Source organism: Achromobacter ruhlandii (genome assembly GCF_902859695.1).
GTDB classification, from domain to species: Bacteria; Pseudomonadota; Gammaproteobacteria; order Burkholderiales; family Burkholderiaceae_B; genus Achromobacter; species Achromobacter ruhlandii.
In genome coordinates this window covers 1-56,934 of sequence record NZ_CADIJL010000008.1, presented here as the reverse complement: position 1 = coordinate 56,934, position 56,934 = coordinate 1, and the positions used below count along the sequence as shown (strand labels likewise).

Sequence of the window (56,934 nt, the reverse complement as noted above, 5' to 3'; positions counted from 1 at the left end):
CCCTGGTGAAGGGCAGCAAGGGGGTGTCCGCCGCCGCTCCTGCGGGGAACTACCTCTTCTACGGGGTGCGCGAGTTCGCCATGACGGCGATCGCCAACGGGCTCGCCCTGCACGGCGGCTTCATCCCCTACACCGCCACCTTCCTGGTCTTCTCCGACTACGCCCGCAACGCGATCCGCATGGCGGCCCTCATGGGCCAGCGCCAGGTGATGGTCTACACCCACGATTCCATCGGCCTGGGGGAGGACGGGCCGACCCACCAGCCGGTGGAACACCTGGCTTCGCTCCGCCTGATCCCCAACCTGGACGTCTGGCGTCCCGCCGATGCCTGCGAGACGGCGGTGGCGTGGACTTCCGCCATCGGCCGCCGGGAGGGACCGAGCGTCCTCGCCCTGTCGCGGCAGAACCTGCCCGCGGTAAGCCACGAGGTGGCCCCGGCGACCATCGCCCGCGGCGGCTACGTGCTGCGCGAAGGCGGGGTGACCAACCAGGCGGCGATCATCGCCAGCGGCTCGGAGGTCGCCCTCGCCCTCGCCGCCCGGGACCTCCTGGCCCTCGACGGCCTGCGGGTGCGGGTGGTGTCGATGCCCTGTACCGCGGCCTTCGACCGCCAGGACGCGGCCTACCGGAAGAGCGTGCTGCCCCCGGGGCTGCCGGCGGTGGCGGTGGAGGCGGCCCATAGCGGGCTGTGGTGGAAGTACGTGGGGCCGGGGGGCGACGTCCTGGGGATCGACTCCTTCGGCGCCTCGGCGCCGGCGGAGGCCCTCTTCCGCCGCTTCGGGCTTACCGCCGAGGCGCTGGCCGGGAAGGTGCGGGAGGTTCTGCGCCGGGCCGGGAGCTCTGAGGTGGGGGGCGCCGATCACCGTCCTTCCTGGGACACTCCGGAGCACCGCGAAGGCCTTCAGCACCGGGGACGTCGCCGGGAGCGTCCAGCGGAGGCCGAGGAGGACCAGGCGGATGCCGCCCTCTTCGCCGACATCCGCCTCCTCGGACAGGTCCTCGGCGAGACGGTGCGCGCCCAGGAGGGCGAGGCCGTCTTCGCCGCCGTGGAGCGGATCCGCCGCACGGCGGTGGGCGGCCCCCAGGGCCCTCTGGCGGATGCCACCCATGGGGCCATCGTTAACGGCGACCCGGGGGCCATCGTTGGCGGCGCCCAGGGGGCGCCAGCGGCAACGGACGCGCTGGCCGGCGTCCTCGCCGAACTGGACCCGCAGACCATCCTCGCCGTGGTGCGCGCCTTCGGCACCTTCCTGCAGCTCGCCAACATCGCCGAGGACCAGCACCACCTCCGCCTTCGTCGGGCCCGCACCATGGCCGGGGCGGCCCTTTCCCCGGGCTCCCTGGGCCACGCCCTGCAAGGTCCTACGGCCGGGCCGGAGGCCCTGCGCCGCTTTTTCGCCGGCGCCCTGGTCTCCCCGGTGATCACCGCCCACCCGACGGAGGTCCGCCGGCAGGCGGTGCAGCGCAGCCTAGCGCGCGTCGCCGCCCTCCTCGACCGCCGCGATCGCCTGCGCCTCACCCCCGAGGAACAGGCGGAAGACGCCCGGGAACTGGCCCGGCAAGTGCTTGCCCTGTGGCGCACCCGCCTCCTGCGCCCGGCCCGCCTGACGGTGCTCGACGAGGTGAAGAACGGCATCAGCTACCAGCGGCGCACCTTCCTCCCTGAGCTGCCGCGCCTCTACGGCCAGCTCGAGGATCTCCTCGCCGCGCGCTTCGGGGGCTCCTGGCCGCTCCCGCCGTTTTACCGGGTGGGCAGCTGGATTGGCGGCGACCGGGATGGCAATCCCTACGTCACCGCCGCCGTCCTCGACCAGGCAGTGGGCCTGCAGGTGGCGGCGGTCCTCGCCCACTACCGGGAGGAGGTGCAGGCCCTGGCCGGGGACCTCTGCCTCTCGGAGCTCCTAGTGGCGGGCTCCGCGGCGCTTAAGGCGCTGGCCGACCGTTCCGGCGATGCCTCGCCGCAGCGAGCCGACGAGCCCTATCGGCGCGCCCTGCGGGGCATCGACCGGCGCCTCGCGGCAACTGCGGCGCGGATCGGGGAAGCGCGTACTGGCGAGACGATTCCCGACCTGGCAAACACAGCCGCCAGCCCCCCGCCCGGCACACCCCTCCCCTACGCCAGCGCCACCGAGTTCACCGCCGACCTCACCGTCCTCGCCGACTCCCTCACCGGCTGCGGCGCGGGCCTCCTCGCCGAGGCCCGCCTGCGCCACCTGATCCGCGCCGCCGAGGTCTTCGGCTTCCATCTCGCACCCCTGGACTTGCGGCAGAACGCCGAGGTGCACGGGCGCAGCATCGCCGAGCTCTTGCACCGCGCCGGGGTCTGCGCCGACTATCCGGCGCTTCCCGAGGAGGCGCGCATCGCGCTGCTCAGCGCGGAGCTCGCCGATCCGCGGCGCCTTTACTCCCCCTACATCGAGTACTCCGCGGAGACCACCGGGGAGTTGGCGATCTTCTTCGCCGCCCGCAACGCCCAGCGACGCTGCGGGAGCGCGGTGGTGCAGAACTGCATCGTCTCGAAGAGCGAAGGAGTCTCGGACCTCCTGGAAGTGGCGCTCCTCTGCAAGGAGGCGGGGCTCCTCGATCCCGCGGCCGGGGGCCTGGCGGTGAATCTGGTGCCCCTCTTCGAGACCATCGCCGACCTGCGCCGCGCCGGGGAGGTCATGGACCGCCTCTTCGCCCTGCCCACCTGGAAGGCCCTCCTCGCCGCCCGAAGGAACGAGCAGGAGGTGATGCTGGGCTACTCCGACAGCAACAAGGACGGCGGCTTCCTCACCGCCCACTGGGAGCTCTACCGGGCCGAGATCGCCCTGGGGGAGGTCTGCCGCCGGCACGGGGTCCGCCTGCGCCTCTTCCACGGTCGTGGCGGTTCCGTGGGGCGCGGCGGCGGGCCGGCGTACCAGGCGATCCTCGCCCAGCCGGCGGGAGCGGTGGACGGCCAGATCCGCATCACCGAGCAGGGCGAGGTGATCGCCGCCAAGTACGGCCACCCGGAGGTGGGCCGCAGCCACCTGGAGATTCTGCTGGCCGCCACCCTGGAGGCAAGCCTCGGCTCTCCCGCCGGGGAGGATGCCCAGGCGGTCGACTTCCACCCGGTGCTCGACGCCCTCTCTGCCCACGCCTATCGGGCATATCGCGAGCTGGTCTACGAGACGCCGGGTTTCGTCCGCTACTTCCGGGAGGCCACTCCGGTGGAAGAGATCGCAGCGCTGAACATCGGCTCGCGGCCGGCGTCCCGCAGCGCGTCGGAGCGCATCGAGGACCTGCGCGCGATTCCCTGGGTCTTCTCCTGGGCCCAGTGCCGGGTGATGCTCCCCGGCTGGTACGGCTTCGGCAGCGCGGTGGCCGACTGGCTCGCGGCCAATCCCGAGGGGCTCCCCGTGTTGCAACGGATGGCCGCCGCCTGGCCCTTTTTCCGCAGCCTCGTCTCCAACATCGACATGGTGCTCGCCAAGACCGACCTCGCCATCGCCGCCCGTTACGCCGAGTTGGTGGGCGATGCGGCCCTGCGCGAGCGGGTCTTCGGGGCCCTTGGCGCCGAGTGGCGGCGCACCCGGCAGGCGCTACTGGCCATCACCGGCCAGACCGAATTCCTCGCCGACACCCCCCTTCTGCAGCGTTCGGTGCGCAAGCGCTTCCCCTACATTGATCCGCTGAACCACCTCCAGGTGGAGCTTCTCCAGCGCCTGCGCGCCGCGGGCCCCGAGGCCGACGAGCGCCTGCGGCGGGGCATCCACCTGACCATCAACGGCATCGCCGCCGGCCTGCGCAATAGTGGGTAACGGGCTTAATTCTGGCTGCGTGATCTGGGGCCGAAGCGCCTCCAGAAACTCGATGATCTGTTCCGAGCGAATCGCTCCCGGAAAGAAACGGAAGTAGAACTGCCAGAACGACAGTCCGGCGATGGCCGAAAGTTGCTTCCAGGTGAAGCTGTGTTGCAGAACCGGCGTTTGTCCGCGCAGGCTCCAGGTCCGCGCAACACTCGGCCGCTCGCTCAGTCCGGATTCGTCGATGAAGACGATGGTTCGGCCTTCTCACTAGTGTAGTGTTGCATCCTTGAGTGGTCGTATTTTGCGGATGCCTGAAATGCGTGTTGCCCCCGAAATCATGTTGACTAACGAAGAGCGAGTCGAACTGTCAAAACTGGCGCGCTCGCAGTATTGATCACCGCCATCGACGAGTACATCGCTGTGCATAATCAAAACCCGAAACCCTTCGTCTGGACTGCCAAGGCCAATGACATTCTCCAAGCGGGGTATCCGGATGAGTGCGGTTAGTTACAAATTTCCTACAATTCTGGCGTTTTCGGTTCGCAGACGTGGCCACATGAGCCGTTCGGCAGCCAAACCTACAGCCGTGGCCTATTTACGTAAGAGGATGAATCTCTGCACTCTTTCTCATCGCCGCACTCATCCGGATACCCCGCTTCTCCAAAAAGTCATTCGCGCCAACCGCAAGCCGCCACCCCGACCATGCATCCCCGCTTCACGCTCGCCGGACTGGAGGAGCACCCGCTCCGCCAGCGCCTGAACAACGAATTCCACGCCCGGCCGCCGATTCCGCTGGTCGGGGCGATGCTCGTCTCGCACCTGGTCTTCAAGCACAGCGCGACGACGGCGCAGGCTGAGCGCGACAACCTGGCGCTGCTCTGCCAAGGGCATGTCTGCAGCTCCATCGAGAGCTCGGATTCCCACATGACGCTGGAAACCGACGCCTTCCGCATGCGCTGGGAGCTGCACACCGAATTCTCAAGCTACACCTTCTTCCGCCCGCTCGCCCCGGGCGAAGAATTGCACCCGGACGCCACCGTCTTCGACGCCGTGCGTCCCGACTGGCTTGGGGCCATCCCCGGCAAGCTGATGGTGGCGACCCACGTCGAGTTACGGTCGACCGAGGAAATCAGCCCGGAATCGGTGCTCTCCAGCCTGTCGCCGAGCGGGCGCACGATGGTCGCCGCAGCCGCCCGGGTGGCGGACGAAACGGCCTGGATCTTCACCGACTTCAAGATCGAAAACGGCTTCTCGCGCTTCCTCGTCCTCAACGCCGGCATGACCCAGCGCCAGACCGGCCGCACCGTGCAGCGCCTGGTCGAAATCGAGACCTACCGCATGATGGCCCTGCTCGGTCTGCCCGTGGCCAGGGAGGTCGGCCGCTGGCTCTACCGCGGCGAGAAGCAACTCGCCGGGCTGATGGACCGCATCGGCCAGGCGCGGTCGGCGGAGGACGAACGCGAGGTGCTCTCCTCACTTTCCACGTTGGCCGCCGAGGTCGAGCATTCGGTCGCCCGCACGACCTTCCGCTTCGGCGCCGCGCGCGCCTACCACGGGCTGGTCATGCAGCGCATAGAGGAACTGCGCGAGACGCGCATTTCCGGCCTGCCGACCTTCTACGAATTCATGCAGCGCCGCCTGCAGCCGGCGATGAACACCTGCGAGGCGATCAGCCGCCGTCAGGAGGAACTCTCCGCCCGCGTCGCCCGTAATAGCCAGTTGCTGCGCACCCGCGTCGACATCGAACTGGAACGCCAGAAACAGGAACTGCTCGGCCACATGAACCAGCGAACCCGCCTGCAGCTGCGCCTGCAGAAAACCGTCGAGTGCCTGTCGGTCGTCGTCCTAACCTATTACGGCTCGCAACTGGTGCAATACCTCGCCAAGAGCACCAAGGATCTGCACCACCTCAATACCGACGTGATCACCGCGCTCTCGATCCCGCTCATCGCAGGCGTCGTCGCCTGGGGCACGCGGCAAATGCGCAAGAAGCTCGCCGCCGAAGAGGGCGAGGCCTGGCAGCCTGTCGGGCTCTCACAGAGATAGGCGATATTCATAGCCAGAGGAACAGAGGGAATCTGCTGCGATGGCGTTCCACCCGATAGATCGAGACACGGACTTTCTGTTGCCGCCCTCGGTGCAGGAGTGGCTGCCGGAAGCGCATCTGGCGCGGTACGTGGTGGACGTCGTCGAGCAGTTGGATCTGTCTGCCATGGAGCGGGCGTATGCGGGCAAGGGCAGCGACGCCTATCATCCGGCAATGCTGCTGGCGTTGCTGATTTACGGCTACGCCACTGGGACCTTCTCCAGCCGCAAGTGTAGCGGCGCGCGATAATTGGCACTGAATTGCGCGATAAATGGCGCTGAGCCTGTTTCGAAAGAAAATTGCAGATACCGCAAACCGACGAATGCGGTCGATTAGTCAGCCGCGGCGGCTAACTCCCTTCCACTCTGCGACTTGCCTGCGGTACGCCATCCGTCTTGCGATGATGAGCGCAGCGAGGGCGCTGAGAGCTCCGCAGAAGATCAGTCCTGCCAGCGAAAAATCTGACGCTAGGTCGCGCTGGGGGGTCATGATCGGGTCGGTGGCGAGCGCATCGACGATCGACGGGGCGACGATCGCGGCGTCGCTACCTGAGTGTGGTCCCCCGATTTGATGTTCCGATGGTCACATAGTGTGATGGTCTGCAGAGGCGATCGGCTGAATCGGAAACGCCGCCGGATGTTCAGCACCGGCGGCGTTTCCATGGTGAGGTTTCGGAGTCAGAACGGCGGTTCGTCGGGGTCGGCCGATCGGAACAGGTCCGGCTGTACGAAGTTGGGTTGCATGAGGTTTTCGCGTGCTCGTTCGTGCGTGGTAGAAGCGCTCGATCTGGCCGAAGTAATGCGACTCGAACAGCATCAGGAAGTCGTTGAGGCAGGCGTGCAGCGTCACGGCGGCCTCGTCGGGGAGTTGCGGCCAGGACAGGGGCGCGGGAAGGTGCTGGGTTTGCATCAGCGGCGGGCAGCGGCGCGCAGCGGGGTGGCGGTTTCAGGCGGGGCAAAGACCTCGAGATAGAGCTTCTCGTCCAGTTGCGGCAGCTCGCGCTGGGCGGCGACGGCGAGCAGCTCGGCGGCCAGGGTGGTGAGGATGCGGTAGTTGCCGAAGCGTGATCGCACAGCGTGTGCATGAGCGCGGGACTCATCAGGCTGGCGTTGCCGGCCGCGGCCATCAGGTGCTGCAGGCAGGCTGCTCATCGCGGCTGGCCGGCTCGGTGGCGAGCCGGGTGCAGATGCGTGAGCCCAGCGGGATCAGCTCTTCGCGGCGCAGCTTGTCGGGCAGGCGTGCATCGCCGGCGATCACCACGCACTGCAGCGACTGCGAGTCGAAGCGGGCGCTGGCCATCAGGCGCAACTCCGAGAGCACCGCCGGGCTCATCTCCTGGGCTTCGTCGATGAGCAGCACGGCGCGCCGGTGTGTCGTCTCGAGATGGGCCAACCAGGCCTCGCGCAGGGCCTTGAAGCCGCCCCAGCGGTTGTGCGGCCGCAACGGCACGCCGAAGATATCGCCAATTTCACGGTAGAAGTCGGCCAGATTGCTCTGTGGGGGGTTGATCGCCCCGACGGTGACGTCGGGCAGCCGCGCCAGGCGCTCGGCCAGCAGGCGCATCGCCACGCTTTTGCCGGTGCCCGGATCGCCGTGGATCATGGCGAAACCGCCTTCGCGGATCAGCCCCTGCTCGATGCGCCAGCAGAAGTGCTCCACCCGCGGCGGTACAAAGATCGCCTCGAGCGGCACCTCGGTCGAGAACGGATGCCACTTCAGCCCGTAGAGGGCGAGCAGGTTCGGGTTCATGCGGCCTCCTCGTTGGCGAGCGGTTCAGGGGTGGGCAGATAGGCCGGCGGTACGCCGGTGGCGGCGAGTCGGCGAGCAACTGGGAGAGCAGCGGCGCCATCCCCGTGGGGGGCAAGGGCGACAGGTCGATCGCCGCCGGCGCGCGGGGCCGCCGTTGGGCGTTGGCATTGGCGGATTTGTCGAGCGGCCGGATGGGGCACAGGATGACGCCCGTGCGGGGATCGACCAGATCGACCCGGGCGAGATCCCAGCGGGCGTAGCGCAGATGCACCACGGCCAGATGGTGGTAGCGGGACGGGATCTCGAAGCGCCGGCCTTTGAGGCCCACGGTGCCGTCCGAGCGGCGCAGCCGGCGAGGCGCTTCGATGCGGAAGGCGTCGGCGAGCAGCGTCGTGTCGGGGCAGTCGCGCCGCACGTTGGGGCCGGCGAGATAGCGTTCGAGCGGCGTGGCGTCGAGTTCGCTGTGCCGCGTGCGGTGATACTCCTGTTCGACCCAGGCCTGGGTCGCCTGGTTGAGCTGCTTGAGCGTAAGGGCAGACTCGCCCTCGATCATCGGCATCAAGCGCCCCTCGATGCCGATATCCCCCTCATAAGGCACTCATTCCCAGGAGACGCCGAGGCCCCCGACACCTATCCTTTCGGCCATACACTCACAGAGGCACTTCGCAGCCACCAAATCGAGGTCAGCGCCATGTTCACCGCCACACCGACGACTCACCAGCACAACATCGCATCGCCCGCCGCGGAGGAGAGCGATGCTCACGATGTCATCGAGACGCGCCTGTGGCTCGAGGAGCACGACTGGCTCTACCGTCTGCTGCGCAGCGAAGACAATGTGTCGCCGACCTTCCGCTTTCCCGATCTCATCAGCGCCAGCGTCTCGCTGGTCTTTACGCATCCGGATGCCGCCGCTAGCATCTTCCGGTTTCTCGGGACCGAACTCGTTCTCCGCCCACCCGAGACACCGCGCCGCCGCGAATCGATGTGGCGACACCAGTACCAGTTGCTGCTGGACCTGCAGCGTTCGCCCGCCAACCGGCACCCCAACCCCAAATTCCAACTCGACCAGTTGACCACGGCCTGCGTCGCCCTGTGCCGGGCAGCGGATGGCTCTGGCGCCGGCATCCTGCGACAGGCACGCCGCAATATGGCCGAACGTTCCCATCGCGGGCGGGATGTACCACCCGGCTGAGGCTTGCATCGCCTCAACTGTTGCCCCTGACTGGCATCCACCCGCTTCTGACCCGCTCGCTCACCGTCACCTTGCCCGGCTAGACGCCGGACCAACCCGAACCCGACCCTGACCGTCTGCACCCTCGCCGACGGCCCTGACCTCGTTACCCGCCCACCGGCGGGTCGTTCCGGTTTCGTTGGAGAGGTGACTCATGCGTCTGCCGCTGCACTTTGCTGGCTTGGCTGCCTTGGCCGTCCTGGCGACCGCGCCCACCTGGGCACGGGCCTGCTGGGAGGAGGCGGCCCAGCGCTACGGCATTTCGGCCGACCTGCTCTATGCCATTGCCCGGGTCGAGTCGAACCTGAACCCCCAGGCGGTCAACCGCTCGCACCTCCAGCGCACCGGGTCCTACGACATCGGGCTCATGCAGATCAACAGCGGCCATCTGCGGACCCTGTCGCGCCACGGCATCAAGGAAGCCGATCTCTTTGATCCGTGCACCAACATCCGGGTCGGCGCCTGGCTGCTGGCCGACAGCTTTTCTCGGCGGGGGGCAACGTGGGATGCCGTCGGCGCCTACAACGCGGCCTGTTCGCAACTCAAGGGCAAGGACTGCATCGAGGCCCGCGCCCGATACGCCTGGCGGGTGTACCGCCAGTTACCCGCACAACGCAGCGCGCAGTTGGGCAAACACTTGGTAGTGACGGCGACCACGATTCCCGCCCTGATGTCAGTGAGGGTCTCGCCATGACAGCTCACCTCCTGCGCCGTGTCGCTGCGCTCGGTCTCGTCGCCAGTTGTACAGCCCTCGCATCGTCGTGCAGCCTGTTCCGCACGCCGGTACCGGCCGATCCCACATCGGGAATGCACGCGGCGACGCCTGCGCAGTTGGCCCAACTCGACTTCGGCCGCCGGGCCCACTTCGCGCAGTGCGTGCCCCCGGCATGCCCCACCCGCACACCCAAGACACTCGCGCCGGAGGCGCCCAGCCAGCCGATCACGCGCGAAGCCGCAGTCACCCCGGCCGAATCCATCGCCCCTGCACCTTTGGCGCAAGACCCTGTGACGGAGGCGGAAAGCTCGCGCACGGTCATCGTGCAGTTCGGCCTGGGCAGCGCCAAGCTGAGCTCCGCCGCGCGCTCCCAACTGAATGCGGCCATGGGCAACCTGCTCCACGTGCGCCGCATCACGATCATCGGCCGCACCGACAGTACCGGACCGTTGGCCTTCAATGAATCGCTGGCCCTCGCCCGCGCCCTCGCGGTTCGCGACCATCTCCGCAAGACCCATCCGACGCTGGCCGCCACGCTGACGCTGCAGGCGCGAGGGGCGTGCTGCTTCATCGCTTCGAACGACACCGTGGCCGGGCGCACGCAGAACCGGCGGGCCGAGGTGGTCTTTCAGATGAGCGAGGAGGATCTGCCATGACGCCGCGCCGGTCGCCCGCTCACCTCCCAGTCCTTCACCCGTCGAGCACTCGCGCTCCCACCCGCAGGCGCATCCGTCCGCCCACCGGCCTTCCTACCTCTATCCCCCTTTCAACGCTCCACCCATGCCCGGAGGTTTTCATGAACACTGCAGTGCTTGTTTCTTCCCCCCGCGTCGCCACGCGCAAGCCGATGACCGTCGCGGTGCTGTTGGCGACGATCGTCGTCGGCCTCGGCACCGCTTTTCCCGGCTACGCCCTGGACCTCGTCGCCTTCACCGGCATCACCGGGCCGCTCACCTCGGCCCTGACCCAGATCGCCGCGCTTGGACCGGGCATCAAGGCCCTGGTCGGATTCGTCGGTTTCGTGGTCGCGCTCATCTCGCTCTCCGCGCTACGCAACTTCGGCCCGGTCCTCTTCTACGTGGGCCTCGCCATCTTCGCCGCCGTGGGTCTCGTGATCGCCGGCGCGATCATGGGCGCGGTCGTCTGACGCCAGCATCGACACCCAGGAGACCGCCATGCAAGCGGACACCTATATCCCGCGGCGTCTCGATGACCAGTGGAAGATCGGCTTCTGGGATGTCGATGTCGCCGCGCCGATCCTGTTCATGTTCTTCGTCGGCTATCTGTCCGGCAGCAGGCTGTCCTTCGCCGTCTGCATGGCGATGGGCATCTTCGTCTCGCGCTGGATTTCGCGCCTCAAGGCGGACAAGCACCCGGCCTTCGCCATCCACTGGCTGTACTGGCACCTGCCCGCCAGTCCGATGACCGCCATGCGCGCCACGCCGCCGTCGCACATCCGCCGCATGGTCGGCTGAGCCGGGAGATAAATATGAACCCCCACGCTCACTTCGTTCGCTGCCCCCCAAGGGGGCGTTCAGTGCCCTTCGGGCGGCCGGGCGGGCACTGACCATGGACTTCGAACGGCTCAACGGCGACATCAAGGAGATGCGACGCCGCAATCGCGGGCTGGGCCTGGCGGTCGGCGTGCTCGCTGCCGGGCAGATCCTCGCCCTGGTAGTGATCCTCAACCTGCTCGGGACGGTGCGCACCGTGGTCGTGCCGCCCTCGCTCAACAAAACCTTCTGGGTCACCCGCGACCAGGCCAGCAACGAATACCTCGAGCAGATGGGCAGTTTCATCGCCTGGCTGGTGCTCGACGTGACGCCGGCCTCGATCGACTGGAAAAAGGACATCCTGCTCGGCTACGTCGAACCCGACCAGTACGGCCCGCTCAAGACGCGGCAGGAAGTGGAGGCCGAACGCTTGAAGCGCATCAACGCCGCCACCGTGTTCGCCCCCCAGCAGCTCGTACCCAGCGAAGAAGGCCAGAGCATCGTCATCCGCGGGCGCCTGCGCACCCTGGTCAACGGCTTCGAGACCGCCAACGACCTCAAGGCCTACCGGGTCGAGTTCAGCTACGCCGGTGCGCGCATGCATTTGAAGAGTTTCAAGGAGGTGCCCAATGCCGGCAACTGAACCAACCCAAGCCCGATCCCCGCATCGGTTCGTCCTTGTGCTTCGGCACGGATGGGCGATGAGTGCCGCAATCGCCGCAACGGCCGCCGTCTTCGCCTTGACGCCTGTGCCCGCCCACGCGCTGCAGATCGTCGAGGCCAGCGACGGCGTGTCGGTCGAAGCCATCGTGTCGATCAAGGAGCCGACCCGCATCCGCATCGAGGGGGCGCCGATCACCGACGTGTTCGGCAACATCCATTCGAGTCATTGCGGCGCGGCGACCGCCCTGCCCGCCACACCGGGCATGAGCAGCACAGCGCCCGGCGGCGGCGTCAGTTCGGCGATCAATCCGGCCGGTGAGGTCGTGCTGGAGTGCGACCGCGACAAGGGCGAAATCTACGTTCGCCCGGTCGGCGATGCCGTGAAACCGATCAACCTGTTCGTCTCCTCGGCGAGCACCACCTACACGCTGCTGCTGCGCCGCGCGGACACGCCCGCCGACACCATCGTCATCCGCGACAAGACGCCCAGAGCGTTGAAGCCAGCCACAGCGGCCCAGGCCGGAGCCGGACCGTCACCCAACCCGGTCCGCGCGATGAAGGCGCTGCTGTTGGCGATGGCTTCGGACCGGGTGCCGCCCGACGTGCGGGTCGAAGAGACCCATCGCTCGGTCCCCCTGTGGATCGAGACGCGGTTCTCGCTGGTGCGCCAGTACGAAGGGCGCGGCCTGATCGGCGAGAAGTACCTGCTGCAGAACGTCAGCAATGCCCCCATGGTGCTGGCCGAACCGGAGTTCGATCGCCTCGATAGTCAACTGAGTGGCGGCGTCGCCGGCGTCAGTATCGAGCAGCACAACCTGCGCCCCGGCGAGAGCACCAGCGTCTACGTGATCCGCCGAGGAGAGGCGCCATGAGCACGCCGCAGCAGTCGTTCCAGGCCCTGCGCGGCTTGCCGCAGCGCCTGTCGCAGCATCTTTCTCCCCGGCAACGCCAATACGCCATGCTCGGCACGCTCCTGGCCGGCGGCGTCGGGCTGCTCTGGCTGATCTTCGCCTTCACCGGCACCCCCCCGAAGACCGGCGCCGCCCAAGCGTCCGCCGGGCAACCGAGTGCGGTCACCAACATCGGCGTGATGCCCCCCGGCGGCCAGGTCAATCCGGTGGATCAGTGGGTCGGCACGGCCGGACGCAAGCTCGCCCAGTACGAGAACGAACGTGAAGAGCAAGGACGCCTCAACAAGAACGCCCAGGCCTTCGAAGCGAAGACCATGCAGCGCTTCGCGGACCTGGAACAGCGGCTCACCTCGGCACAGCAAGCGGCCGCCACCCCGGCGGCGCCCACCCCCGTCGCGACCACGCCGAACACCCTGCCGCCGGCGGCGAGCCTGCCCCCCGCCCCGCCGCCGCCCAAAGGGTCGCCCGCCGGCGCGATGCCAAGTGGCACCCCGGGCGACACCGTGCTATCGCCGCCGCAGCCCGCGATCACGCGCATCACCGTCGCGGACCGGTCCCGCACCGGCACCGGCGCGCCGGTCGCGAACACCGGTGTCAATGCGGACCCGGCCTCGGGCAGCACTTCGCAAGCTGTCGCCCGGACCATCTCCACCTTCCTGCCGGTGAGTTTTACCCGCGGCACGCTGCTGGGCGGGCTGGATGCGCCGACCGGCGGCCAGTCCCAGTCCAATCCCCACCCGATCCTGATCCGCCTTTCGGACAACTCGGTCCTGCCCAACCGCTTCCGCGCCGAATACCGCGAGTGCTTCGTGATCGCGGCCGGCTACGGCGACATCAGCTCCGAGCGCGCCTACCTGCGCACCGAGAGCCTGTCCTGCGTACGCGCCGACGGCGCCACGCTGGAAGTGAAGATCCAGGGCAGCGTCTATGGCGAGGACGGCAAGGTCGGCATGCGCGGGCGCCTGGTCACCAAGCAGGGCCAGATGCTCGCCAATGCGCTGCTGGCCGGCGTGGTCAGCGGCATCGGCCAGGGCCTGGCCACCTCGTCGACGGAGTACAGCACCTCGGCGCTGGGCACGGTCGCCAGCGCCACCGGCGCCGAAGCCTACCGCGCGGGCCTGGGGTCGGGTGTCGGCAAAGCCCTGGACCGGCTGGCCCAGTACTACATCAAGCTCGCCGAGAACACCTTCCCGGTCATCGAGGTGGATGCCGGCCGCGAAGTCGACGTCGTGATCACCAAGGGCGTGCGCATCGACGTCCCCATGACGGCGGGCGACCCGTCGTCCGCGCGCCTCGCCCACTCCGCGAACGCCCCCGAAACCCGCTATCTGGAGACCTCCGACGATGGCAACTACTGAACCCCTGTGCCGGCCCCGGCGCGTGCTCGTCGCGGCCTTGAGCGCGACACTGCTCGGACCCTTCGCCTGCGCTGACGCCGCCGCACCCACTGAAAAGCGCCTGCTGGCGGCCTTGCAAAAAGCGCATCCGGGCACGCACTTCTCCGAAGTCACCCGCTCGCCCATCGGCGGCCTCTATGAAGTCTGGATGAACGGCAACGTGGCCTACGTCTCGGCCAGCAACCCGCGCTACTTCCTCTTCGGCCGCCTGTTCGATACCGAGACCCTGCGCGACCTCACCGGCGCGAAACTGGCGCAGGCCGACAGCGTAAATGGTGCCCAAAGATCGGCCTCAGAAACCGCTCGCACGGCGGCGGCCCCCGTCCACTTCGATCGACTGCCGCTCAGTGATGCGATCAAGACGGTCCGCGGCAATGGCCAGCGCAAAGTGGCCGTCTTCAGCGATCCCAACTGCCCCTACTGCAAGCAACTCGAGTCCGAACTGGCCGGCCTCGACAACGTCACCCTCTACACCTTCCTCGTCCCCTTCCAGGGCGAGGCCAAGCCCATCGCCATCTGGTGCGCGGGGGATCGCGCCGCAGCCTGGCAGCGCCTGATGCTGCACGGCGACGACAGTGCGCTCAAGACCGATGCCGCCTGCGACCACCCGATCGCCCGCAACCTGGCACTGGCCCACCAACTCGGCGTCCAGGGCACGCCCACCCTGATCTGGGCGGACGGCAGCCGCACCGAGGGCTTCGTGGGACGCGCGGTGCTGGAAGCACGGCTCGCGCAGATCTTTTCACCAACGACGCCGCAAACCACCGCGGAGCAGCAGCCATGAAGACACTCGTGCTGCGCATCAGCGCCCTCTGCCTGCTGCTCCCCTTGGGCGCCTGCATGAACATGTCCGGATTGGGCGGCGACTCGAAGTACGCCTGCAAGGCCCCGGAAGGTGTCGCCTGCGACTCGGTGTCGGGTACCTACGCCAACGCCGTCCACAACAACCTGCCCAGCCAACGGGCCAAACGGTCGGCCGCCCCGCGAAAAGAGGCATCCGAAGCGAATCCGCCCGAATCGGCCGTGCCCGCCCCATCGTCCGTCGCCAGCCGCAATGCCGACACGGCGGTCACGCCCAGCCCCTTGCGCTCCCAGGCCCGTCTTCTGCGCTTGTGGATTAAGCCCTGGGAAGACGCCGATGGCGATCTCTACGACCAGGGCTACATCTATGTGCACGTGGACAACGGCCAGTGGCTGATCGACCACGTGCAGCGCCAGATCCGCGACGCCTATGCGCCACTCAAGGCGCCTCCGAAGTCGGCAACGGAAACCACCGCCGAGCCGAACGCCGGCGCCAACGCGCCGGCCGCGCCGATGTCGCCGCAACGGCCCCCGTTCGCCGGGCCCAATGCCAACCGTGCGCAGTGAGGTCGCCATGAACGCCCCCCACAGCAATCCCCCGATCGGCGCCCATCGCGACCGTCGGCAGGCGCAGCGCTTCCCCTTCGCCCAGCCCGTGGAGTCGCCGGCCGAGCAGTTCGCCAACTGGCTGCCCTACTCCGCCTATCTCGCCCCCGAAAAAATCTTCGTCAACCGCGACAGCATGGGCGTCATGCTCGAGCTCATGCCCCAGTCGGGCGCCGACGAGCGCATGGCGGAAGTCCTGGTCTCGCTCTATGCCAACTGCCCGCCCGGCACTGGCATCCAGTTCCACCTGTTCGGCTCGCCCCAGGTGCGCACCCAGTTGCGCCACTACGCCAACCTGCGCGTCGAGGACGAGGATCAGGCGGAGCAGGCCAAGCAGTGGGGCCGGCCGGCCCGCAACGGGAACCTGTTCAGGAAACTCGCCCGCCAGCGCGTCGGCCACCTGCTGCAGGGCGCGCAGAAGTCGCTCACCGCCGGTTTCCACTACACGATCCGGGATTTCCGGCTGATGTTGAGCGTCGCTTTTCCCGGCGACCCCGAGGATCTCAACAAGCGCGACGAGTTGATGGCGCTGCGCGATTCCATGTCGTCCACCCTGCGCTCGGCCTCGCTCCCCAACCGCGTCTGCGATGCCGCCGACCTGATCAACTGGTGCGCCCTCTTCACCAACCCCGACCGCATCTCCCAGACCGATGCCCCGGACCTGCACTACGACGATGGCCGCGAGCTGCGCGACCAGATCGTGGACTTCGACACCATCCAGGACCCGCACCCCAGCGGCCTCACGCTATGGAAGGAAGCCAGCCCCGATGTACTGGAGGCGCGCTTCTTCTCGATCAAGAGTTTTCCGGAACGCTTCGCGCTGTGGCAGATGGGCTCCCTCATCGGCGACCTGATGCAGCCGGCCTTGCAGTACAGCGCGCCCTTTCTGCTCACGCTGGGCGTGCAGGTGCTCGACCCCAACGTCACCAAGTCGGTGGTCACCGCCAACCATGTGCGGGCCACCCAGAACGCCAAGTCGAAGATGGCCGACGTGATGCCGGACGTGAATAAGAAGCTCCAGGACTGGACGGCGGCGGCGGATGCCATCGACACCGGCGGCAGCCTGGTGAGCCTGTACCACCAGTTGGCGCTGTTCACCGCCCCGAACAAGGCGGTCGCCGCCCACGAAGCGGCCAACGCCATCTGGCGCGGACGCGGTTTTCAGTTGAACGCCGATGCCTACATGCACCGCCAGGCGCTGCTGGCGAGCCTCCCCATGACGCTGACCGAGAAGTTCCACCGGGACTTGGTCAAGATGCGCCGCGTCACGCGCAAGACCATGGCCAATGCCATCCACATGGCGCCGCTGATCGCCGAGTGGCGCGGTACGCGCACCCCCGCCCTGGTCTTCGGCGGCCGCCGCGGCCAGTTGATGACCCTCGACATCTTCGACAACGACCTAGGCAACTACAACTTCGCCATCATCGGCGCGCCGGGCTCGGGCAAGTCGGTGCTGATGAACGAGATGGCCTGGTCCTATCGCGCGATCGGCGCCAAGGTCTGGATGCTCGACCTCGGCCGCAGTTTCGAGAAGCTGTGCCGCAAGGCCCAGGGGACCTACATCGAGTTCCGCCCCGACGTGGACATCTGCCTCGACCCCTTCACCCACATCGTCGACATCAATGAAGACATCGACATGCTGGTGCCCGGCATCGCCAAGATGTGCTCGATGCAGCACACCCTGGAGGAAGTCCAGTACAAGGCCATCTCGGCCATGGTCCTCAAGCTCTGGCGCCAATACGGCAACGAGCTGCGCATCACGGGGCTGCGCGACGCCTTCAAGGGCGGAACCATCGAAGAACTGGGCGTGGTGGGCGACCAGCGCATCAAGGATCTGGCCATCATGCTCAACCCCTACGCCAAGGGCGGGCAGTACGAGCGCTTCTTCGAGGGCAAGAACAACGTCGATTTTTCCAACGACTTCATCGTCATCGAGAACGAAGAGTTGAAGCGCCGCCCCGACCTGCACGCGGTGGTCAACATCCTGCTGCTGCACCGGATCACCGGCGAGATGTACCTGACCCGCAACCGGCGCAAGGTGCTCTTCGTCGACGAGCTGAAGCAGCAACTCGGCGACATCGGCGCCGACGATCCGGTCAAGGCCGCCGTGATCGAGGAAGCCGCCCGGCGTGCCCGCAAGTACGGCGGCGCACTCGGCACCGCGACCCAGAGCGCCGACGACTACTACGGCTCGGCGCAGATGGAAGCGGCCTTCAACTGCTCGGACTGGGTCTTCCTGCTGCGCCAGAAACCGGAATCCATCGAGATGCTCGACCGCAAGGGCCGGCTCACCATGGACGAACCGAAGAAGCGGCTGTTGAACTCGCTACGCACTGAGGCCGGCGTGTTCTCCGAGGTGTACATCTCCTCCCCCGTGGGCGAAGGCGTCGCCCGCAACATCCTCGATCCGGCCACCCACCTGCTGTTCTCCAACAAGTTGGAAGACAACGCGCCGATCGATGAACTGCGCGCCCAGGGCCTGTCCATCGACGAGGCGATCGGCGAACTGTTGTGCCGCCGGGGACATACGGTATGAAGACCACTGTTCCCCAATGGCTCACCCAGGGCCTGGTCACCCTGTTCGTGGTGGCCGCCTCGCTCACGGCCTACGACCACCTGGTGCTACGGCCGGCTCTGGTCATCGGCGTGGTCGATGTGGCCGAGGTGTACCGCGCCAAGGAAGCGGAGTTCACCCAACTCCTCACCAGAACCAGCTCGGAGGAGGACCGCCAGAAGGCGCTCGTCATGGCCCGGGCCTTCGCCCAGCGCCTGCCGCTCGCCCTCGATGAGCTGCCGCGGGAATGCAACTGCCTGGTGATCCTCAGGACCGCCATAGCCGGACCGACGCCGAACACCGTCGACCTGACGGCACAGCTGCGCAGAAAGGTGGCCGCGCCATGAACCCCGAACCGATCCAACAGGCGCAACCGCGTCCCGCGTCGAACCCCGGCAGCGGTCGGCGAGTCGTCAAACATTTTGCGGACTTCCTGCGCCATGTGCGCCGGCGCTGGTATGTCTACCTGCCGATCTTGGCGATCTGGGGCTTGGCCTATGCCCGGCTCTTCATCGATGCGACGCCGCGGCTGCCCGTCCTCTTCAACTGGACGCCGAGCCTGTCGTATCGCATCGCCTGGCTGGTGCATGGGCCCCACCCCCTGCGGCGCGGCGACTTCATCGTCTTCTCGTTCGACGGTGAGGCGCAGGCGCGTTACCCAGGGCTGCGCGGCCAGCCCTTCTTCAAGATCGTGCGGGGCTTGCCGGGCGATGCCGTGACCGTCGCCGGTCGGCACGTGGCGATCAACGGCGAGGAGGTCGGCGTGGCCAAGCTGCAGGCCTACGACCATAGTCCGCTGGACCCGATCACGCCCACCGTCATCCCGCCCGGGCACTACTACGTGCAGGGCACCAGCCCCGACTCCTTCGACTCGCGCTACCAGGACAGCGGCCTGGTACGGGCCGAGCAGGTGGTCGGTGTCGTGGTTCCGCTGTATTGAAGGGCGCGCCATGACCAAGGCCCTTCTGTTCCTCGCGCTCCTCGGCCTCTTGACCCAGCCGGCCGCCCGGGGCCAGTCCAGTCCGGCCCGCGGACCGATTCACGGGACGCCGACGGCTCCCCAGAGCAATGACATGCCGCTGGCCGACTATCTCGGCCTCCTGCGGCAAATTGCCCCCGCCGCTGAAGCCGGCGCCAAGGACTATCTCGCCGCTTTCGAGCGGCGTTGTGGCCGGGCACTCACCACGACCCAGTTGCGCCAAGCGATGTCGGCCGGTGACGGCGATCCGGTGCTGATGGGACTGATCCGCGCCAGCCACCTGCGCGATACCGTCGCCCGCGAACGACTCGCCGGACAGATCCGTTGCCCGGCCAGGGGGGCGCGATGAAACGCTGCATGGTGTCCGCTCCCCTGGTGCTCGGCCTGATGCTGGGCGCGGCAGGCGTGCGGGCCATGGACTTGGGCGTCATCGGGCCGACCTACGAGATCAGCGAACCCCATCTGCTGCAGATGATCGAGCAGCGCCTGCGCGAGAAGGAACGCAGCGGCGAACTCGGGCGCCTGGAAGCAGAGGCCCGGGAACGGGGCATCGCGACCGTGAAGAATCCGCCGCCGGTCACCGGCCTGCGGCCGACCGAAACGGTGCGGACCTTCTACTTCGACCCGAGCTTCATCCTGGATCGCAACATCCTCGGCTCCCAGGGCGAATTGCTGTTTGCCGCCGGCACGCGCAAGAACCCGCTGGAGGTGGTGTCGCTGTCCCGGCACCTGCTGTTTTTCGATGCCCGCGACCCGCGTCAGGTCGGCCGCGCCCGGCAGTTGATCACCCTCTACCAGGGCCGGGTGAAGCCGATCCTGGTCGGCGGCTCCTACCTGGACCTCATGCAGTCCTGGCGCCTCCCGGTCTACTACGACCAGCAGGGCCTGCTCACCCGCCGCCTGGGCATCACCCAGGTGCCGGCCCTGGTGTCGCAGGACGGGCTGCGGTTGCGTATCGACGAATTGGCGGTGTCCCCATGAATGCCCATCGCGGCCTCGTTCGTTTCCTGCTCGCCGCCGTGCTCGCCTGCGCGGCCGGCCCCAGCCTCGCCGCCGGTGCGGCCACCTGCACCGGCAAGTTTCCCAATCCGATCACCGATATCTGCTGGTCCTGCATCCTGCCGATCAGCATCGGAGCCGCGCACATCGCCAACTTCGGCGACCAGGAGGACACCGACAACCCTGCGAGCCCGGTCTGCAGTTGTGGCGTCAATCCGGTCATCGGGCTCTCCATCGGCTTCTGGGAGCCCGCACGGCATGTCGAGGCGGTGCGCAAGCCCTTCTGCCTGGTATCGCTCGGCGGCATCGATCTCGATCCCGGCATTCCGGCGCCGGAAGCGGCGCGCTTCACCCGCCCGGAAGGCGATGGCGACGGCGGCAGCTTCTACCAGGCGCACTTCTACGTGAACCCGGTGATGTATTGGCTGGAGGTGGTGACCGACTTCCCCTGCCTGGAAAAGGGCTCCTTCGATCTCGCCTACCTCACCGAGGTCGATCCCCTGTGGGCCGACGACGAACTCACCCTGATCCTCAATCCGGACGCCGTGCTCTTCGCCAATCCGGTCGCTATCGCCGCCTGCGCGGCCGACTGCGTCGCCGCCTCGGTCGGCTTCGGCATCCGCGAGCTGTTCTGGTGCGCCGGCTGCCAGGGGGGCATCTACCCCCTCGACGGCCACGTGCCTTACCACCTGGGCGGCGTGCGCACGGCCGCGCTGATGGCCCAGCGCCTGACCGCCAAGATGCACCGCGAACTGATCGCCTGGGGCTGGCACGGCACGCCCGGCCTGTGCGGTCCGTACTTCGAGCCGGTCATGGACAAGACCGCCTACAAGACTCAACTCACCTATCCGATCCCCAACACCGACAAGGAGGCCGGCCGCTGCTGCCAGCCCTTCGGCCGCACCACGGTGCTCTGGGGCGCCGGCAAGGAATACCCGGTGCGCGGAGAGGACTTCGCCTTCATGTTATTTCGCAAGAGGAACTGCTGTGTCGGCTTCTGATCTCCGTCTATCTGCCCGTGCCCTCGGCCTCACCGCCGCGATCCTGGCTAGCGCACAAGCCTTGGCGCAAAACCCGCCGGTCATCACCGATGCGGACATCGAACGGGTCCGCCGCGAAATGCCGACCGTCACCGACCAGGACATCGACGCGGCGCGGCGGAAGTACGGCATGCCCAGCGATGCCGAACTCCGATATGCACCGGTGCCGACCCCCAACGTCGAGGCGCTGCCCCAGCCCCTCAGCCCCACCCCGATCGACCTCGAAGCGCTGGCGCGGGGCTATGCATCGCAATCCGAGGCGATGACTCAGGCGCAGGGGCTGGCGATGGGGCCCGGGCTGTTGGTGTTCGTCAGCCTCTCCATGCCCCGGCCCACGCTGCAACGCCTGATCGACCAGGCCGCGCGGGTGAAGGCCTCGATCGTCCTCCGGGGCTTCGCCAACGGCTCGCTGCGCGACACCGTCGCCCAGGTACAGGGCCTGATTGGCACCCGCCAGGTGGCCGTGCAGATCGATCCCCAGGCCTTCGACCGCTACGCCGTCACCCGGGTACCGACCTTCGTGCTGATACGTGCCGGCACCCGCCCGGTTGCCTGCGCCAGCGGCAGTTGCGCGCCGGCTGACAGCTTCCTGCGGACCTCCGGCGACGTGAGCCTGGACTACGTGCTGGAACACATGCGGCGCTCGGCACCCGGGTTCGGCCCGCCCGCCGACACCTTCCTGAAACGGATTAAGAGTTAGGAGGCCACGATGCGCCGCTGGGTCACCTGGATCACGCTCGTCTGCTTCGTCATGACGCAGACCGCCGCCGTCGCCGGTCCGTTCGAGGAAGGCACTGCGGCCGGACAACTGGCCAATCCCGTCATCCGGGGGACGGTCAATACGCCGAGTGCATCGAGTGCCGTGCCGGGCTACACCACGACGCCACCGGAAACCACCTACTACGGCCAGCCCAGCCTGTCGGGGGCGGCCAATGCCCGCCTGGCCGCCTGCGCCACCAGCACCGACGATCCCGTCTGCCAGGCCCAGCGCGGCGCCGTGACCTCGGCCAACACCCCGCGCACCCCGGTCTCGGCCTACGATCCCGCCGTCGCTGCCGCCCGCGATATCGCCGGCAATCCGTCGAGCGTGCTGGGCAGTCTCGCCGACTATTACTCGGGTTGCACCACCGCCGAGGTCACCACGCCCGCCGGCACGACCACCAAGGTCTGCAACCGTTACAGCGGTGTCGGCAACTACACCACCCGGCGCGACCTCACGGTCCAGGTCGAACTGCTGCCCAGTTGCACCGAAGGCACCTGGTTCGCCCATGGACAGGTCAACCGCAACGGCGCCGACTACATGGTGGCCGAGGCGCAATGCCGCATCCGCGCCGACGGGTTGCAGCGCTTCCGCTTCTACGCTGCCGGCGGCATGGGCGCCTGCATCGGCTGGCAGGCCCTCGACCTGCCGACGGCACCGGCCACCCAGGCCGCCTTTGTCACCGACCTGTCGCCGCATTGGCAGGGCTACTGCTGGCGCCCCTTCAAAGTGGTCATGATGCCGGGCTCGGGCTGCACCGCCGGGAGTTGCAACTACACCTTCCAGTTCGGCACGCCGGTCTATGCCTGCCCCGCCGGGACGGTGCGCGGCGATACGCTGAGCGGCTATTGGGCCGGCGAATTCCTCTCCGCTGGTGCGGCCGACCAGTGCTTCACCCTCACCGTCCCCGATGCCGAGGCCGGCTGCCCGGGCGGCAGCACGGCGATCTACGACGACAGCGGGATGCATTGCGCCGTACCCGCCGGGGCCGCTACGCTGACCGGCGCCTCCGGGTGGAGCCTGCCCTTGTCCTTCGTCCAGCCGACCATGGAGCAGCACGAGACCGACGTCTGGGTCGACCGCAGCGCCGCGCTGACGGAGGGCGGCCGCTGCACCGTGACCACCGCCGACCGTTGCGTGGACGGCCCCGCGACCAAGACCATCGACGGCCGCGCGGTCACGCGCGCCTGCTGGTCCTATCAGCGCACCCTGACCTGCACCGCGGGCGCGCCGGTGGACGAATGCGCCGCGTTGGCGAGTAGCGGTTGCACCCCGGCGACCAGCATCTGCAAGCAGACGAACGCCGCGACGGGCTTATGCGAAATCCACCAGGACACCTACACCTGCCCGGTCTCCGCCCAAACCGCCACCACCGCCTCGAATTGCCCCGCCAACGTCTATTGCCTGGGCTCGAACTGCTTCAACACCAGCTACACCAACGACCCCGACTTCGCCCGTTCGATGTCGCTGATGGAAGCCGCACGCGAAGCCGGCGTGTACCTCGACACCGACAACATGCAGGTCTTCAAGGGCGAATCAAACAAATGCCGCGACCGGCTCTTCAAGAACTGCTGCTATTCCGACTCGGCCGGGGCCGGCATGACCAACCAGAGCCTGTTCGGCACGGGTTCGCGCCTCGTCTATGACGTGCTGATGAACGCCGACAACCGCGAGTTCCTCTATCAGGGCATGCAGGCGCTGCTGATGAGCGGCGGCTTTTCCGGCAGCTTCACGACCTATGGCGTCACCGTCGCCATCAACGGCACCGCGCTGCCGGCCAGTTCAGTCGTGCTCTACGCGGGCGACGGCCTGGTGGTCGCCTTCGATCCCTGGTCGCTCGCCATTGCGGTGGTGATCTACATCGTCATGTCGATGTCGTCCTGCAACGAGGAGGAAGGCAAGGTCGCCATGAAGGAAGGGGCCGGCCTGTGCCATAGCGTCGGGACCTATTGTTCGTCGTGCATCCGCATCCTCGGCGCCTGTGTCGCCTGCATCGAGCACACCACCGGCAAGTGCTGCTTCAACAGCAAGCTCGCCCGCATCGTCAACGAGCAGGGCCGCGTGCAGGTCGGCAAGGCCTGGGGTTCCGGCCAGAATCCCGACTGTTCGGGCTTCACCATTGCCCAACTGCAGAGCCTGGACTTCGCCGCCATGGACCTTTCGGAGTTCTACGCCTCCATCGTCCCGACGCTGCCCAACGTCGGAACGATTCAGGGCAGCAACGCCTCGCGCCTGACGACCTGCTACTACGGACAGGGGAGATGTCAATGAAGCTCATCGATGCTGCAGCGTTGCTGGCCGTACTCGCGTGGCCCGTCCTTGCCGACGACGTGCTCCGCACGCCGGTGCCCGATGCGCGCCCGGTGATGCTGGCCGCCCTGCAGGCGACCGACGGGCAGTCCCATGGCGTCCTCACCGGCGAGATGGCCGACGCGATCACGAGGCGCTTCGGTGCCACCTCGCCGATCTTCATCGACGTGACGACCGAGAAGCGCTACGCCCAACCCGGCTGCAGCCGGCTGAAGGTCACGTTCTGGCAAGACGGCGTTCTCCTGCCCGGTGCCACGACTGCGCGCCGGCAGACGATGGACTTCGGCATCAACTACTGCCTCGACGGCCGGCCGCCGCAATCCCTGAGGTAGAGGCTCCGCATGAAGCGCTTCGCGTTCCTCCCGCCCATTCGCTCGCTGCTAGCGCTGGCCTCGATGCTGGGCGCCTGCGCCGCATCGGCCCAGGATGCTGCTGAGCGCTACTGGTCCGACAGTTGGCGCGGCTGGCATTTCTACGAGGATCCCATGCACGAGGAACGGGAACGTCCGCCGCTGCCGGACAAGGTGGTGCCCGCGGCGCCATCGGCTCCGCCCTCGAAAGCTCCGGAACTGGTCGAGTTCGAACGCCTGCAGAAGACGCTGGAGGACACGCGCAACATCGCCATCATGCGGCCGACCGAGGCGAATGTCCGCCGCTACATGACACTGGAGTCCCAGGTCGTCGCCCGCGCCTCCTATTTTGCCGACGTGGCGCAGCAGATCGCCTGGGCCACGCCGGCACTCGATCCGACGCAGCAAGGCCGGCCGGTCAACGCCAAGGCGCTGGAGGTGTTCGAGCAGACCGAGTGGGTGGATCGCTCCCGCTCGATCGCCGAACTGGGTAAGGACCACGTGCTGTTCTTCTTCTACCGCTCGGACTGCCCCTATTGCCACGCCTTCGCACCGACCCTGGCGGCCTTCCAGGTGCGCCATGGCATCCAGGTGGTGGCCATCAGCGTGGATGGCGGCCCGCTGCCGGGTTTCCCCAACGCGCGGCCGGACAACGGCATCGCCACCACTCTGAAGGTCGCGCAGGTACCCGCCGTCTTCCTGGCGCAGCCCTTCACCGGAAAGATCACGCCGATCGGCTTCGGCGTGCTCTCGGAATCCCAGTTGCTGGAACGCATCGCCGTCGTGTCCGGCCCGCAGGCCGAGGCGATGCTGCCCGGAACGATGCAACGTTTTGCCCTGCCGCAGGAGGCCCCATGAACCACCCCGACCATCCCCCGTTGTGGCGACCCTCCGCCGCGCTGCTGGCGTTGCTGCTGGTGATCTCGCCGCTGCCGCTGCGCGCCGGCGACCTGAACACGGAAGTGAACGACATGTTCAACAACCTGGGCGCCATCGGCAACTACACGGCCCCCGGGGCCTTCCGCGGCCAGACCTTCAACACCTATTCCGGCGGCAATCTGATGATGCGCTCGCCCAACAAGGTCTATCAGCTCACGGCCATCCAGTTCCCCAGCGCCAAGGCGGGCTGCGGTGGCATCGACGTCTTCGGCGGCAGCTTCAGCCACCTCTCGGCGACCGAGTTCAAGAACATGCTGAAGAACATCACGGCCGCCCTACCCGGTATCGCCTTCCAGTTGGCGCTCGAAGCGGTGTCACCCCTCTTGGGAGGACTCACCAAGTGGGCCAAGGGGCTGGAGACCTGGATCAACAACGCGCGCATCAACTCGTGCGAGACCGCCAAAGCCATCGTTAGCACGGCCGCCGAATCCATCGGCTACAGCTCGCAGGAAACCTGCGCCGACCTCGCCGTCGAGATGGGCCTGGAGAGCGACCGGGATGCGGCGCGCCGGCGGTGTGGTTCCGACCGGCCCAGCATCCTGGCATCGGCACGTTCCTCCACCGATCCGAATGTGAAGAACAAGGCCCCCTTCGTCGGCAACCTCACCTGGAAAGCGCTGCAGTACACCGGAGCCTACCTCGACGATCAGGAGCGCGAGCTGATCATGAGCCTGGTCGGCACCATCATCTACTACCCGGAAGAATCGGCGCGCGACCCCGAGCCGATCGCGCCCACCCTCACGTCGATCAGCCAGTTGCTGTATGGCCAGAGTGCGGCGAGCGGCACGGATGTCATCCAGCACGTGCTGAAGTGCAACGACTACACCAACTGCGACGTGGTCACCCTGAACACCGGGTACACCCACACCCCCTTCACGGCCAAGGTCGAGGCGATGATGCGCTCCATCGCCGAGAAGATCACGACACGCACCGCCATCCCCAACAATTCGACCGAGGTCGGCTTCGTGAACCAGACCACCGAGCCGGTCTACAAGATGCTGTCCATCGGCACCAGCATCCCGGGCTCCGGCCTCGCCGACAGCCTGATCGGCCAGTACCGCGACGTGATCGCCGCCGACTACGCCTACGTCTTCCTCGAACGCAACCTGCGTCTTGGGATGGCCGCCCTGGACAAGAACTACACGCTGCAGCAGACCCAACGTGACCAAGCCAACCAGATCCGCCAGCGCGCGCAGGCGATGCTCATGCAATTGTCGCAGGAGAAGAACCTGCTCTACCAGAAGGTGGGTTCCTTCCGGGCGGTGGCTAGCCACCTGGAACAACTCGAACGCCAACTGCGCTCCAGCATGCCGCAGCACGTGATGGACATGCTCGGCCAGCAGGCCGCTTATCTGGCGCAGTAACGCCGACGCCATTGCGAACCAGGAGGGAGTGCCGTGTGGGAAATCTACGCTTACCAGAATGCCGACAGCCTGTTCGGCGTCTTCAATGCAGCGGCGGCCATCCATGCGTCGGGCGACTATGCGGCGGCGGTGGCCGCCGTCGCCTTCTGCGGCTTCGTCGCCGCCCTGATCGCCTACGCCTTCGCCCCCGAGAAATTGCAGGGCTGGAAGTGGTTGGGCACGGTGGTGCTGGTTTTTTCGGTGCTGATCGTACCCAAGGTGACCGTGGGCATCATCGACAAGACCGGCGGCTCCGCGGTCAAGGTGGTCGACAACGTGCCCTTCGGGGTGGCCGTGCTGGGCAGCCTCACGAGCACCATCGGCCACACGCTGACCGGGCTTTTCGAGACGGCGTTCCAGGTCATTCCGGGCGTCGGCGCGCTGCCCGCCGAGCTCTCCTACCAGCAAAACGGCCTGATGTTCGGCAACCGCCTGATCCGCGAGACCGGCAACGTGGTGTTCCAGGACCCGGCCTTCCGCACCGACCTCATCAACTTCATCCATAACTGCACCACCTACGACCTGATCGACGGCACCCTCGATCCGGCCACCTTTTCCGCCTCGGACGATGTCTGGCCGCTGATGGCCTCGCCCAATCCGGCGCGCTTCAGCACGCTGACCGCCGCGGGCGGCAGCGTCGGCATCGACACCTGCCCGAACGTGTACCAGAGTCTCAATGGGCGACTGCCGGCGCAGATCACCCGCATCCAGGGGCGCTTGGCCTTCCAGCTCAACCCGACGCTGCCCGGTGCCGCTGCCGCAGCCGTCATCGCCGGGCAGATCCAGCAGGCCTATCTCAAGAACAGTATCGCCACCGCCGCGGCCACCGCTGCCGACCTCATCCGGCAAAACGCGGTGCTCAACGCGATCGAGGACACCAGCAAGATCGTCGGCCAGAAGGTCAACGATCCGGCAGCCATGGTGCTGGCGGTCGGCCGGGCCCAGGCGGTGGCCCAGCAGAACGCGACCTGGCTCAACTACGGCAAGGTGGCCGAGCAGGCCCTGCCGGTTTTCCGCAATGTGGTCGAGGCGGTGACCTACGCGATGTTCCCGCTCTTCGTACTGCTGCTCCTGCTCACCAGCGGACGCGAGACGATGCTGGCCTTCAAGGGCTATGCGGCCGTGCTCATCTGGATCCAGCTTTGGCCGCCGCTCTACGCGATCCTCAATTACATGGCTTCGATCTACGCGGCTTACGATCTGGCAGCCGCGGCGGACCTGGGCACCGGCACCAAGGCGCTGGCCCTGCAGACTGCCTCGACGATCTACTCGCGGGCGATCTCGGGCGAAGCCGTCGTCGGCTACCTCGCCATCAGCATCCCCTTCATCGCCTGGGCGGCCTTGAAGCGCATGGAGAATTTCGGGACGGCCCTGGTCGGTGGACTGTCGGGCCTGCAGGCGATGATCTCGGGTGGAACGTCGGCCGCGACCGTCGGCAACGTTTCCATGGGGAACGTGGGGATGGATCAGATGCAACTGGCGCCCAACCGCACCTCAGCTTTCATGAGCAGTTGGCAAAACGACCTGAGTGGGAACACGTTCTCGTCGAATGCGCTGACCGGACGGACTGCAGTCAGTCTGCTGCGCAACCAGGGGTTTGCGTCGAGGGTGGTTTCGATGCGGGTGTCCGAGCAGGATGTGGTGCAGGCAAGTCGGCAAGCCGACGCCGCACGAAACGAAGCTGTCGCAGCCAGCACTGAGCGCTCGGCCGTACTATCGGAAGCGTTCTCCCGGGGGCTGACAAAGCTGCGCTCATCGCGCAGCAGCAGTGGCTCCACGTCCAGCAGTTTCGAGCAGATGGGCGAAACACTGAACAGGCTGGATCAGATAGCCAAAGGTGTCGCCGATAGTACAGGTCTATCGCAATCTCAGGTTGCCAGCATCGCCTTTGGCGTATCAGGGCGATTAGGTCTGAATACCGGAGTTGCGAGTGCATCGGTCCATGCCAACGGAGGTAAGGCTTACCAATCGTCGCTGACGGCCGACGAGCGGAAAGTCTTGAGTTCCTTGAGTAGCGAACAGTTGGCGGAGTTTAAACAATTCGGCGACAGGGTGTCTCGCGACTCCAGTTTTATGAGCGCAATAGCCAATGATTCCCGCGAAGCACATGAAATGGCTGCCCGGCTGGCCTCCACGCATGCACGATCGGAACGCGCAGAGGCGAGTCTCGTCGAGCGTACGGCTTTCGCCGAACGCATATCTGCTGCCCACGAGAAGGGAGAAGCCATTTCCATCGACATTGCCCAGGACCCGCACAACCTGGAGATGTTCATGCGTTATGCTGAGCAGTATGGCGGCGACAGCGCTGCCGCCCACACCCTGATGGAATCCGAATTGGCGCGGCGATCTCTTCGCCCGAACCGGGTGTTCTCCGACGGGACCGCACTGCCGGCCTCGTTTGGCGATATCCGCGACCAGCATGTGTATCAGCGAGGTGATGCCGCCCTGGCACCCGATATCGGCGGCCTGCACCTATCCAACCGAGAACAGACATCACGGTTTGGGAACGCCAAGCCATCGCAGGGAACCGCCCCCACGGCATCGCCCATTCGAGACGAGATTCGTACCCACGGGGATCAAATCCGCACCGGAGCAGAATCAAGCCGTGCGAACTTCGACGCCAAGGCTGAGATCATCAAGACCGATGACGGAACACTTGCATCGAAGAAATCGCTACTGGTGCAGTCAGGCAAGCAGGTCGGTAAGGACGCCGGAGCGACACTCGACAACGCAAAGGATGTAGTGAAGGACTTGCTGCGAAAGTAGTCAGCCGAGTCTGTCAGGGTCGAACATATGCTTATCAGGGACAGCCTCAGGCGGCTTCATGAATGGCGCGTGCCCCCGATCGCGCCAGTAATTCCGAACCAACTCATCCTCCGGCGTCCCGTGTCCGTGCGGCTGGTCCAACCACGAAGACTCTCTCGGCAGAGGCCTGGAGCGCATTCGCGTCAATCCGCCACCAATGGCCGTACCGACCAGCGCACCGACGGCCATCATGACCAAGCGGGTTTCCCAGTCGCTTTTTACAACAGTGACCAACCCAATCAAGGCGCCGAGCGCGATGAATCCGATGAAGATGAGTTTTCTCATGTCTGCCTCCTGGATTCAGCCTAACGCTGATGGCGTAGGTTGCAAGCGTATGGCCTGCTACCCAGCCAACATTTCCACCACCAAGACCCGCCGCCCCGGATCATCTCTCATGTGGAGCCCTTTTTCCTCAATACCAACTGGATCATCGCGAACAGGCGATGAAACAGGTAGTCAACCTGATCCACATCGATGACCGGCACTTGATTGACTTCTGAATGACGAATGAGATGACTGTTTCCGATGGAATTCAATTCTGTCGCCTCTCCCTCCAGTCGTGCCCGGAGTGATGGCTCTGCAGCGGTGGCATCGAGAATGATCTTGATAGACCTCTTCTTGTCGCCGGGGTCCGCAAGAGACTTGAGGCGCTCCCACCCATCCCACAAGCGCTCCAAGGCCTCGCGCCGTACCAGAGGATTCCGGTCAGAAAACTTGGTCCGACACTCCTCCAGCATGTTATCGAGGGTCCGGTCTCCAGTCCGAAAAATTGTCCGCTTCAAATCTTCCCCAAGCACCGGCGGAAGCACGCGCACGATGCGGCCGGTCGACAACATCTCGAAAGCCACGCCGTTGCGCGAAAAGATGCGATTTACGGTCGCCCGGAACTCTTCCTGTCCCGAGTGTTGGTCGAAGGTCAAATGGTGGTGGCTGAAGAAATCGTGGTGTTTCCCGGGAATCGGCTTCGCCACCGAAGCGTAGATGAACTCGATGAAATCCAGGATGAGCAGCGTGTCCGGCGCAAAGGGCTCTCGCTGCGATAGGAAACCTTCTTCCACCAGACACGTGGTTTCGAGCGGCGTAAGCGTCCGCCGCTCCCACGGCCTCTTACGCTTGCGCAGCCTCGTGCTTTCTGATCGGCAGCAATTCGTCGATGCGGCTATTGGGCCAGGTGGGTAGTTTCTCGAGAGTGTCGGAGAGCCAGGCCAGCGGCTCGAAGCCGTTGGCTCGGGCGGTGGCGAGCAGCGACTGAATCACCGCGGCACGCTTGCCGGCGGCTTCGGAACCCGCAAACATCCAATTTTTCTTACCCAGGGCGATCGGACGGATGGCGTTCTCGATCGGGTTGTTGTCGATCGGCCAGTCGCCCCGGCTCGCATAGCGCGCCAGCGCCGGCCAGCGCTTCAAGCTGTAGTCGATCGCCCGGGCCAGCGCCGCACCGTCGGCCACGGTCTTGCGGGTCTGCACCAGCCACAGGTACATCGCCTCCAGGCGCGGCTGTGCGTGGCGCTCGCGCAGTTGGGCGCGGGCCTCGATCGACAGGTCGCGGGCCTGTTCTTCGATCGCGTACAGTTCGCCGATGCGCGACAGCGCCTCGGCCGCCACCGGGTTTGGACTGGCCCGATGCAGCTCGAAGTACTTCCGTCTGGCATGGGCCATACAGGCGAGCTCCCCGCGTTTGTCGTCGAACAGCGCCTTGTAGCCGGCGTAGTCGTCGACCATGAGCATACCGACCCAGCCCTTCAAGAAGGCTTGGGGATAGTGTCCGCCGCGACCGGGCTGATAATCGAAGACGATGATGGGCGGGTCGGCGCCGAGCGCGTTGCTGCGGTAGGCCCACAGATACGCCCGTTTGGTCTTGCCCCGGCCCGGATCGAGTTGCGCGACCGGGGTTTCATCGGCATGCAGCACATCACCTTCGCGCAGACGCGCGATCAGTCGATCGCAAAGCGGCGCGAGCGCCACCCCGATGCGACCGATCCATTCGGCCTGCGTCGAGCGCGGCAGCACCACCTCACTTCTTTGCGCGATCTGCTCGAGCCGGTACAAGGGCAGATGATCGACGAACTTGCTCACCGCCACCCACGCGAGCAGGCGCGGTGCGGCCAGCCCGCCGTCGATGAGCGCGGCCGGCACCGGTGTGGCCGAAACGCTCTCGCAGCGCCGACAGGCGTACTGCGGGCGGATGTGGCGATGCACGAAGAATTTGGCCGGAACGATGTCGAGTTGCTCGGTGACATCCTCGCCGATCTTGACCAGCGCCTGCCCGCACGCGCCGCAGGCGCACGATTCGGGCTCGTGGCGGTGTTCGATGCGCTCCAGATGCGCGGGCAGCGGCGGGCGTCCGGTGCGCGCTCGCCTGGGCGCCGCCGCAGCGGGCAGCTCGTTCGCCTGCGCCTGGCGCAGCGCGTCCAGGCGGGCTTCGCAGGCGGCCACGTCGGCCGCGAGCGTCTCGTCGAACAGATCCCTCATGTCCGCCGACATGGCTTCACTGCGCGCGCCAAAGCGCAGCCGCTTGAGCACGGCGAGCTCATGGAGCAGGGCGTCGATCTTGAGCTTGCTCAGCTTCAGTTCGGCTTCGAGGCGACTCACCTCGAGCACCCGCTGATGCGCTCCGGCGGCCTCTTCACGCGTCCGATCGGCCCATTGCTCGAACCGCTCGACGAGCTCGGGCGGCAGATCAAAAGGGGCCAGTTCGGCGGCGAAATTCATGCCAGAATTATACCCGGCAACGGCGCTGAAGCCCAGCATTCACAAGGGTTTCAGGCGTTTTATTGGAAGGCTTTCCAGGCCGCGCCAGTGCTCGCTCAAACCCGCCAGTGGGCCGGCGCCGATGCGCTCAGTCGCTGCCACTGCACCCCCGCCACGAGCCATTGCCACTGCTGGGCCGACAGTGCGAACACCGCGCCGTCGGCCGCGGGCCAACTGAAGCTGCCCCGATGCAGGCGGCGCTGACTCAGCCACACGCCTGCACCATCCCACATCAGCACCTTCAGGCGCGTGCGCGCGCGGTTGATGAAGGCGTACGCGCTGCCATCACACGGCGCGCGACCCAGGCTGTTCTGCAACCGTGCCGACAGACCGTCGACTCCCAGCCGCATGTCGATCGGTTCGACCGCCAGCCAGATCTGCTCGGGCGCAATCATCATGTCGCCCCCGGCGTGAGCACCTCAGCCAGCCAGGACGCCGGCGGCAAGGCGCCGAACTCCAGGTGCCAGCCCGAGGGGCTGCGCAGTGAAAGGCCGCCCCCGGCCTGCACGGGCGGATCAATCGGGACCGGAGGACGCGCTGCCACCAGGGTCAGTGCCCGATCCGGCCGCTGCGCCGCCGCCTGTCGCCACTGCCGAATCCAGTAACCCAGCGACTTCTTGCTCACGCCGTGCTCGGCACAATACGCTGATTGGGTCTGGCCGCTGCGGCGCCACTGCTCAACGTGCGCACGCCAGTGCGCTGCGCGCTCGGACTGCTTGCTCATGACAACCTCCTCGTCAAAACCAGGAGTGTCAGCAAATCCTGCACGCGAGCACAGGTGGGAGCGCTGGACGCTTACCGAGCGGCCAAGCCAACCCCGGCATCTCCGCAATCACGGAAGCGGCCAGAGCATCCGTATCGCAACCGCAAACGGCTTGTCCATCTGGACAGCGCTCGGGAAAACGCAACCCGAAGGCCCCGCTGTTGATCAGGGCCTGTACCGTTGCCACCAAGCCCGCCCAGACGGCGGGTGAAATCACCAGCTCGGTTCGCGCCCGCGGCCCATTTTCCCGGTCGCTGAAATAGTCGTTCACAGAGCCGACTCCTTCGGCACGAGCGGTACGGCCTTCGCTGTCCCATTGACGATCTGTTCGAATCGCTCGACGTTGGCAAGTACCACGTCAAGCTGTGGAACTTCGCCGAAAACCATGCCGGCCATCGCTGCGTAGTCTTTGGCAAGTGCTTCACACATCGCCGGACTGGGCATGAGCGTGAATGTACCGGGTTCGGCGGCATTCAGCCCCAGGTCGGCACTGCCGAAGAAAAGCCTGGCGTGGTGAGCGCAATCTATAGCGAGTGCCTGATCGGCCTGCCACTCGGGCGATGCGGTTGCCTGCATCAGTTGGTGCACATCGTAATAGTGGCGCGAGACGCGCTGCCCGCCGTGCCGCAGTTCTCCGCGACGGTCGTGCCACTGCCGCAAGCCATGCAGGATGATGACCTTGTCCCAGAAGGTGCGCTCCGGCTTTACGGTGGTCACGTTGCTTACGGTGAGATCCAGCGCGGGCAAGTCCTGCGCAATATATGGCGTGACCGTTGCCGCAATATGGGGGTCGAGTGCCGACTTCGCACCGGACTCGATTTTCACGGCGGAGCGGATGTAGTCGTTGGTCGTGGGCGTGACGGCGGGATACCAGAACAACAGGGTCTGGCCGTCTTTGTCGTCCGGATCGAGTTCCAGGTGGAAGCGGCCATCGGGAATGACGGCAGCGGCGATCTGAGTGAATTCATCCGCCAATGGGCCGGCGATGTAGGCTTGACAAGCCAGCCGGATGGCTTCAAGGCGAGCCCGGCGCTTCTTGCCGCTCAAGGCGTCCAGTTCTGCCACCTCAGCGGCCTGTCCCAGATCGCCACGGAAAACCGTGATGTCGATGTCCTCGGAGAAGCGGGAGATCAGGCCGAAGGCCTTGGACAGGGAAGTGCCCCCCTTGAACAAGAGCCGAGGTCCGCCAGTAGCCAATCCGTTGAACAAGGCATCCAGGGTCCAGCAGACCCAGAAGTCCTTCTCGACGTTCTGAACCGCCGTACCCAAGCGCGTGGCCGCGCCGAGAAACAAATCGAGTCGATCACCATCGGCAGCGGTGATGACATCGTGAAATGAAGGATTCAACGGCCCCCCCTTATACCCTTGGCCCAAGATGAATCTGCCGGGGGCTTCACGCCGCTAGGTGCCGGCAAGGTCATGGGTACGGACCCCAGTGGATCACAACCGGGTAGATCACGGACCAGACTTTGTATCCACGCCGGCAGCACGTTGAAACCATCGCGCAGGTCCTGGCAGATCGCAGCCCCTTGGGCGGAATCGACGAGTAGTTGGCTTAGTCGGTTCACGATGTGGTCATGGTCGGAGATCAGCGTGTCCTTCAGCCAATGTAGGGCCTGCACAACTCGCATGGCGGGACGATCAGCCCAATAAAGGCGACTGGGGGCGGTTTGCTTGAAGTCGATGACGAGTTTGTCGAGTTTGATCGCCCGGCGACGTGCGTCGGTATGAAGGGTGACACGAGCCGGGACGGCATCCGTCAGGCCAAGATCGTTGGCTGCGGTCATCCCATCCACCAGCAGACGCAGTTGGTCGCGCCGCGCGATGGCATCGACAATCGCGCGATAGTCGGGAGTGCTGGGACGCTTGGTCAGACGGTTGAGGCTGGGCTTGTCGTATAAACCTCGATCAATACGCCGCAGGTCACCCGCCAGCACCATGCGTTGGAGCGTCTTGTCGATCGCATCACGGTTGCCGAGATGTGCAAAGTCGGTAGGCACCCAGACATGGCCGGGACCGGCGGCATTGATTTGCGACGAGATAGCGGATTTGAGATCGGATATGGGCCTCATTGTCCGATATTTGTATAACTTTTCCGGACAATTAGCAAGAACACAATGTCCGAAAATTGTAGATCTATTTCGGACGCCATTAAGGGCCAATCCAATCATCGCCAATCATGAAGTCGCCCAGGAGAGCCCTTCTGACTGGCCTTGGGTACGAGTTCCGCGGCGCGCTCGGCAATGATGAGAAGATCGCTGCGGCGCAGCGCGACGGCTATCCCCTGCCTTCTGCAACGGCTAGCACGTAACAACTGTTCCCCTGATCGTTCCCCCAGCCAACAAAAAGCAAAAAGGCCAATCCGAAGATTGGCCTAAGTGCTTGATTCTCTTGGTCGGGGCGGCGGGATTCGAACTCGCGACCCCTTGCACCCCATGCAAGTGCGCTACCAGGCTGCGCTACGCCCCGAAAGAAAAAGAGTATAGCAGACCTAAAAATTGTTTGCACGCATTGGTGCAAAAAAAGTGCCGAATACTCAAAAAAATTTGCCTGCCCCACGCGATGCCCGCAACCCTCGCAGGCAAGGCTCGCGCATGACACGCAAGGGTACTGAATGCCAGACTGAACCACGCGCATGACCGCGCGATGCGACAGACTGAACTAGAGGCACCGCGATTCACGCGCGCCGCGATCAACGACAGCGCGCATGCCACGAAGCATCAATTCGGAAAGACGGATTTGCAATGCCCCGCCGCGGTTCAAGCCGTGGCGCTGACGCTCACCGCGCTGCCGCTTGAAGCCGGCGCGGCCGAACCCAGCGCCTCGCCCAGCATCGTCGACACACTGCCCAACTCGTTGCGCAGGGCCTGCATCTCGGCGCCGCTCAGGCGCACCGCGGCGTCCTGGTCGTGCGGCGTGTCGCGGGCATCGCCCAGGCGGTTGCGCGCGCCGCTGATGGTGAAGCCTTGTTCGTACAACAAGGAACGGATGCGACGGATCAGCAGCACTTCGTGATGCTGGTAGTAGCGACGGTTGCCGCGCCGCTTTACCGGCTTGAGCTGCGTGAATTCCTGTTCCCAATACCGCAAGACATGGGGCTTGACGCCACACAGGTCGCTGACTTCACCGATGGTGAAGTAACGCTTGGCGGGAATGGGCGGTAAGGTAACGGTGGATTCGGTACGTGTCATAAGAGAATTCTATGCCGCGATGCGTCGAGTGCCGATAACAATTACCGACAAAGCGTATCACTCCTCGGCGTCGGGCGCTGCGGGAATGGCCTGCTCCACCACGCTCTTGAGTTTCTGACTCGCGTGGAACGTGACCACGCGGCGTGCGGCGATGGGGATGGTCTCGCCGGTCTTGGGGTTGCGCCCCGGGCGAGGCGGCTTGTCGCGCACCTGGAAATTTCCGAAGCCCGAAAGCTTGACGGAATCGCCGCGCGCCAGGGCGTCGCGGATTTCCTCGAAGAACGTGTCGACGATGTCCTTGGCTTCGCGTTTGTTCAGGCCGACCCGCTCAAAGAGCAGCTCGGCCAGCTCGGCCTTGGTCAGGGTGCGCGGCTCGGCAAGCATACTGTTCCCCATGGTTCAAGCGCGCTGGCGCGCGCCGTGGGCACGGACCAAAGCGTCCTTGATGCGCGCCAGGCAATCGGCCACCCGGGCTTCGTCCAGTGTGACCTCAGTGTCCTGTAGCCAGAAACGGAACGCAAGGCTTTTCTCGGCCACGGGCTGGTCGCCCTGGGCCTTTTCGCGCCAGACGTCGAACAGGCGCACGTCCTGCACCACGGCCAGTTGCGGATCGGCCTTGACCGTCGCCGCCACCGTGTCCAGCATGGACTGCACCGTCACGGGCGCGTCGACCCACAGGGCCAGGTCGCGCACCACCACCGGTTGGCGCGACAGTTCGCGCACCTGCGGCAGTTCGCCTTCGGACAGAGCGTCCACGTCCAGCTCGAACACCACCGGCGCGTGTGCCAGATCGGCCTGTTGCGCCCAGCGCGGATGCAGTTCGCCCATCCAGCCGACCAGCTTGCCGTCCAGCGTGACGCGGGCGCTGCGGCCCGGATGCAGCGCGGGATGGGCCGCCGCTTCGAAGCGCAGGCGCGCGCCACGGGCGCCGAACAACGCCTGGACGTCCATCTTCACGTCGAAGAAATCGACCTGTCGGGTGGGCACGCCCCACTGCTCTTCCACCGACGGGCCCCAGGCGGCGCCCGCCAGCTTGAGCGGCTGGCGCACGCCGGCCACTTCCAGCGGACCGTCCTGCGCGGCGTCATCGCGAGCGAAGACGCGGCCAAGCTCGAACAGGCGCACGCGCGTCTGCTTGCGGTTGGCGTTGTGGCGGATGTTGGCCACCAGGCCGGCGATCAGGCTAGACCGCATCACCGACAGGTGGCTGGCGATCGGGTTGACCAGCTTGACCGGCGTGTCGTTGCCGGCGTAGTCGCGCTCCCACTCGGCTTCGACGAAGCTGTAGTTGACGACTTCCTGGTAGTCCTGCGCGGCGGCCAGGCGGCGCAGCGCGTGCGGACCACGGCGCACTTCGGGTTGCGAGAACATCTTGGCGCGCGCCAGCGGCGGCACCGTGGGGATGTTCTCGAAACCGTAGATGCGGGCCACTTCTTCGATCAGGTCTTCCTCGATCTCGAGGTCGAAGCGATACGACGGCGGAGTGACGATGAAGTCATCGCCATCGAGCGTGAATTCCAGCCCCAGGCTGCCGAAGATCTTGGCGACTTCGGCCTGCGTGACGGGCACGCCCAGCACGCGGTGGCAGCGCGCCAGGCGCATGCGCACCGGCTCGCGCTTGGGCAGGTTGACGATCTGGTCGTCCAGCGGACCGGCCTGGCCGCCGCAGATGTCGACGATCAGGCGCGTGATGAATTCGATGTGCTGCGGAATCGTGGCGAAGTCCACGCCGCGCTCGCCGCGATGGCTGGCCTCGGAACTGAACTTGAAGCGGCGCGCGCGGCCGGCCAGCGATTGCGGCCACCAGAATGCGGCTTCCAGGTAGATGTTCTGCGTGTCGAGCGTGACCGAGGTGGCCTCGCCGCCCATGATGCCCGCCAGGCTTTCGACCTGATCGCCGGCCACCACCACGCCGACTTTCGAATCCAGTGTGACGGTCTGGCCGTTCAGCAGCTCGAGCGTCTCGCCTTCGCGCGCCCAGCGCACCGACAGGTCGCCATGGATCTTGTCCAGGTCGAACACGTGCGAGGGACGGCCCAGTTCCAGCATGACGTAGTTGGAGATGTCCACCAGCGCCGATACCGAACGCTGGCCGGCACGCTCCAGGCGCGTCTTCATCCACGCGGGGGTCTGCGCGCGGGCGTTCACGCCGCGGATCACGCGGCCGCCGAAGCGGCCGCACAGGTCGGGCGCCTCGACCTTGACGGGCAGGCGCTCGTCCAGGGTCACGGGCACCGCCTTGGCGGTCGGCACCGACAGCGGCGCGCCGGTCAGCGCGGCCACTTCGCGCGCCACGCCCAGGATCGACAGGCAGTCGGCGCGGTTGGGCGTCATCTTCAGCGTGAAGAGCGTGTCGTCCAGATCCAGCGCTTCGCGGATCGACTGGCCCGGCACCATATCGGCCGGCAGCTCCAGCAGGCCGGCGTGGTCTTGCGACAGGCCCAGTTCGCGCGCCGAGCACAGCATGCCCGACGATTGCACGCCGCGCATCTTGGCCACGCCGATCTTCATGCCACCGGGCAGTTCCGCGCCAACGCGGGCCAGCGGCACCGTCAGGCCGGCGGCCGCGTTGGGCGCGCCGCAGACGATCTGCAGCAGCGCGCCGGAGCCGTCATCGACTTGGCAGACGCGCAGCTTGTCGGCGTCGGGGTGCGGGGCGATCTCGACGATGTGCGCGACCACCACGCCCGTGAACGCGGGCGCGGCCGGCACGGTGTCTTCGACTTCCAGGCCGGCCATGGTGAGCCGGTGCGCGAGTTCGTCGGTTGCGATCGGAGGATTGACCAGCGTACGCAGCCAGGATTCGGGAAATTGCATGATCTAGCCGTCTGTTATTCGTTGAACTGGCGCAGGAAGCGCAAATCGCCTTCGTAGAACTGGCGCAGGTCGTTGACTCCGTAGCGCAGCATCGTCAGGCGCTCCAGGCCGGAACCGAAGGCAAAGCCGATGTAGCGTTCGGGGTCCAGGCCGAAGTTGCGCACCACCTGCGGGTGCACCTGGCCCGAGCCGGAGATCTCCAGCCAGCGGCCGCGGTTCGGGCCCGACGTGAACATCATGTCGATTTCGGCCGACGGTTCGGTGAACGGGAAGAACGACGGGCGGAAGCGCACGACGAGATCGTCGCTTTCGAAGAAGCAACGCAGGAAATCGGTGTACACGCCCTTCAGGTCGGCGAACGAGATGTCCTCGGCGATCCAGAGCCCTTCCACCTGGTGGAACATGGGCGAGTGCGTGGCGTCGCTGTCGACGCGGTAGGTGCGCCCAGGCGCGATGACCTTGATGGGCGGCTTGTGCATGCGGGCGTAACGCACCTGCATGGGGCTGGTGTGCGTGCGCAGCAGCAGCGGCAGGCCGTCGGCGTCTTTCATGTCGACGTAGAACGTGTCCTGCATGGAACGCGCCGGATGGTCCAGCGGGTTGTTGAGCGCGGTGAAATTGGTCCAGTCGTTCTCGACTTCGGGGCCGTCGGCCACGTCAAAGCCGATGGAGCGGAAGATCTCTTCGACACGCTCCCAGGTCCGGATGACCGGGTGGATGCCGCCCGGCACACGGCCACGGCCCGGCAACGACACATCAATGGTTTCGGACGCCAGGCGGGCATCCAGTTCTGCTTGCACCAGGGCCGCGCGGCGCAGGTTCAGGAGCTCTTCGACCTTCTGCTTGGCCTGATTGATGCGGGCGCCCATGTCGCGCTTCTGCTCGGGATCGAGCTTGCCCAGCCCCTTGAGCAGGACCGTCAGCGCGCCGTCCTTGCCCAGGAAGCGGGCCTTTGCGTTTTCGAGCGCGGCGGCGTTGCTGGCCGCGGCGAACAGTTCCTGTGCCTGGGAAACCAGGTCGTCAACCGATTGAGTCATGAAATCCAGCCTTCAAAACGCAAACGGGGCCATTACAGCCCCGTTTGCAGCGATGCGCGATGAGTTAAAGCGCGCGATCAGGCAGCCAAGGCAGCCTTGGCTTGCTGCACGATGGCGGCAAAGCCGGCCTTGTCGCGCACGGCCAGATCGGCCAGGACCTTGCGGTCGAGTTCGATCGCAGCCTTCTTCAGGCCGGCGATGAACACGCTGTAGCTGACGCCATGTTCGCGGACGGCGGCGTTGATACGCGTGATCCACAGCGCGCGGAACGTGCGCTTCTTGTTGCGGCGGTCGCGGTAGGCGTATTGGCCAGCGCGCATGACCGCTTGCTTGGCGATACGGAACACATTACCGCGGCGGCCACGGTAACCCTTGGCGGCGGAAATGACTTTCTTGTGACGTGCGCGGGCGGTAACGCCGCGTTTGACGCGAGGCATAGTAGATCTCCCTTAGATCAAGCGAAAGGCATCATGGCCTTGACGGAGGCCACGTTGGTTTCATGAACCGCCGCCGAACCGCGCAGCTGGCGCTTGTTCTTGGTGGTCTTCTTGGTCAGGATGTGACGCTTGAACGCCTGACCACGCTTGATGGATCCGCTGCCGCGAACCTGAAAGCGCTTTGCGGCGCTTTTCTTGGTTTTCATCTTGGGCATGATGATTCCCTAAACTGAACGCATTGTTGATTTACATGACGCGAGGTGCTTGTCGCAAGGCGGTTGGCGTCGCCCCGAACCACGAAGGCAGGAACGTTCGACCTACACCATTGCGGCAAAACTTGAGGACCTCTTGCCACTTCTGGGGGTACTTCTGGGGTACTGCTGGGGTACTTCTGACGTATTACTCGAATACGCCCCGGGCCATGAATCCCGGCTTGCAGCCATTCGGCCGCCGCCAGGGCATTTGGCCCGGTCTTCCCCGCACCGGCGGCAAAAAAGGTAGCCTGGATCCGGGAAAGCCTTTGATTATATGGTGATTTCCCTGGTTTTGTCGAGCCGGGACACCGGGCCGGACAAAGACATGGCAGCGCAACCAGGGACGGAACCAGGGGAAACGGATCCACGCACCAAGGCGGACGCGCCCCGCCCGCGCCGGGGAGGATTCGCGATCATACCCCCGGCCGTCGATACTGCACCGCCTGGGCCACATGGCTGGCCTCCAGCGCATCGGCCTCGTCCAGGTCGGCGATGGTCCGTGCCACCCGCAGGGCGCGATGCAGCGCCCGCCCGGACCCCGCCAATCGCCGCATCGCCTGTAGCAACAGCGCCTGGGCGGACGGGTCCATGGGGCAATGACGCTCCAGTTCGGCGCCGGTCAGGCCGGCATTGGGCTTGCCCTGCCGTGTCAGCTGGCGTTCGCGGCAACGCGCCACTCGCGCCCGCACCGGCGCCGAGGCCTCGCCGGGGGGGCCCTGCAGGCTGTCCAGATCGGGCGGCGGCAGGGTCACATACAGGTCGATCCGGTCGAGCAGCGGCCCCGAAACCTTGCCTGCATAGCGCGCCACCTGGTCGGGCGTGCACTGGCAGGCGCGGCGAGGATGGCCGCGCCAACCGCAGGGGCAGGGGTTCATCGCCGCCACCAATTGGAAGCGGGCGGGGAACTGCGCGGTATGCAGGGCGCGCGCGATGACCACCCTGCCCGTCTCCAGCGGCTCGCGCAGCGCCTCGAGCGTGCGCCGGCTGAACTCGGGCAGTTCGTCCAGGAACAGCACGCCATGATGGGCCAGGCTGATCTCTCCCGGGCGCGGGCGGCCGCCGCCGCCCACCATGGCGATGGCCGACGCCGAGTGATGCGGGGCGCGAAACGGCGGCGTGCCCATGCGTGTGTCCGGCACACCCGCCACCGCGGCGATGGCCGCGACCTCCAGCGCCTGCGGCCGCGCCAGCGGCGGCAACAGCCCAGGCAGGCGCGCGGCCAGCATGCTCTTGCCGGCCCCAGGGGGGCCGACCATCAGCAGGCTGTGGCCGCCCGCCGCCGCCACCTCCAGGGCGCGCCGCGCCCCAGGCTGGCCCCGCACATCCGACAGGCAGGGCGCCGGCGGCGCCTCGGGCCAGGCGGCTGCAATGGCGTCCGGCAACCCGCACAGGCCCGCCACATGGGCCGCCACGTCCGCCAGGCTGCGGGCCGACAAGACCCGCAGACCCTCGACCCGGGCCGCCTGCTCGGCGCTGCCAGCCGGCAGGATCAGGGTGGCCCCTGGCGACTCCCGCGCCACGCTCAGCGCAATCACCAGGGCGGCGGCAACGGGTACCAGCGCGCCCGTCAGCGACAGTTCGCCCGCCAGCACCAGGCCGGCCAGCAGCGGATCCGGCGCGGCTCGGGACAGGTCCCCATCAGTCGAGCTGCCTTCACCCTGCGGCGCCAGCTGCCCGGCGGCCAACAGCAGGCCCACGGCGATGGGGAGGTCGAAGCGGCCGGATTCCTTGGGGATGTCGGCCGGCGACAGATTGACCGTGATGCGGCCAGCGGGAAAGTTGAAGCCGCTGTTGATGATGGCGGCGCGCACGCGCTCGCGGCTTTCCCGGACCTCGGTGTCGGGCAGCCCGACCACATTGAAGCTGGGCAGGCCCGGCCCCAGGTGAGTCTCGACCCGCACCGCGTGGGCGTGCAGGCCGCTGAGGGTGCGGCTGGCGATTACGGCAAGCGTCAAGGCGGTCTCCGGTGGCGATCGAAGACCAGTATGCCGAAAACGAAAACGGCCGCGGAAGCGGCCGTGGCAAAAGTGTCCCGCGCGGATTACTTGTCCAGGGCGGACAGGCGCGACTCCAGTTGCTCGACGGTGGCGGCCAATTGGTCGACGCGGGCGCGGGTGCGCGCCAGCAGGTCGGCCTGCACGTCAAACTCTTCGCGGGTGACCAGATCGAGCTTCGAAAACGCCTGCGTCATCATGGCGCGCACGTTGCGCTCGACATCCGCGGCCGGGCTGCGGGCGATCAGGTCGGAAATGTTCTTCTGGATGTCTTCCATCCACTGGGTGCGATTGTTCATAGCGGCCTCACGTGTTCTTGATGCCTCAAGTGTAGTGCTTTCCCGGCGCGCCCCGCAGGCAAAAAAAGAGGGCGGGCCGCATGCGGTGACCGCCCATCAAAGCACAGGAGAAAACCGGGCCGCCTTGGGGGCGACCCCCTACCAACATCTTTACTTGCAGCCCATCTGCGAAGCGGACTGCGCAAACAGGTCCGCCGACTGCTTGCACTGGGCCGCCAGCTGCGTCTTGTCGCTGATCGTGGCCCACTGGGTCTTGGCCGCATCGAGCTGCTGCTTGAAGCTGGCCGCGGCGGGATTGGAGGCGCCGAGCTTGTCCATGCATGCGCTGACCTTGGTCAGATAGGCATCGCATTCGGCAGGCAGGCCGGCGGTGGCGCCAGCAGGCGCGCCCGAGCTGGACGGCGCGGTGGTGGCCGGCGGCGTGGTCGCCGCGGGCGGCGTGCCAGGCGTCGTGGTCGAAGGTGCTGGCGTGGTCGAAGCCGCGGGCGGCGCGACTTTTTCGTCGCTCTTGTTGCAGCCGGCCAGGGCAGCCAGCGCGGCGGTCAAGGCCAACACGGCAAAGGTTTTGCGTTGGGTCGTCATCATTCCTCTTTCCTTTCTTGCTTTTTGGTATTCAGAGAGCCGCAACGCCGGAACCCTGTTGCCGCGGCCCGATCAGGCCCAGATACCGCCATGAGCTGGACTTGATTCTTCTTCACCCAACCTTTGGCAACAAGCTTATGCGTGTAAACCCTCGTATCACGCCCCGCCCCCGTTTTATGGATCGTTGCGGCCTGCTTTCAACCGCCTGACAGATATCGTTCCTGCCGCGTGAAGCCCGGCCAGCAAGGTTCCCCGGCCCGCGAGCCCTGTCCACCGGATGACCGAGCGCCAACGGAGCAACACGACAAATCGCAACAGGGCTGGCATCAACTCGCAACAAATGGCGGCGTGGGAACATATTCCGTTGCATCCCTCACGGACCACGCGATGCACCGAATTGAGGCTGACGTATGGTGCACGACGCACTATATTGGTGCGCACAGGCACAATAAAAGCGCCTGCCCTCCCGCCCTGCGGGTGCCGCCCATGGTGGCATGGAATTTGCTTGATGGACGATGCCAACGTGCAACCATGAGAGGAAATGCCATGAAACTCATCATCGCCATCATCAAGCCCTTCAAGCTCGACGAAGTGCGGGTGGCTCTATCCGGAATCGGCGTCCAGGGCCTCACCGTTACCGAAGTGAAAGGGTTCGGGCGCCAGAAGGGCCACACCGAGCTGTATCGCGGCGCGGAATACGCGGTCGACTTCCTGCCGAAGCTGCGCGTCGAAGCCGCCGTGCCCGACCACCTGGTCGACCAGGTCATCGAAGCCATTGAACAAGCCGCCCGCACCGGCAAGATCGGCGACGGCAAGATCTTCGCCGCCCCCCTTGAACAAGTGATCCGTATCCGCACGGGCGAAGCCGGCGAAGCTGCGCTGTAGACAAATAAGAAAGACTCATTGGAGCCTGAAAATGGATAAAGCAGATATCTCCTGGTTGCTCGTCTCTACCCTTCTCGTATTGATGATGGCCGTACCCGGTCTGGCGATGTTCTACGGCGGCCTGGTACGCAGCAAGAACGTGCTGTCGGTGCTGCTGCAAGTGATGTGCACGTTCGTGCTGGGCCTGGTCCTCTGGTTCATCTACGGTTATTCCCTCGCCTTCACCGAAGGCAACGCGTTCTTCGGCGGCCTCTCGCGCGCCTTCTTCTCGGGCATGTTCAATCCGGCGGATGGCAAGTACGCCATGTCGAACTCGCTGACCGAACTGCTGTTCGCCTCGTTCCAGGCCACCTTCGCCGGCATCACCTGCGCGCTGATCGTCGGCAGCTTCGCCGAACGCGCCCGCTTCTCGGCGGTGCTGGTGTTCACGGTGATCTGGTTCACCTTCGCCTATATTCCCATCGCGCACATGGTCTGGTTCGCGTCCGAAACGGCCCCGGGCCTGCTCAACGCCAAGGGCGCGCTGGACTTCGCCGGCGGCACCGTGGTGCACATCAATGCTGGCGTGGCCGGTCTGGTGGGCGCCTACGTGGTCGGCAAGCGCGTCGGCTACGGCCGCGAAGCCATGCAGCCGCACAACCTGCCGATGACCTTCGATGTCGGCGCTGACCAGCCGTTCGCCATCGCGCAACGGGGTCTGCGTCTCGGGCGCGGCCTCGGCCGGCGCCACCGCCACGTCCTCGTGCTTCCACAGCGCCACCTCGGCGTCGAACGCCGTCTTCTGGCGCGCCTGGAACGCGCCGATGCTGTCGGCCTGCTCGGCCAGGAAGCGCTGGTGCGCGGCGAAGTCGAACACCTCCTCCTCGATCCGCACCGTGGCGCGGCCCTCGCGGAAGTCCTCGCGCAGCGTATCGAGTTCGGCCTCGCTCACCGGATAGAAACGCACCTGGTCGAAAAAGCGCAGCAGCCACGGCTTGCCGTCCTGGAACACCGGGTTCTTCAGGAACTTGTTCCAGATCGGCAGCGTGCGGCCCACCAGCTGGTAGCCGCCGGGCGAATCCATGCCGTAGATGCACATGTAGACGCCGCCGATGCCCACCGTGCCCTCGGCCGTGAAGGTGCGCGCCGGGTTGTACTTGGACGTCAGCAGCCGATGGCGCGGATCGATCGGCACCGCGCACGGCGCGCCCAGGTAGACATCGCCCAGGCCCATGATGAGGTAGCTGGCGTCGAACACGATACGGCGCACGTCCTCGCGGCTGGCCAGGCCGTTGATGCGCTGGATGAAGTCGACATTGTTCGGCAGCCACGGCGCGCTGGCGCGCACGGTTTCCTGGTAGCGCTGCACCGCGCCCAGCGTGGCCGAATCCTCGAACGCCATCGGCAGGTAGACCACGCGGGTCGGCACCTTCAGCGTCGCCACGTCGGCCAACTGTGTTTCGATCTCCAGCAGCCGCGCGATCAGCGCCTGTTGCAGAATCACGCGGCTGTCGTAGCGGATCTGCAGCGAGCGCACGCCCGGCGACAGCTCGCGCACGCCATCGATCGGCCGCGCCGCCAGCGCCTCCATCAGCAGGTGGATGCGCATGCGCAGCGCCAGGTCGAGCACGTTGTCGCCATACTCCAGCAGCAGGTAGCCGTCGCCCGCCTGGCGGTACGACACCGACGGCCGGCTGCCCGTCGCCGGCAGCGCCGCGATGATGGTCTCCGAGGCCGTGGCGGGCAGCGCCGAGGGCGTGGTGGCCTGCGGCGCCACGGCGCGCAACTGCTCCACGCTGCGGTCCTGCGCGGCCTCGCGCGCCACCGCCTCGGCGTAGTCGATGCGCACGAAGCGGATGCGGTCGCCCGGCTTGACCTGCCCCACCTTCCACAGTTCGGCGCGCGCGATCGTCACCGGGCAGACGAAACCGCCCAGGCTGGGACCGTCGCGCGTCAGGATCACCGGGCTGTCGCCGGTGAAGTTGATGCTGCCGATGGCGTATTCGCAGTCATGGATGTTGGACGGATGCAGGCCGGCCTCGCCGCCGTTCTCACGCGCCCAGGTGGGCTTGGGGCCGGTCAGGCGCACCCCCAGGCGATTGGAGTTGTAGTGCACCTCCCAATCGGCGGCGAAGAGGGCCTCGATGGCCTCGGGGCGGAAGAAGTCCGGCGCGCCATGCGGGCCGTACAGCACGCCGATCTCCCAGGTGTTGCCATAGGCGGGAATCAGTTCGGCCGGCGCGGCCTGCGGCGCGCTCACGGGCGCCTGGGCGTTCGCGGCCGGCAGCTCGGGACGCACCAGCGGCAGCATGTCGCCGACCCGCAGCGTGCGGCCGGCGTGGCCGCCGAACTGGCCCAGCGCGAAGGTCGAGCGGCTGCCCAGGTAGACCGGCACGTCCAGCCCGTTGCGCACCGCCAGGTACGTGCGGCAGCCGGACAGGGCGCGGCCCGTGGCCAGCACCTGGCCCGCGCGCACCGTGACCGGCTGCCACATCGGCACCGGCGCGCCATCGAGCGTGGCGGCGCATTCGGCGCCGGTGAGCGCGACGATGGCATCGCCATGAAAGCGCAGCGTCGGCCCGACCAGCGTGGCCTCGATGCCGGCGGCGTCGGGCGCGTTGCCGACGATGCGGTTGGCCAGGCGGAAAGCGTAGTCGTCCATCGGCCCCGACGGCGGCACGCCGATGTCCCAATAGCCGGTGCGGCCCGGGTAATCCTGCACGCTGGTGTAGGTGCCGGCTTCCAGCACCTCGATGGCCGCGGGCCGGTAGGTGAAGCCTTCCAGGAAGCGCGTCGACAGCTGGCCGGCGCGGAAGCGCGCGTCGGCCACGATCTGGCGCAGGTAGTCCAGGTTGGTGGCGATGCCGTGCAGGCGGGTGTGCGCCAGCGCGTCCGCCAGCTTGTCGAGCGCGGCCTCGCGGGTGTCGGCGTGCACGATCAGCTTGGCCAGCATCGGGTCGTAGAACGGCGGCACCTCGGTGCCCGTCGCGACCCAGCCGTCCAGGCGCACGCCTTCAGGAAAATGCACCTCCGTCAGCACGCCGGGCGACGGCTGGAACTGGCGCAGCGGGTCTTCGGCGTACAGCCGCACCTCGATCGACGCGCCTTGCGGCGCGCGCGACATCGCGGCCAGGTCGAGCGGCTCGCCCGCCGCCACGCGCAGCATGCATTCGATCAGGTCCAGCCCGGTCACCGCCTCGGTCACCGGGTGCTCCACCTGCAGGCGGGTGTTGACCTCCAGGAAATAGAAGCTGTCGCGCGCCGGATCGTAGATGAATTCGACCGTGCCGGCCGAGCGGTAGGCCACCGACTCGCCCAGCTTGACCGCCGCCGCCAGCAGCGCCGCGCGGGTCGCGGCCGGCAGGTGCGGCGCGGGAGTTTCCTCGATCACCTTCTGGTTGCGCCGCTGCACCGAGCAATCGCGCTCGCCCAGCGCCAGCACGCGGCCGGCGCCGTCGCCGAAGATCTGCACCTCGACGTGGCGGGCGTTGTCCACATAACGCTCGATGAAGGCGCCGCCGTCGCGGAAGAAATGCTCGCCCATGCGCTGCACGCTGTCGAACGCCACCGTCAGTTCGGCCTCGTTGTCGCAACGCGACAGGCCGATGCCGCCGCCGCCCGCGGTGCTCTTGAGCATCACCGGATAGCCGATGCGCTCGGCCTGCGTCAGCGCCTCGCCCAGGCTGGCCAGCAGGCCCGTGCCGGGGGTCATCGGCACGCCGGCTTCGGCCGCCAGTTCACGCGAGCGGTGCTTCAGGCCGAACTCCCGGATCTGCAGCGGCGTGGGGCCGACGAAGGCAATGCCCGCGGCCCCGCAGGCTTCCGCGAACTCGGCGCTCTCCGACAGGAAGCCGTAGCCGGGGTAGATGGCCTGTGCGCCGTGCTCGCGCGCGGCCGCCAGCAGCAGGTCGGTGCGCAGATAGCTGTCGACGGCCTTCTCGCCGCCCAGGGCCACGGCCACGTCGGCCTCGCGCACATGGGCCGCATTGCGGTCGGGATCGGAATACACGGCAACGCTGCGGATGCCCAGGCGTTTCAGGGTACGGATGGCGCGGACGGCGATTTCGCCACGGTTGGCGATGAGGACGGTATCGAACACGGTTCGGCTCCCAGGGGCGATTGGCATTAGCGGGGGGTGGCGTTCAGGCTGGCGAGGTAGGCGCGCCAGCCGCCGAAGGCGGTGATGTCGCGCGCGCCCTCCAGGCCGCGCGGCTCGCAGATGAAGCCCTTGACCTGGCGGCCGTCATGCAGCGTCAGCGTGCCGATGCCCAGCGGCGCGGGGATCTCGGCCACGAAGGCGCCGAACGCCGCCAGCGGGATGTCCCACAGCTCCACCTCGATCGGCGCGCCGCTGTCGGACTTCACCAACCCCGGCTTGGGCGGCGTGGTGTTGGCCAGCGCATAGAGCCGGTAGTCGGCGGCGGTGCGGGTCTTTTCGACCAGCACCGCGCGGCGCGAGGTCAGTTGGTGGTTCAGGGGCATGCCGGTCAGGTGCGCGCCCACCACGGCCACGCGCAGCAGTTCCGGGTCGGCGGCGGGCGGCCCCATCGGCGGCAGCGGCTGGCCCGTGGCGCCCAGCGGCAGGCCGCGCAGCGCCTGCCATTGGCGGCCGAAGCGCGCCAGGGCGCGGTCCTGCCAGGCCATGCCGATCAGCGTGATGCCGGCCGGCAGGCCGTCGCCGCGCATGCCCGCTGGCAGCGCGAGCGCGGACAGGTCTGCCAGGTTGGCGAAGTTGGTGTAGATGCCCAACTGCGAATTGAGACGCACCGGGTCGGCCTGCAACTGCGCGATGGTGTAGATCGACGGCGAGGTCGGCACCACCAGCGCGTCGAAGCCTTGCAGCGACTGGTGGATGCGGCGCGTCAGCTCGGCGCGACGGTACTCGGCCTTGAAGGCGTCGAGCGCGTCGTAGTTGGCCGCGCCCTCGACGATGCCGCGCACCACCGGATGGATGGCCTCGGGCTTGTCGCGCCACAGCGACTCAACGGCGGCGAAACGCTCGGCCACCCAGGGGCCTTGATACAGCAGCGCCGCCAGCTCGGCGAAAGGCGAGAAATCAATCGGCTCGATCACCGCGCCCGCGGCCTTGAGCGCCTGCACCGCCGCCTCAAACGCGGCGCCGGCCTGCGCGTCGCCGAAGAACTCCAGGCGATCCGGCACGGCCAGCCGCGGCGTGGCGGGCCAGGGCGCGGCGGCGCCGGCCGGCTGCGCGCGCGAATACGGATCGCGCTCGTCATAGCCCCCGGCGATGCCGGCCACGCGTTCGGCATCGTCCACCGTCAGCGCGAAGATCGACACGCAGTCCTGCGTGCGGCAGGCCGGCACCACGCCGGCGGTGCTGAGCCAGCCCTTGGTCGGCTTCAGGCCGACGATATTGTTGAAGCCCGCCGGCACGCGGCCCGAGCCCGCGGTGTCGGTGCCCAGCGAAAACGCCACCAGCCCGCGCGCCACCACCGAGGCGGAGCCGGAACTGGAGCCGCCACTGATGTATTCGGGGTTGAAGCTGTTGGCCACCGCGCCATGCGGCGAGCGGGTGCCGACCAGGCCCGTGGCGAACTGGTCGAGGTTGGTCTTGCCGATCAGGATGGCGCCGGCCGCGCGCAGGCGCCGCACGACGGTGGCGTCTTCGTCCGGCGTGTAGGCGAACTCGGGGCAGGCCGCCGTGGTCGGCCAGCCGGCCGCGTCGATGTTGTCCTTGATGGCGAACGGCACGCCGTACAGCGGCAGGCGGGCGCGGTCGCCGCCGGCGGCGGCCAGCAGCAGGCGCAGGTCGTCGAGCTGGCGCGCCAGCACCGGCGCGCTGACCCGCGAGATCCACGCGTTATCGGCGGCGGCGTCCGGCGCGGGCAACAGGGACGGCAACAACGTATCCGGGGTCACCCCGTCGTTTTCATAGGCCGACAGCCATTGCGCGATCGTCCAACCGATGGGGCCCTGCTGCGTTGCTACGGCATTCATGCTGGAATCCTCTCTTGTATACAAGTACGGATTCCCAAGCAATACGCGTGCCATGTCGGCCGCGCCCCGCGCCGCCACTGCGCGCGCCGGGTGGCGGCGCCACGCCGGGCGCCTCACGCGCTTGGCCGCCGCACCCGGAGCGGGCAAGGTCCGCACCGATTTTGTGCACGCGGCACCAGATTGAACCGTGCCGTCGTCGTCCCGCCGCCACCGCCGGCATGCCCCTTTTCCCTATCGCTCCATACAGCGCATCGCGCCCCCGATGCGCCTGGCACGCCTTTTGCTTTTGAGTCCTGGTCACGCCCTTGCTTCGGCAGGGCCGCGCGCAGAGGTAGTTGGATGCAGTCCCAGGCTTTGAGACCGTTATCGCCGGCGCCGCCGGCTTCTTCCCATCCAGGAGTCACCATGAAACGCAGACTAGCCCTCAAGCAATTGACCGCCGCCAGCCTATTGGCCATGTCCGGCTGGATGCCGCAACTGTTCGCCGCCGAAGACACCATCAAGGTCGGCATCCTGCATTCGCTGTCGGGCACCATGGCCATCTCGGAGACGTCGCTCAAGGACGTGGCCCTGATGACCATCGACGAGATCAACGCCAACGGCGGCGTGATGGGCAAGAAGCTCGAAGCGGTGGTGGTCGACCCGGCCTCGAACTGGCCGCTGTTCGCCGAGAAGTCGCGCCAGCTGCTGTCGCAGGACAAGGTGGCGGTGGTGTTCGGCTGCTGGACCTCGGTGTCGCGCAAGTCGGTGCTGCCGGTGTTCAAGGAACTGAACGGCCTGCTGTTCTACCCGGTGCAATACGAAGGCGAGGAACTGGAGAAGAACGTGTTCTACACCGGCGCCGCGCCCAACCAGCAGGCGATTCCGGCCGTGGAATACCTGATGAGCGAAGACGGCGGCGGCGCCAAGCGCTTCGTGCTGCTGGGCACCGACTATGTGTACCCGCGCACCACCAACAAGATCCTGCGCGCCTTCCTGCACTCCAAGGGCGTCAAGGACAGCGACATCGACGAGGTCTACACCCCGTTCGGCCATTCCGACTACCAGACCATCGTCGCCAACATCAAGAAGTTCGCCGCCGGCGGCAAGACCGCCGTCATCTCCACCATCAACGGCGACTCCAACGTGCCGTTCTACAAGGAACTGGGCAACGCCGGCCTGAAGGCCACCGACGTGCCGGTGGTGGCGTTCTCGGTGGGCGAGGAAGAACTGCGCGGCGTCGACACCAAGCCGCTGGTGGGTCACCTGGCCGCCTGGAACTACTTCGAGTCGATCAAGAACCCGGTCAACGAGGAATTCATCAAGAAGTGGAAGGCCTACGCCAAGGCCAAGAACCTGCCCAACGCCAACACCGTGGTCACCAACGACCCGATGGAAGCCACCTACATCGGCATCCACATGTGGAAGCAGGCGGTCGAACAGGCCAAGACCACCGACGTCGACAAGGTGATCGCGGCCATGGGCGGCCAGAAGTTCAATTCGCCGAGCGGCTTCTCGATCGAGATGGACAAGACCAACCACCACCTGCACAAGCCGGTCTACATCGGCGAGATCAAGGCGGACGGCCAGTTCAACGTGGTCTGGAAGAGCAAGGGCCCGATCCGCGCGCAACCGTGGAGCCCGTACATCCCGGGCAACGAAAGCAAGCAAGGCCTTTAAACCGGAACCGGAAGCGCAGCCATGCTGAATGCGGTCATCGCGAAATTCCTGCGTCACCTCCTGCTTGCATGGCTGCTGGCCGCGCCGGCGCTGGCCGCCCACGCGGCCGCGCCGGGCGTGGACCCGGCGCTGCTGGCGCCGCTGGCGGGCGACGACACCGACGCCCGGCTGCAGGCCATCGCCGCCCTGGGCCAGCAGCCCGGCCCGGGCGCGGCCGCCGTGTTGCAGGCGCTGGGCAATGACCAGCTGTATGCGCTGCCGGACGGCCGCGTGCTGATCGGCGACGGCAAGGGCCAGGCCACCGATCCGGCCACCGGCGCTTCCCTGGCGCTGCCGCCCGAGGCCGCCGCCATCGGCATCAACAACCGCTTGCGGCGCGCGATCGAAGCGGCGCTGGCCGGTTCGCGCCTGTTCTCCGACAACCCGCAGGAACGGCTGGCCGCCGCCCGCCGCCTGCAACAGACCGGCGATCCCGCCCGCCTGCCGCTACTGGAGAAGGCGCTGGCCGCCGAAAAAGACCCGGCCGTGCGCGCCGCGCTGGAAATCGCGCAGGCCAATCTCGAACTCAAGAGCGCCGACCCCGCCGTGCGGCGCCACGCGGTCGATCTGCTCGGCCGCACCGACAACGCCGCCTTCCGGCCGACGCTGGCGGCGCTGACGCAACAGCAGGACGGCGTCTACGCCGAACCGGACGCCGGCGTGCGCGAAGCGGCCGCCAACGCGCTCAAGCGCATCGACCGCCACCTGGCCACCATCGAGTGGGCCGGCAACCTGTTCTACGGTCTCAGCCTGGGCAGCGTGCTGCTGCTGGCGGCGCTGGGGCTGGCCATCACCTTCGGCCTGATGGGCGTCATCAACATGGCGCACGGCGAGCTGCTGATGATCGGCGCCTACGTCACCTACCTGGTGCAGACGGCGTTCCGCGCCTGGCTGCCGGGCTGGCTCGACTGGTACGTGGCGGCGGCGCTGCCGCTGGCCTTCGTGGTCACCGCGCTGGTCGGCATGGCGCTGGAACGCACCGTGATCCGCTGGCTCTACGGCCGGCCGCTGGAGACGCTGCTGGCCACCTGGGGCATCAGCCTGATGCTGATGCAGGGCGTGCGCACGCTGTTCGGCGCGCAGAACGTGGAAGTGGGCAACCCGAGCTGGATGTCCGGCGGCTTCACCGTGCTGGGCGGCCTGGTGCTGACCTACAACCGGCTGGTCATCATCGGCTTCGCATTGTTCGTGGTGTTCCTGGTGTGGGCGCTGCTGAACCACACGCGGCTGGGCCTGTTCGTGCGCGCCATTACCCAGAACCGGCGCATGGCCGATTGCGTCGGCGTGCCCACCGGCCGCGTCGACATGCTGGCGTTCGGGCTGGGCTCTGGCATTGCCGGACTGGCCGGCGTGGCGCTGTCGCAGTTGGGCAACGTGGGCCCGGACCTGGGCCGCGGCTACATCGTCGATTCCTTCATGGTGGTGGTGCTGGGCGGCGTCGGCCAGCTGGCCGGCACCGTCATCGCCGCGCTCGGCCTGGGCGGCGTCAACAAATTCCTGGAGCCTTACGCGGGAGCGGTCATGGCCAAGATCACCATCCTGGTGCTCATCGTGCTTTTCGTGCAGAAGCGGCCGCAAGGCCTGTTCGCCCCGCGCGGCCGGAGCGTCGAATGAAGCAGACCGCGCTGACCGATTTCAACCTGCTGGCGCGCCGGCCCCTGTTCAATGGCCGCGCCTGGGCCGCGCTGGGCGCGGGCGTGCTGCTGCTGGCGCTGGTGCCGCTGCTGAACCTGGCGTTTCCCGCCGGCCATCCGCTGCACATCTCGGCCTACGCCGTGGCGCTGCTGGGCAAGTTCATGTGCTACGCCCTGGCGGCGCTGGCACTGGACCTGGTGTGGGGCTACGCCGGCATCCTGTCGCTGGGTCATGGCCTGTTCTTCGCGCTGGGAGGCTACGCCCACGGCATGTACCTGATGCGCGCCATCGGCCAGGACGGCGTCTACCAGAGCCGGCTGCCGGACTTCATGGTGTTCCTGGACTGGAAGGACTACCCCTGGTACTGGGCCTTCACCGACCACTTCGCCTATGCCATGCTGCTGGTGGTGCTGGTGCCGGGCGTGCTGGCCTTCGTGTTCGGCTACTTCGCCTTCCGCTCGCGCATCAAGGGCGTGTATTTCTCCATCATCACGCAGGCGCTGACCTTCGCCGCCATGCTGCTGTTCTTCCGCAACGACACCGGCTTTGGCGGCAACAACGGCTTCACCGACTTCAAGCGCATCCTGGGCTTCGACATCACCGCGCCCGGCACCCGCGCCGCGCTGTACTGGATCACGCTGGCGGCGCTGGCCGGCGCGCTGGTGCTGGCGCGCGCCGTCACCCAGTCCAAGCTGGGCCGGGTGCTGACGGCGGTGCGCGACGCCGAGAGCCGGCTGCGCTTCATCGGCTACGACCCGCTCGGCTTCAAGCTGTTCGTGTGGACGCTGTCGGCGGTGCTGTGCGGCATCGCCGGGGCGCTATACGTGCCGCAGGTCGGCATCATCAACCCCAGCGAGATGTCCACCGAGAACTCCATCGAGATGGTGATCTGGGTGGCCACCGGCGGCCGCGGCACGCTGATCGGCCCCATCATCGGCGCCGGCGCGGTGAACGGCCTGAAGACCTGGTTCACCAGCGTGCTGCCCGAATTCTGGCTGTACGCGCTGGGCCTGATCTTCGTGCTGGTGACCCTCTTCCTGCCCACCGGCATCGTCGGCCTGGCCCGGCGCCTGGCCGCCCGCTACCAGGAGCGACGCGCATGACCAGCACCCATATCGAAAGCGCCATGCTCGATGGCGGCCCCAGCGGCGAGGCCGGCTACGGCCGCGTCAGCCCCAAGGGCCTGGACACCAGCCACGGCGCCATCCTGTACCTGGAAGGCATCACCGTCAGCTTCGACGGCTTCAAGGCGCTCAACGACCTGACGCTGGACATCGGCGTGGGCGAACTGCGCTGCATCATCGGCCCCAACGGCGCCGGCAAGACCACCATGATGGACGTCATCACCGGCAAGACGCGCCCCACCGCCGGCACCGCGTTCTTCGGCCAGAGCATCGACCTGACCACGCTGAGCGAGGCGCAGATCGCGCACGCCGGCATCGGCCGCAAGTTCCAGCGCCCCACCGTGTTCGAGCAGCACACGGTGTTCGAGAACCTGGAATTGGCGATGAAGACCGACAAGCGCGTGCGGCCCACGCTGTTCGCGCGCCTGACCGGCGAGCAGGCCGACCGCATCGGCGAGACGCTCGACCTGATCCGGCTGCGGCCCGAGGCCTTCCGCCCCGCCGGCCTGCTGTCGCACGGCCAGAAGCAATGGCTGGAGATCGGCATGCTGCTGATGCAGGAACCGCAGTTGCTGCTGCTGGACGAGCCGGTGGCCGGCATGACCGACGCCGAGACCGAGCGCACCGGCGAACTGCTCAACGAACTGCGCGGCCGCCATTCGCTGATGGTGGTCGAGCACGACATGGATTTCGTCAACCAGATCGCCGGCGACGGCAAGGTGACCGTGCTGCACGAGGGCTCGGTGCTGGCCGAGGGGCCGATGGCCAAGGTGCAGGCCGACCCGCGCGTGATCGAAGTCTACCTGGGGCGCTGACATGCTGAACGTGAACACCATCGACCAGTACTACGGCGGCAGCCATACCCTGCGCGGCGTATCGCTGGCCGTGAACCAGGGCGAATGCCTGGCGCTGCTGGGCCGCAATGGCGTCGGCAAGACCACCCTGCTCAAGTGCGTGATGGGCGTGCTGCCGGTGGCGCGCGGCGCCATCGGTTTCGACGGCGCCGACGTCACCCGCCTGGCGCCGCACCAGCGCGCCGCGCGCGGCATGGCCTACGTGCCGCAGGGCCGCGACATCTTCGCCCGGCTCACGGTGGAAGAGAACATCCTGATGGGCATGGCGACCAAGCCGGCGGCGCGCGCGCGCCGCATCAAGGAGGAAGTGTTCGAGCTGTTCCCGGTGCTCAAGAGCATGCTGGCGCGGCGCGGCGGCGACCTGTCCGGCGGCCAGCAGCAACAGCTTGCGATCGCCCGCGCGCTGGTGGCCGAGCCCAAGCTGATCATCCTGGATGAGCCGACCGAGGGCATCCAGCCCTCGATCATCAAGGACATCGGCCGCGTCATCCACATGCTGCGCCAGCGCGGCGACATCGCCATCCTGCTGTGCGAGCAGTACTTCGATTTCGCCCGCGAGCTGGCCGACCGCTTCGTGGTGCTGTCGCGCGGCGAGGTGGTGGCCAGCGGCGACCGCGCCGCCATCGACGGCGAGGACGTGCGGCGCCATCTTTCCGTCTGAAAGGGCTTGGATATAATGCGCCGTCATGCACCTCGCCCACTTCCTGAACCGCGGCTACGCCTGGATCGCGCTGATCGCGATCCTGTGGGCGTCGCTGGTTCCGTCGCTGGCGCATGGCAATCACCTGCCCAATGCCAGCCGCCAGGTCAGCGTGGACTACTGCGCCCCCGAGGGCCGCTCGTCCCTGACCATCGAGGTGCAGGGCGATGACCCGGCCGGCGACCACGCCGCCCACCACGGCGACAGCAACCACTGCCCGTTCTGCCGCAACCCCCAGGCCGACCTCGGCCTCCCTCCCGCTCCCCTGACCGTGCTGCCGGCGCCCGCCAGCGGCGGCGTCACCTACCCGGCGCTGTTCTACCGCGCCGCGCACCCGCTCCACGCCTGGCACGCGGCCCAGCCGCGCGCCCCGCCCGCGGCCTGAGCGCGCGCACGCCGTTCCCCGAGGACGGCC

At 66.9% G+C, this 56,934-nt stretch carries 52 protein-coding genes, 1 tRNA gene and 5 pseudogenes (1 of these 58 only partly in view); 33 read left to right on the top strand and 25 right to left on the bottom strand.

What is annotated here, in order from left to right; genetic code table 11:
- A protein-coding gene (ppc, locus tag HV742_RS12225) for a phosphoenolpyruvate carboxylase (protein ID WP_217482378.1) crosses the window boundary here: on the top strand, positions 1-3,782 show its 3' portion. 1,225 nt of this gene lie to the left of the window's left edge; 3,782 of the gene's 5,007 nt are visible here — the last part of the coding sequence; the start codon falls outside the window, past its left edge; it ends in the stop codon at positions 3,780-3,782.
- Between the two features lie 24 nt (positions 3,783-3,806).
- Here ppc and HV742_RS32510 read toward each other — a convergent pair.
- Positions 3,807-4,013: pseudogene (locus tag HV742_RS32510) on the bottom strand (IS630-like element ISCARN39 family transposase); the annotation flags it as partial.
- A gap of 459 nt (positions 4,014-4,472) precedes the next feature.
- On the opposite strand from HV742_RS32510, the gene HV742_RS12215 reads away from it, so the two are divergent.
- Together HV742_RS12215 and HV742_RS12210 are read left to right on the top strand one after the other, a co-directional pair.
- A complete protein-coding gene (locus tag HV742_RS12215; RefSeq protein ID WP_175145311.1) occupies positions 4,473-5,816 on the top strand; it encodes a DUF3422 family protein in 1,344 nt (447 codons plus the stop codon).
- A gap of 40 nt (positions 5,817-5,856) precedes the next feature.
- Positions 5,857-6,099: pseudogene (locus HV742_RS12210) on the top strand (transposase); the annotation flags it as partial.
- Between the two features lie 339 nt (positions 6,100-6,438).
- On the opposite strand, the gene HV742_RS32070 reads toward HV742_RS12210, so the two are convergent.
- The 4 genes and pseudogenes from HV742_RS32070 to HV742_RS12195 all read right to left on the bottom strand — a co-directional run.
- Complete coding sequence (locus HV742_RS32070) at positions 6,439-6,705, bottom strand: hypothetical protein (protein ID WP_217482377.1); 267 nt, start codon at positions 6,703-6,705, stop codon at positions 6,439-6,441.
- Between the two features lie 59 nt (positions 6,706-6,764).
- Positions 6,765-6,929, bottom strand: coding sequence for a hypothetical protein (locus HV742_RS32265; RefSeq protein WP_254601085.1), 165 nt, complete (start codon positions 6,927-6,929; stop codon positions 6,765-6,767).
- Between the two features lie 52 nt (positions 6,930-6,981).
- A complete protein-coding gene (locus HV742_RS12200; RefSeq protein WP_254601083.1) occupies positions 6,982-7,605 on the bottom strand; it encodes an ExeA family protein in 624 nt (207 codons plus the stop codon).
- Positions 7,602-8,179 (bottom strand): annotated as a pseudogene (locus HV742_RS12195) (IS481 family transposase); the annotation flags it as partial. The pseudogene HV742_RS12195 and the gene HV742_RS12200, both read right to left, overlap by 4 nt.
- Before the next feature lie 117 nt (positions 8,180-8,296).
- Here HV742_RS12195 and HV742_RS12190 point away from each other — a divergent pair.
- The 22 genes from HV742_RS12190 to HV742_RS12085 all read left to right on the top strand — a co-directional run bounded on the left by HV742_RS12190 (position 8,297) and on the right by HV742_RS12085 (position 29,522).
- The gene (locus HV742_RS12190; RefSeq protein WP_175145309.1) at positions 8,297-8,797 is read left to right on the top strand and encodes a hypothetical protein; all 501 of its coding nucleotides are present in this window, start codon (positions 8,297-8,299) and stop codon (positions 8,795-8,797) included.
- Between the two features lie 193 nt (positions 8,798-8,990).
- Complete coding sequence (locus HV742_RS12185) at positions 8,991-9,530, top strand: lytic transglycosylase domain-containing protein (protein ID WP_175145307.1); 540 nt, start codon at positions 8,991-8,993, stop codon at positions 9,528-9,530.
- The gene (locus HV742_RS12180) at positions 9,527-10,207 is read left to right on the top strand and encodes an OmpA family protein (RefSeq protein WP_175145305.1); all 681 of its coding nucleotides are present in this window, start codon (positions 9,527-9,529) and stop codon (positions 10,205-10,207) included. The genes HV742_RS12185 and HV742_RS12180 overlap by 4 nt, the downstream gene beginning before the upstream one ends.
- A 140-nt stretch (positions 10,208-10,347) precedes the next feature.
- Positions 10,348-10,698: a hypothetical protein gene (locus HV742_RS12175; RefSeq protein WP_175145303.1), complete on the top strand. Its 351-nt coding sequence runs from the start codon at positions 10,348-10,350 to the stop codon at positions 10,696-10,698.
- Between the two features lie 28 nt (positions 10,699-10,726).
- Positions 10,727-11,026 (top strand): type IV conjugative transfer system protein TraL, encoded by a 300-nt coding sequence (traL, locus tag HV742_RS12170; protein WP_042330495.1) that lies wholly within the window; start codon positions 10,727-10,729, stop codon positions 11,024-11,026.
- A 94-nt stretch (positions 11,027-11,120) separates the two neighbouring features.
- Positions 11,121-11,687: a type IV conjugative transfer system protein TraE gene (traE, locus tag HV742_RS12165; protein ID WP_175145301.1), complete on the top strand. Its 567-nt coding sequence runs from the start codon at positions 11,121-11,123 to the stop codon at positions 11,685-11,687.
- A 58-nt stretch (positions 11,688-11,745) separates the two neighbouring features.
- Positions 11,746-12,579 (top strand): type-F conjugative transfer system secretin TraK, encoded by an 834-nt coding sequence (locus tag HV742_RS12160; RefSeq protein ID WP_254601081.1) that lies wholly within the window; start codon positions 11,746-11,748, stop codon positions 12,577-12,579.
- Positions 12,576-13,976 carry a TraB/TrbI/VirB10 family type IV secretion system protein gene (locus HV742_RS12155; RefSeq protein ID WP_175145297.1) on the top strand — a complete coding sequence of 467 codons (1,401 nt, stop codon included), beginning with the start codon at positions 12,576-12,578 and terminating at the stop codon, positions 13,974-13,976. The genes HV742_RS12160 and HV742_RS12155 overlap by 4 nt, the downstream gene beginning before the upstream one ends.
- On the top strand, positions 13,963-14,799 hold the full coding sequence (locus HV742_RS12150) for a DsbC family protein (protein ID WP_175145296.1): 837 nt from the start codon (positions 13,963-13,965) through the stop codon (positions 14,797-14,799). Before HV742_RS12155 ends, HV742_RS12150 begins: the two co-directional genes overlap by 14 nt.
- A complete protein-coding gene (traV, locus tag HV742_RS12145; protein ID WP_175145294.1) occupies positions 14,796-15,383 on the top strand; it encodes a type IV conjugative transfer system lipoprotein TraV in 588 nt (195 codons plus the stop codon). The genes HV742_RS12150 and traV overlap by 4 nt, the downstream gene beginning before the upstream one ends.
- A 7-nt stretch (positions 15,384-15,390) precedes the next feature.
- Positions 15,391-17,958 (top strand): type IV secretion system protein TraC, encoded by a 2,568-nt coding sequence (gene traC / locus HV742_RS12140; protein WP_175145292.1) that lies wholly within the window; start codon positions 15,391-15,393, stop codon positions 17,956-17,958.
- Entirely contained in the window at positions 17,955-18,323 is a 369-nt protein-coding gene (locus HV742_RS12135) for a hypothetical protein (protein WP_175145290.1), read from the top strand. The genes traC and HV742_RS12135 overlap by 4 nt, the downstream gene beginning before the upstream one ends.
- The gene (traF, locus tag HV742_RS12130) at positions 18,320-18,916 is read left to right on the top strand and encodes a conjugative transfer signal peptidase TraF (protein WP_175145288.1); all 597 of its coding nucleotides are present in this window, start codon (positions 18,320-18,322) and stop codon (positions 18,914-18,916) included. Before HV742_RS12135 ends, traF (HV742_RS12130) begins: the two co-directional genes overlap by 4 nt.
- A gap of 10 nt (positions 18,917-18,926) precedes the next feature.
- Complete coding sequence (locus tag HV742_RS12125; protein WP_175145286.1) at positions 18,927-19,304, top strand: hypothetical protein; 378 nt, start codon at positions 18,927-18,929, stop codon at positions 19,302-19,304.
- An 8-nt stretch (positions 19,305-19,312) separates the two neighbouring features.
- Positions 19,313-19,936, top strand: a complete 624-nt coding sequence (gene traW, locus HV742_RS12120; protein WP_217482376.1) for a type-F conjugative transfer system protein TraW — start codon at positions 19,313-19,315, stop codon at positions 19,934-19,936.
- Positions 19,933-20,955, top strand: a complete 1,023-nt coding sequence (gene traU, locus HV742_RS12115; protein ID WP_175145282.1) for a conjugal transfer pilus assembly protein TraU — start codon at positions 19,933-19,935, stop codon at positions 20,953-20,955. Before traW ends, traU begins: the two co-directional genes overlap by 4 nt.
- A complete protein-coding gene (gene trbC, locus HV742_RS12110) occupies positions 20,942-21,694 on the top strand; it encodes a type-F conjugative transfer system pilin assembly protein TrbC (protein WP_254601080.1) in 753 nt (250 codons plus the stop codon). The genes traU and trbC overlap by 14 nt, the downstream gene beginning before the upstream one ends.
- A 9-nt stretch (positions 21,695-21,703) precedes the next feature.
- Positions 21,704-24,025 (top strand): type-F conjugative transfer system mating-pair stabilization protein TraN, encoded by a 2,322-nt coding sequence (traN, locus tag HV742_RS12105; RefSeq protein WP_175145280.1) that lies wholly within the window; start codon positions 21,704-21,706, stop codon positions 24,023-24,025.
- Positions 24,022-24,396, top strand: coding sequence for a hypothetical protein (locus HV742_RS12100; protein ID WP_175145278.1), 375 nt, complete (start codon positions 24,022-24,024; stop codon positions 24,394-24,396). Before traN ends, HV742_RS12100 begins: the two co-directional genes overlap by 4 nt.
- Before the next feature lie 9 nt (positions 24,397-24,405).
- Positions 24,406-25,272, top strand: coding sequence for a conjugal transfer protein TraF (traF, locus tag HV742_RS12095; RefSeq protein ID WP_175145276.1), 867 nt, complete (start codon positions 24,406-24,408; stop codon positions 25,270-25,272).
- Positions 25,269-26,717, top strand: a complete 1,449-nt coding sequence (locus HV742_RS12090) for a conjugal transfer protein TraH (RefSeq protein WP_175145275.1) — start codon at positions 25,269-25,271, stop codon at positions 26,715-26,717. The genes traF (HV742_RS12095) and HV742_RS12090 overlap by 4 nt, the downstream gene beginning before the upstream one ends.
- 33 nt (positions 26,718-26,750) lie before the next feature.
- Complete coding sequence (locus tag HV742_RS12085; RefSeq protein ID WP_175145273.1) at positions 26,751-29,522, top strand: conjugal transfer protein TraG N-terminal domain-containing protein; 2,772 nt, start codon at positions 26,751-26,753, stop codon at positions 29,520-29,522.
- On the opposite strand, the gene HV742_RS12080 is transcribed toward HV742_RS12085, so the two are convergent.
- From HV742_RS12080 to HV742_RS11995, 18 genes are all read right to left on the bottom strand, one after another.
- Complete coding sequence (locus HV742_RS12080) at positions 29,523-29,846, bottom strand: hypothetical protein (protein ID WP_175145271.1); 324 nt, start codon at positions 29,844-29,846, stop codon at positions 29,523-29,525.
- A gap of 107 nt (positions 29,847-29,953) precedes the next feature.
- Positions 29,954-30,619: an AbiJ-NTD4 domain-containing protein gene (locus HV742_RS12075; RefSeq protein WP_254601078.1), complete on the bottom strand. Its 666-nt coding sequence runs from the start codon at positions 30,617-30,619 to the stop codon at positions 29,954-29,956.
- A gap of 49 nt (positions 30,620-30,668) precedes the next feature.
- The gene (gene tnpC, locus HV742_RS12070; protein ID WP_175145270.1) at positions 30,669-32,273 is read right to left on the bottom strand and encodes an IS66 family transposase; all 1,605 of its coding nucleotides are present in this window, start codon (positions 32,271-32,273) and stop codon (positions 30,669-30,671) included.
- A gap of 95 nt (positions 32,274-32,368) precedes the next feature.
- Positions 32,369-32,710 carry an IS66 family insertion sequence element accessory protein TnpB gene (tnpB, locus tag HV742_RS12065; RefSeq protein ID WP_217482374.1) on the bottom strand — a complete coding sequence of 114 codons (342 nt, stop codon included), beginning with the start codon at positions 32,708-32,710 and terminating at the stop codon, positions 32,369-32,371.
- Positions 32,707-33,036 carry an IS66 family insertion sequence element accessory protein TnpA gene (gene tnpA, locus HV742_RS12060; RefSeq protein WP_175145268.1) on the bottom strand — a complete coding sequence of 110 codons (330 nt, stop codon included), beginning with the start codon at positions 33,034-33,036 and terminating at the stop codon, positions 32,707-32,709. The genes tnpB and tnpA overlap by 4 nt, the downstream gene beginning before the upstream one ends.
- 28 nt (positions 33,037-33,064) lie before the next feature.
- Positions 33,065-33,346 (bottom strand): hypothetical protein, encoded by a 282-nt coding sequence (locus HV742_RS12055; RefSeq protein ID WP_254601077.1) that lies wholly within the window; start codon positions 33,344-33,346, stop codon positions 33,065-33,067.
- Entirely contained in the window at positions 33,343-34,422 is a 1,080-nt protein-coding gene (locus HV742_RS12050; protein WP_175145266.1) for a nucleotidyl transferase AbiEii/AbiGii toxin family protein, read from the bottom strand. The genes HV742_RS12055 and HV742_RS12050 overlap by 4 nt, the downstream gene beginning before the upstream one ends.
- Positions 34,419-35,147 carry a DUF6088 family protein gene (locus HV742_RS12045; protein ID WP_437340589.1) on the bottom strand — a complete coding sequence of 243 codons (729 nt, stop codon included), beginning with the start codon at positions 35,145-35,147 and terminating at the stop codon, positions 34,419-34,421. The genes HV742_RS12050 and HV742_RS12045 overlap by 4 nt, the downstream gene beginning before the upstream one ends.
- 320 nt (positions 35,148-35,467) lie before the next feature.
- Positions 35,468-35,544, bottom strand: a tRNA-Pro gene (locus tag HV742_RS12040).
- A 290-nt stretch (positions 35,545-35,834) separates the two neighbouring features.
- Positions 35,835-36,266 (bottom strand): MerR family transcriptional regulator, encoded by a 432-nt coding sequence (locus HV742_RS12035; RefSeq protein ID WP_100509105.1) that lies wholly within the window; start codon positions 36,264-36,266, stop codon positions 35,835-35,837.
- Between the two features lie 57 nt (positions 36,267-36,323).
- On the bottom strand, positions 36,324-36,662 hold the full coding sequence (locus tag HV742_RS12030; protein ID WP_080977459.1) for an integration host factor subunit alpha: 339 nt from the start codon (positions 36,660-36,662) through the stop codon (positions 36,324-36,326).
- Between the two features lie 3 nt (positions 36,663-36,665).
- Positions 36,666-39,083 (bottom strand): phenylalanine--tRNA ligase subunit beta, encoded by a 2,418-nt coding sequence (gene pheT / locus HV742_RS12025; RefSeq protein ID WP_068950638.1) that lies wholly within the window; start codon positions 39,081-39,083, stop codon positions 36,666-36,668.
- Between the two features lie 14 nt (positions 39,084-39,097).
- A complete protein-coding gene (gene pheS, locus HV742_RS12020) occupies positions 39,098-40,120 on the bottom strand; it encodes a phenylalanine--tRNA ligase subunit alpha (protein ID WP_049075035.1) in 1,023 nt (340 codons plus the stop codon).
- Between the two features lie 77 nt (positions 40,121-40,197).
- Positions 40,198-40,557, bottom strand: a complete 360-nt coding sequence (gene rplT, locus HV742_RS12015) for a 50S ribosomal protein L20 (RefSeq protein WP_006387998.1) — start codon at positions 40,555-40,557, stop codon at positions 40,198-40,200.
- A gap of 17 nt (positions 40,558-40,574) precedes the next feature.
- Positions 40,575-40,772, bottom strand: coding sequence for a 50S ribosomal protein L35 (gene rpmI / locus HV742_RS12010; protein WP_006387997.1), 198 nt, complete (start codon positions 40,770-40,772; stop codon positions 40,575-40,577).
- A 452-nt stretch (positions 40,773-41,224) separates the two neighbouring features.
- Positions 41,225-42,766, bottom strand: coding sequence for a YifB family Mg chelatase-like AAA ATPase (locus HV742_RS12005; protein ID WP_059269780.1), 1,542 nt, complete (start codon positions 42,764-42,766; stop codon positions 41,225-41,227).
- A gap of 86 nt (positions 42,767-42,852) precedes the next feature.
- Positions 42,853-43,104, bottom strand: a complete 252-nt coding sequence (locus HV742_RS12000; protein WP_006394062.1) for an accessory factor UbiK family protein — start codon at positions 43,102-43,104, stop codon at positions 42,853-42,855.
- A 150-nt stretch (positions 43,105-43,254) separates the two neighbouring features.
- A complete protein-coding gene (locus HV742_RS11995; RefSeq protein ID WP_049075039.1) occupies positions 43,255-43,689 on the bottom strand; it encodes a DUF5339 family protein in 435 nt (144 codons plus the stop codon).
- 543 nt (positions 43,690-44,232) lie between these two features.
- Here HV742_RS11995 and HV742_RS11990 point away from each other — a divergent pair.
- Complete coding sequence (locus tag HV742_RS11990; protein WP_006218735.1) at positions 44,233-44,571, top strand: P-II family nitrogen regulator; 339 nt, start codon at positions 44,233-44,235, stop codon at positions 44,569-44,571.
- A 31-nt stretch (positions 44,572-44,602) separates the two neighbouring features.
- A pseudogene (locus HV742_RS11985) lies at positions 44,603-45,238 on the top strand (ammonium transporter family protein); the annotation flags it as partial.
- Here the strand turns inward: HV742_RS11985 and uca are convergent.
- A pseudogene (gene uca / locus HV742_RS11980) lies at positions 45,218-48,649 on the bottom strand (urea carboxylase); the annotation flags it as partial. The pseudogenes HV742_RS11985 and uca sit on opposite strands and share 21 nt — an antisense overlap.
- A gap of 26 nt (positions 48,650-48,675) precedes the next feature.
- Positions 48,676-50,508, bottom strand: coding sequence for an allophanate hydrolase (gene atzF / locus HV742_RS11975; protein ID WP_175145264.1), 1,833 nt, complete (start codon positions 50,506-50,508; stop codon positions 48,676-48,678).
- A gap of 405 nt (positions 50,509-50,913) precedes the next feature.
- Between atzF and urtA the strand changes: the two genes are divergently transcribed.
- The 6 genes from urtA to HV742_RS11945 are packed head-to-tail and all read left to right on the top strand — an operon-like array spanning position 50,914 to position 56,904.
- Entirely contained in the window at positions 50,914-52,167 is a 1,254-nt protein-coding gene (urtA, locus tag HV742_RS11970) for an urea ABC transporter substrate-binding protein (protein ID WP_047993316.1), read from the top strand.
- A gap of 21 nt (positions 52,168-52,188) precedes the next feature.
- Positions 52,189-53,820, top strand: coding sequence for an urea ABC transporter permease subunit UrtB (urtB, locus tag HV742_RS11965; protein WP_049075705.1), 1,632 nt, complete (start codon positions 52,189-52,191; stop codon positions 53,818-53,820).
- Positions 53,817-54,944: an urea ABC transporter permease subunit UrtC gene (gene urtC, locus HV742_RS11960; protein ID WP_020926616.1), complete on the top strand. Its 1,128-nt coding sequence runs from the start codon at positions 53,817-53,819 to the stop codon at positions 54,942-54,944. The genes urtB and urtC overlap by 4 nt, the downstream gene beginning before the upstream one ends.
- Positions 54,941-55,780, top strand: coding sequence for an urea ABC transporter ATP-binding protein UrtD (gene urtD / locus HV742_RS11955; RefSeq protein ID WP_175145262.1), 840 nt, complete (start codon positions 54,941-54,943; stop codon positions 55,778-55,780). The genes urtC and urtD overlap by 4 nt, the downstream gene beginning before the upstream one ends.
- 1 nt (position 55,781) lies before the next feature.
- A complete protein-coding gene (urtE, locus tag HV742_RS11950; protein ID WP_020926614.1) occupies positions 55,782-56,480 on the top strand; it encodes an urea ABC transporter ATP-binding subunit UrtE in 699 nt (232 codons plus the stop codon).
- 25 nt (positions 56,481-56,505) lie between these two features.
- The gene (locus HV742_RS11945) at positions 56,506-56,904 is read left to right on the top strand and encodes a DUF2946 domain-containing protein (RefSeq protein WP_059272431.1); all 399 of its coding nucleotides are present in this window, start codon (positions 56,506-56,508) and stop codon (positions 56,902-56,904) included.
- Positions 56,905-56,934: the final 30 nt, after the last annotated feature.

What these genes read in the sequence shown, in the direction of transcription:
- HV742_RS12215 (WP_175145311.1), top strand. Translation starts at nt 4,473, where the DNA reads ATGCATCCCCGCTTCACGCTCGCCGGACTGGAGGAGCACCCGCTCCGC.
- HV742_RS12200 (WP_254601083.1), bottom strand. Translation starts at nt 7,605, where the DNA reads ATGAACCCGAACCTGCTCGCCCTCTACGGGCTGAAGTGGCATCCGTTC.
- HV742_RS12190 (WP_175145309.1), top strand. Translation starts at nt 8,297, where the DNA reads ATGTTCACCGCCACACCGACGACTCACCAGCACAACATCGCATCGCCC.
- HV742_RS12185 (WP_175145307.1), top strand. Translation starts at nt 8,991, where the DNA reads ATGCGTCTGCCGCTGCACTTTGCTGGCTTGGCTGCCTTGGCCGTCCTG.
- HV742_RS12180 (WP_175145305.1), top strand. Translation starts at nt 9,527, where the DNA reads ATGACAGCTCACCTCCTGCGCCGTGTCGCTGCGCTCGGTCTCGTCGCC.
- HV742_RS12175 (WP_175145303.1), top strand. Translation starts at nt 10,348, where the DNA reads ATGAACACTGCAGTGCTTGTTTCTTCCCCCCGCGTCGCCACGCGCAAG.
- traL (WP_042330495.1), top strand. Translation starts at nt 10,727, where the DNA reads ATGCAAGCGGACACCTATATCCCGCGGCGTCTCGATGACCAGTGGAAG.
- traE (WP_175145301.1), top strand. Translation starts at nt 11,121, where the DNA reads ATGGACTTCGAACGGCTCAACGGCGACATCAAGGAGATGCGACGCCGC.
- HV742_RS12160 (WP_254601081.1), top strand. Translation starts at nt 11,746, where the DNA reads ATGAGTGCCGCAATCGCCGCAACGGCCGCCGTCTTCGCCTTGACGCCT.
- HV742_RS12155 (WP_175145297.1), top strand. Translation starts at nt 12,576, where the DNA reads ATGAGCACGCCGCAGCAGTCGTTCCAGGCCCTGCGCGGCTTGCCGCAG.
- HV742_RS12150 (WP_175145296.1), top strand. Translation starts at nt 13,963, where the DNA reads ATGGCAACTACTGAACCCCTGTGCCGGCCCCGGCGCGTGCTCGTCGCG.
- traV (WP_175145294.1), top strand. Translation starts at nt 14,796, where the DNA reads ATGAAGACACTCGTGCTGCGCATCAGCGCCCTCTGCCTGCTGCTCCCC.
- traC (WP_175145292.1), top strand. Translation starts at nt 15,391, where the DNA reads ATGAACGCCCCCCACAGCAATCCCCCGATCGGCGCCCATCGCGACCGT.
- HV742_RS12135 (WP_175145290.1), top strand. Translation starts at nt 17,955, where the DNA reads ATGAAGACCACTGTTCCCCAATGGCTCACCCAGGGCCTGGTCACCCTG.
- traF (WP_175145288.1), top strand. Translation starts at nt 18,320, where the DNA reads ATGAACCCCGAACCGATCCAACAGGCGCAACCGCGTCCCGCGTCGAAC.
- HV742_RS12125 (WP_175145286.1), top strand. Translation starts at nt 18,927, where the DNA reads ATGACCAAGGCCCTTCTGTTCCTCGCGCTCCTCGGCCTCTTGACCCAG.
- traW (WP_217482376.1), top strand. Translation starts at nt 19,313, where the DNA reads ATGGTGTCCGCTCCCCTGGTGCTCGGCCTGATGCTGGGCGCGGCAGGC.
- traU (WP_175145282.1), top strand. Translation starts at nt 19,933, where the DNA reads ATGAATGCCCATCGCGGCCTCGTTCGTTTCCTGCTCGCCGCCGTGCTC.
- traN (WP_175145280.1), top strand. Translation starts at nt 21,704, where the DNA reads ATGCGCCGCTGGGTCACCTGGATCACGCTCGTCTGCTTCGTCATGACG.
- HV742_RS12100 (WP_175145278.1), top strand. Translation starts at nt 24,022, where the DNA reads ATGAAGCTCATCGATGCTGCAGCGTTGCTGGCCGTACTCGCGTGGCCC.
- traF (WP_175145276.1), top strand. Translation starts at nt 24,406, where the DNA reads ATGAAGCGCTTCGCGTTCCTCCCGCCCATTCGCTCGCTGCTAGCGCTG.
- HV742_RS12090 (WP_175145275.1), top strand. Translation starts at nt 25,269, where the DNA reads ATGAACCACCCCGACCATCCCCCGTTGTGGCGACCCTCCGCCGCGCTG.
- HV742_RS12080 (WP_175145271.1), bottom strand. Translation starts at nt 29,846, where the DNA reads ATGAGAAAACTCATCTTCATCGGATTCATCGCGCTCGGCGCCTTGATT.
- tnpC (WP_175145270.1), bottom strand. Translation starts at nt 32,273, where the DNA reads ATGAATTTCGCCGCCGAACTGGCCCCTTTTGATCTGCCGCCCGAGCTC.
- tnpB (WP_217482374.1), bottom strand. Translation starts at nt 32,710, where the DNA reads ATGATGATTGCGCCCGAGCAGATCTGGCTGGCGGTCGAACCGATCGAC.
- tnpA (WP_175145268.1), bottom strand. Translation starts at nt 33,036, where the DNA reads ATGAGCAAGCAGTCCGAGCGCGCAGCGCACTGGCGTGCGCACGTTGAG.
- HV742_RS12045 (WP_437340589.1), bottom strand. Translation starts at nt 35,147, where the DNA reads ATGAGGCCCATATCCGATCTCAAATCCGCTATCTCGTCGCAAATCAAT.
- HV742_RS12035 (WP_100509105.1), bottom strand. Translation starts at nt 36,266, where the DNA reads ATGACACGTACCGAATCCACCGTTACCTTACCGCCCATTCCCGCCAAG.
- HV742_RS12030 (WP_080977459.1), bottom strand. Translation starts at nt 36,662, where the DNA reads ATGGGGAACAGTATGCTTGCCGAGCCGCGCACCCTGACCAAGGCCGAG.
- pheT (WP_068950638.1), bottom strand. Translation starts at nt 39,083, where the DNA reads ATGCAATTTCCCGAATCCTGGCTGCGTACGCTGGTCAATCCTCCGATC.
- pheS (WP_049075035.1), bottom strand. Translation starts at nt 40,120, where the DNA reads ATGACTCAATCGGTTGACGACCTGGTTTCCCAGGCACAGGAACTGTTC.
- rplT (WP_006387998.1), bottom strand. Translation starts at nt 40,557, where the DNA reads ATGCCTCGCGTCAAACGCGGCGTTACCGCCCGCGCACGTCACAAGAAA.
- rpmI (WP_006387997.1), bottom strand. Translation starts at nt 40,772, where the DNA reads ATGCCCAAGATGAAAACCAAGAAAAGCGCCGCAAAGCGCTTTCAGGTT.
- HV742_RS12000 (WP_006394062.1), bottom strand. Translation starts at nt 43,104, where the DNA reads ATGAACAATCGCACCCAGTGGATGGAAGACATCCAGAAGAACATTTCC.
- HV742_RS11995 (WP_049075039.1), bottom strand. Translation starts at nt 43,689, where the DNA reads ATGATGACGACCCAACGCAAAACCTTTGCCGTGTTGGCCTTGACCGCC.
- HV742_RS11990 (WP_006218735.1), top strand. Translation starts at nt 44,233, where the DNA reads ATGAAACTCATCATCGCCATCATCAAGCCCTTCAAGCTCGACGAAGTG.
- atzF (WP_175145264.1), bottom strand. Translation starts at nt 50,508, where the DNA reads ATGAATGCCGTAGCAACGCAGCAGGGCCCCATCGGTTGGACGATCGCG.
- urtA (WP_047993316.1), top strand. Translation starts at nt 50,914, where the DNA reads ATGAAACGCAGACTAGCCCTCAAGCAATTGACCGCCGCCAGCCTATTG.
- urtB (WP_049075705.1), top strand. Translation starts at nt 52,189, where the DNA reads ATGCTGAATGCGGTCATCGCGAAATTCCTGCGTCACCTCCTGCTTGCA.
- urtC (WP_020926616.1), top strand. Translation starts at nt 53,817, where the DNA reads ATGAAGCAGACCGCGCTGACCGATTTCAACCTGCTGGCGCGCCGGCCC.
- urtD (WP_175145262.1), top strand. Translation starts at nt 54,941, where the DNA reads ATGACCAGCACCCATATCGAAAGCGCCATGCTCGATGGCGGCCCCAGC.
- urtE (WP_020926614.1), top strand. Translation starts at nt 55,782, where the DNA reads ATGCTGAACGTGAACACCATCGACCAGTACTACGGCGGCAGCCATACC.
- HV742_RS11945 (WP_059272431.1), top strand. Translation starts at nt 56,506, where the DNA reads ATGCACCTCGCCCACTTCCTGAACCGCGGCTACGCCTGGATCGCGCTG.